Annotated in this window: 51 protein-coding genes (1 of these 51 cut by a window edge); 23 read left to right on the plus strand and 28 right to left on the minus strand. The window is 65.0% G+C overall.

Annotated features, from left to right (window positions below; genetic code table 11):
• From accC to F4036_09825, 5 genes are all read left to right on the plus strand, one after another.
• Positions 1–1,228 carry the 3' portion of an acetyl-CoA carboxylase biotin carboxylase subunit gene (gene accC / locus F4036_09805; protein ID MYK38035.1) on the plus strand. It extends 143 nt beyond the left edge of the window, so 1,228 of the gene's 1,371 nt are visible here — the last part of the coding sequence; the start codon falls outside the window, past its left edge; the stop codon is at positions 1,226–1,228.
• A gap of 80 nt (positions 1,229–1,308) precedes the next feature.
• On the plus strand, positions 1,309–1,608 hold the full coding sequence (locus F4036_09810) for a Fis family transcriptional regulator (GenBank protein ID MYK38036.1): 300 nt from the start codon (positions 1,309–1,311) through the stop codon (positions 1,606–1,608).
• 41 nt (positions 1,609–1,649) lie between these two features.
• Positions 1,650–3,191 carry a bifunctional phosphoribosylaminoimidazolecarboxamide formyltransferase/IMP cyclohydrolase gene (gene purH / locus F4036_09815; GenBank protein ID MYK38037.1) on the plus strand — a complete coding sequence of 514 codons (1,542 nt, stop codon included), beginning with the start codon at positions 1,650–1,652 and terminating at the stop codon, positions 3,189–3,191.
• Positions 3,191–4,486 carry a phosphoribosylamine--glycine ligase gene (gene purD, locus F4036_09820; GenBank protein MYK38038.1) on the plus strand — a complete coding sequence of 432 codons (1,296 nt, stop codon included), beginning with the start codon at positions 3,191–3,193 and terminating at the stop codon, positions 4,484–4,486. Before purH ends, purD begins: the two co-directional genes overlap by 1 nt.
• Positions 4,483–5,313: a hypothetical protein gene (locus F4036_09825; protein MYK38039.1), complete on the plus strand. Its 831-nt coding sequence runs from the start codon at positions 4,483–4,485 to the stop codon at positions 5,311–5,313. Before purD ends, F4036_09825 begins: the two co-directional genes overlap by 4 nt.
• A 38-nt stretch (positions 5,314–5,351) precedes the next feature.
• On the opposite strand, the gene F4036_09830 is transcribed toward F4036_09825, so the two are convergent.
• Positions 5,352–7,817: a TonB-dependent receptor plug domain-containing protein gene (locus F4036_09830; GenBank protein ID MYK38040.1), complete on the minus strand. Its 2,466-nt coding sequence runs from the start codon at positions 7,815–7,817 to the stop codon at positions 5,352–5,354.
• A 136-nt stretch (positions 7,818–7,953) separates the two neighbouring features.
• On the opposite strand from F4036_09830, the gene F4036_09835 reads away from it, so the two are divergent.
• Positions 7,954–9,441, plus strand: coding sequence for an NAD(P)-binding protein (locus F4036_09835; GenBank protein ID MYK38041.1), 1,488 nt, complete (start codon positions 7,954–7,956; stop codon positions 9,439–9,441).
• Positions 9,442–9,500: 59 nt separating this feature from the next.
• Entirely contained in the window at positions 9,501–12,383 is a 2,883-nt protein-coding gene (locus F4036_09840; protein MYK38042.1) for a TonB-dependent receptor, read from the plus strand.
• Positions 12,384–12,402: 19 nt separating this feature from the next.
• Here F4036_09840 and F4036_09845 read toward each other — a convergent pair whose 3' ends face one another.
• The 6 genes from F4036_09845 to trxA form a co-directional block, all read right to left on the minus strand.
• Positions 12,403–12,807 (minus strand): CBS domain-containing protein, encoded by a 405-nt coding sequence (locus F4036_09845; GenBank protein ID MYK38043.1) that lies wholly within the window; start codon positions 12,805–12,807, stop codon positions 12,403–12,405.
• Positions 12,804–13,154 carry a P-II family nitrogen regulator gene (locus F4036_09850; GenBank protein MYK38044.1) on the minus strand — a complete coding sequence of 117 codons (351 nt, stop codon included), beginning with the start codon at positions 13,152–13,154 and terminating at the stop codon, positions 12,804–12,806. Before F4036_09850 ends, F4036_09845 begins: the two co-directional genes overlap by 4 nt.
• Positions 13,155–13,166: 12 nt before the next feature.
• Positions 13,167–13,937 (minus strand): DUF1538 domain-containing protein, encoded by a 771-nt coding sequence (locus tag F4036_09855; protein ID MYK38045.1) that lies wholly within the window; start codon positions 13,935–13,937, stop codon positions 13,167–13,169.
• Positions 13,937–14,689: a DUF1538 domain-containing protein gene (locus tag F4036_09860; protein ID MYK38046.1), complete on the minus strand. Its 753-nt coding sequence runs from the start codon at positions 14,687–14,689 to the stop codon at positions 13,937–13,939. The genes F4036_09855 and F4036_09860 overlap by 1 nt, the downstream gene beginning before the upstream one ends.
• Before the next feature lie 74 nt (positions 14,690–14,763).
• The gene (locus F4036_09865; protein ID MYK38047.1) at positions 14,764–16,026 is read right to left on the minus strand and encodes a transcription termination factor Rho; all 1,263 of its coding nucleotides are present in this window, start codon (positions 16,024–16,026) and stop codon (positions 14,764–14,766) included.
• A 167-nt stretch (positions 16,027–16,193) separates the two neighbouring features.
• Complete coding sequence (gene trxA, locus F4036_09870) at positions 16,194–16,514, minus strand: thioredoxin (protein ID MYK38048.1); 321 nt, start codon at positions 16,512–16,514, stop codon at positions 16,194–16,196.
• A gap of 397 nt (positions 16,515–16,911) precedes the next feature.
• On the opposite strand from trxA, the gene F4036_09875 reads away from it, so the two are divergent.
• Together F4036_09875 and cysQ are read left to right on the plus strand one after the other, a co-directional pair.
• The gene (locus F4036_09875; protein ID MYK38049.1) at positions 16,912–18,030 is read left to right on the plus strand and encodes a DEAD/DEAH box helicase; all 1,119 of its coding nucleotides are present in this window, start codon (positions 16,912–16,914) and stop codon (positions 18,028–18,030) included.
• 7 nt (positions 18,031–18,037) lie between these two features.
• Positions 18,038–18,856, plus strand: coding sequence for a 3'(2'),5'-bisphosphate nucleotidase CysQ (gene cysQ / locus F4036_09880; GenBank protein ID MYK38050.1), 819 nt, complete (start codon positions 18,038–18,040; stop codon positions 18,854–18,856).
• Positions 18,857–18,870: 14 nt separating this feature from the next.
• On the opposite strand, the gene F4036_09885 is transcribed toward cysQ, so the two are convergent.
• Positions 18,871–19,746 (minus strand): DUF1838 domain-containing protein, encoded by an 876-nt coding sequence (locus tag F4036_09885; protein ID MYK38051.1) that lies wholly within the window; start codon positions 19,744–19,746, stop codon positions 18,871–18,873.
• On the opposite strand from F4036_09885, the gene F4036_09890 reads away from it, so the two are divergent.
• Genes F4036_09890 through F4036_09900 form a run of 3 tightly spaced genes read left to right on the plus strand, consistent with a single transcriptional unit; the run spans position 19,745 to position 22,855 of the window.
• Positions 19,745–21,262, plus strand: a complete 1,518-nt coding sequence (locus tag F4036_09890; protein ID MYK38052.1) for a hypothetical protein — start codon at positions 19,745–19,747, stop codon at positions 21,260–21,262. The genes F4036_09885 and F4036_09890 overlap by 2 nt on opposite strands.
• Before the next feature lie 6 nt (positions 21,263–21,268).
• A complete protein-coding gene (hpaH, locus tag F4036_09895; GenBank protein MYK38053.1) occupies positions 21,269–22,078 on the plus strand; it encodes a 2-oxo-hepta-3-ene-1,7-dioic acid hydratase in 810 nt (269 codons plus the stop codon).
• Positions 22,079–22,087: 9 nt separating this feature from the next.
• Complete coding sequence (locus tag F4036_09900) at positions 22,088–22,855, plus strand: HpcH/HpaI aldolase/citrate lyase family protein (GenBank protein MYK38054.1); 768 nt, start codon at positions 22,088–22,090, stop codon at positions 22,853–22,855.
• Here F4036_09900 and F4036_09905 read toward each other — a convergent pair.
• From F4036_09905 to ppk2, 3 genes are read right to left on the minus strand one after another with little or no spacing between them, the layout of a single operon-like run.
• Positions 22,841–23,329 carry an alpha/beta fold hydrolase gene (locus F4036_09905; protein MYK38055.1) on the minus strand — a complete coding sequence of 163 codons (489 nt, stop codon included), beginning with the start codon at positions 23,327–23,329 and terminating at the stop codon, positions 22,841–22,843. The two genes, F4036_09900 and F4036_09905, sit on opposite strands and share 15 nt — an antisense overlap.
• Before the next feature lie 11 nt (positions 23,330–23,340).
• Positions 23,341–24,165, minus strand: a complete 825-nt coding sequence (locus F4036_09910) for an alpha/beta hydrolase (GenBank protein MYK38056.1) — start codon at positions 24,163–24,165, stop codon at positions 23,341–23,343.
• 11 nt (positions 24,166–24,176) lie between these two features.
• Positions 24,177–25,136, minus strand: coding sequence for a polyphosphate kinase 2 (ppk2, locus tag F4036_09915; GenBank protein MYK38057.1), 960 nt, complete (start codon positions 25,134–25,136; stop codon positions 24,177–24,179).
• A gap of 150 nt (positions 25,137–25,286) precedes the next feature.
• Between ppk2 and F4036_09920 the strand changes: the two genes are divergently transcribed.
• Together F4036_09920 and F4036_09925 are read left to right on the plus strand one after the other, a co-directional pair.
• The gene (locus tag F4036_09920; protein MYK38058.1) at positions 25,287–26,417 is read left to right on the plus strand and encodes an amidohydrolase family protein; all 1,131 of its coding nucleotides are present in this window, start codon (positions 25,287–25,289) and stop codon (positions 26,415–26,417) included.
• Positions 26,392–27,519, plus strand: a complete 1,128-nt coding sequence (locus tag F4036_09925; GenBank protein ID MYK38059.1) for a putative sulfate exporter family transporter — start codon at positions 26,392–26,394, stop codon at positions 27,517–27,519. Before F4036_09920 ends, F4036_09925 begins: the two co-directional genes overlap by 26 nt.
• Positions 27,520–27,607: 88 nt before the next feature.
• On the opposite strand, the gene F4036_09930 is transcribed toward F4036_09925, so the two are convergent.
• Complete coding sequence (locus F4036_09930; protein MYK38060.1) at positions 27,608–27,823, minus strand: DUF465 domain-containing protein; 216 nt, start codon at positions 27,821–27,823, stop codon at positions 27,608–27,610.
• 283 nt (positions 27,824–28,106) lie between these two features.
• On the opposite strand from F4036_09930, the gene F4036_09935 reads away from it, so the two are divergent.
• The 3 genes from F4036_09935 to F4036_09945 are packed head-to-tail and all read left to right on the plus strand — an operon-like array spanning position 28,107 to position 31,216.
• Positions 28,107–29,129, plus strand: coding sequence for an amino acid ABC transporter substrate-binding protein (locus tag F4036_09935; protein ID MYK38061.1), 1,023 nt, complete (start codon positions 28,107–28,109; stop codon positions 29,127–29,129).
• On the plus strand, positions 29,122–30,123 hold the full coding sequence (locus F4036_09940; GenBank protein ID MYK38062.1) for an ABC transporter permease subunit: 1,002 nt from the start codon (positions 29,122–29,124) through the stop codon (positions 30,121–30,123). Before F4036_09935 ends, F4036_09940 begins: the two co-directional genes overlap by 8 nt.
• Before the next feature lies 1 nt (position 30,124).
• Positions 30,125–31,216, plus strand: a complete 1,092-nt coding sequence (locus F4036_09945) for an amino acid ABC transporter permease (protein ID MYK38063.1) — start codon at positions 30,125–30,127, stop codon at positions 31,214–31,216.
• Between the two features lie 132 nt (positions 31,217–31,348).
• On the opposite strand, the gene F4036_09950 is transcribed toward F4036_09945, so the two are convergent.
• From F4036_09950 to F4036_09985, 8 genes are all read right to left on the minus strand, one after another.
• Positions 31,349–31,678 carry a hypothetical protein gene (locus F4036_09950; protein MYK38064.1) on the minus strand — a complete coding sequence of 110 codons (330 nt, stop codon included), beginning with the start codon at positions 31,676–31,678 and terminating at the stop codon, positions 31,349–31,351.
• Between the two features lie 173 nt (positions 31,679–31,851).
• Entirely contained in the window at positions 31,852–32,601 is a 750-nt protein-coding gene (locus F4036_09955; GenBank protein ID MYK38065.1) for an amino acid ABC transporter ATP-binding protein, read from the minus strand.
• Positions 32,598–33,434, minus strand: coding sequence for an SDR family oxidoreductase (locus F4036_09960; protein ID MYK38066.1), 837 nt, complete (start codon positions 33,432–33,434; stop codon positions 32,598–32,600). Before F4036_09960 ends, F4036_09955 begins: the two co-directional genes overlap by 4 nt.
• Positions 33,435–33,443: 9 nt before the next feature.
• On the minus strand, positions 33,444–34,340 hold the full coding sequence (locus F4036_09965; protein ID MYK38067.1) for a protoheme IX farnesyltransferase: 897 nt from the start codon (positions 34,338–34,340) through the stop codon (positions 33,444–33,446).
• A gap of 3 nt (positions 34,341–34,343) precedes the next feature.
• A complete protein-coding gene (locus F4036_09970; protein ID MYK38068.1) occupies positions 34,344–35,339 on the minus strand; it encodes a heme A synthase in 996 nt (331 codons plus the stop codon).
• A 71-nt stretch (positions 35,340–35,410) separates the two neighbouring features.
• Entirely contained in the window at positions 35,411–37,642 is a 2,232-nt protein-coding gene (locus tag F4036_09975) for a TonB-dependent receptor (protein MYK38069.1), read from the minus strand.
• A 70-nt stretch (positions 37,643–37,712) separates the two neighbouring features.
• Entirely contained in the window at positions 37,713–38,858 is a 1,146-nt protein-coding gene (locus F4036_09980) for a carboxylate-amine ligase (protein ID MYK38070.1), read from the minus strand.
• Complete coding sequence (locus tag F4036_09985) at positions 38,855–41,329, minus strand: heavy metal translocating P-type ATPase (GenBank protein MYK38071.1); 2,475 nt, start codon at positions 41,327–41,329, stop codon at positions 38,855–38,857. Before F4036_09985 ends, F4036_09980 begins: the two co-directional genes overlap by 4 nt.
• Before the next feature lie 144 nt (positions 41,330–41,473).
• On the opposite strand from F4036_09985, the gene F4036_09990 reads away from it, so the two are divergent.
• Both F4036_09990 and F4036_09995 read left to right on the plus strand, forming a co-directional pair.
• A complete protein-coding gene (locus F4036_09990; protein ID MYK38072.1) occupies positions 41,474–43,084 on the plus strand; it encodes a methylcrotonoyl-CoA carboxylase in 1,611 nt (536 codons plus the stop codon).
• A gap of 15 nt (positions 43,085–43,099) precedes the next feature.
• Positions 43,100–43,564, plus strand: a complete 465-nt coding sequence (locus F4036_09995; protein ID MYK38073.1) for a MaoC family dehydratase — start codon at positions 43,100–43,102, stop codon at positions 43,562–43,564.
• Here the strand turns inward: F4036_09995 and htpX are convergent.
• Positions 43,561–44,460 (minus strand): protease HtpX, encoded by a 900-nt coding sequence (htpX, locus tag F4036_10000; protein ID MYK38074.1) that lies wholly within the window; start codon positions 44,458–44,460, stop codon positions 43,561–43,563. The two genes, F4036_09995 and htpX, sit on opposite strands and share 4 nt — an antisense overlap.
• 120 nt (positions 44,461–44,580) lie before the next feature.
• Between htpX and F4036_10005 the strand changes: the two genes are divergently transcribed.
• The 4 genes from F4036_10005 to F4036_10020 all read left to right on the plus strand — a co-directional run bounded on the left by F4036_10005 (position 44,581) and on the right by F4036_10020 (position 48,857).
• The gene (locus F4036_10005) at positions 44,581–46,155 is read left to right on the plus strand and encodes an NAD(P)/FAD-dependent oxidoreductase (GenBank protein MYK38075.1); all 1,575 of its coding nucleotides are present in this window, start codon (positions 44,581–44,583) and stop codon (positions 46,153–46,155) included.
• Between the two features lie 154 nt (positions 46,156–46,309).
• Positions 46,310–47,461, plus strand: coding sequence for a nitrilase (locus F4036_10010; GenBank protein MYK38076.1), 1,152 nt, complete (start codon positions 46,310–46,312; stop codon positions 47,459–47,461).
• Positions 47,462–47,475: 14 nt separating this feature from the next.
• Complete coding sequence (locus tag F4036_10015) at positions 47,476–47,823, plus strand: hypothetical protein (GenBank protein MYK38077.1); 348 nt, start codon at positions 47,476–47,478, stop codon at positions 47,821–47,823.
• Positions 47,824–47,852: 29 nt separating this feature from the next.
• Positions 47,853–48,857 (plus strand): sugar kinase, encoded by a 1,005-nt coding sequence (locus tag F4036_10020; GenBank protein MYK38078.1) that lies wholly within the window; start codon positions 47,853–47,855, stop codon positions 48,855–48,857.
• Positions 48,858–48,878: 21 nt separating this feature from the next.
• Here F4036_10020 and F4036_10025 read toward each other — a convergent pair whose 3' ends face one another.
• From F4036_10025 to ilvD, 7 genes are all read right to left on the minus strand, one after another.
• Positions 48,879–49,622, minus strand: coding sequence for a heme-binding protein (locus F4036_10025; protein MYK38079.1), 744 nt, complete (start codon positions 49,620–49,622; stop codon positions 48,879–48,881).
• A 77-nt stretch (positions 49,623–49,699) separates the two neighbouring features.
• Entirely contained in the window at positions 49,700–50,911 is a 1,212-nt protein-coding gene (locus F4036_10030) for a D-galactonate dehydratase family protein (GenBank protein MYK38080.1), read from the minus strand.
• Positions 50,911–52,401, minus strand: coding sequence for an aldehyde dehydrogenase family protein (locus tag F4036_10035; protein MYK38081.1), 1,491 nt, complete (start codon positions 52,399–52,401; stop codon positions 50,911–50,913). Before F4036_10035 ends, F4036_10030 begins: the two co-directional genes overlap by 1 nt.
• A gap of 100 nt (positions 52,402–52,501) precedes the next feature.
• Entirely contained in the window at positions 52,502–53,488 is a 987-nt protein-coding gene (ilvC, locus tag F4036_10040; protein ID MYK38082.1) for a ketol-acid reductoisomerase, read from the minus strand.
• A 57-nt stretch (positions 53,489–53,545) separates the two neighbouring features.
• Positions 53,546–54,136, minus strand: a complete 591-nt coding sequence (gene ilvN, locus F4036_10045; protein MYK38083.1) for an acetolactate synthase small subunit — start codon at positions 54,134–54,136, stop codon at positions 53,546–53,548.
• Complete coding sequence (gene ilvB / locus F4036_10050) at positions 54,133–55,839, minus strand: biosynthetic-type acetolactate synthase large subunit (protein ID MYK38084.1); 1,707 nt, start codon at positions 55,837–55,839, stop codon at positions 54,133–54,135. Before ilvB ends, ilvN begins: the two co-directional genes overlap by 4 nt.
• Before the next feature lie 82 nt (positions 55,840–55,921).
• The gene (gene ilvD, locus F4036_10055) at positions 55,922–57,655 is read right to left on the minus strand and encodes a dihydroxy-acid dehydratase (protein MYK38085.1); all 1,734 of its coding nucleotides are present in this window, start codon (positions 57,653–57,655) and stop codon (positions 55,922–55,924) included.
• Positions 57,656–57,671: the final 16 nt, after the last annotated feature.

Here is a 57,671-nt window from a genome sequence, read left to right on the forward strand (position 1 = left end):
CGTCTGCATCGGCCCGCCTCCCTCCCCGCAGAGCTATCTCAACATTCCCTCGATCATTGCCGCCGCTGAGGTGACCGGCGCGGACGCGATCCATCCCGGCTACGGCTTCCTGTCCGAAAACGCCGACTTCGCCGAGCGCGTCGAGACCTCCGGATTCGTCTTCATCGGACCTCCGGCCAGCGCCATCCAGACCATGGGCGACAAGGTGCGCGCCATCCAGACCATGAAAGCGGCGGGGGTGCCCACGGTACCCGGCTCGGAAGGCGTACTCGGTGACGACATGGATGAAATCGTCCGGCTGGCCGAGGACATTGGACTGCCGGTCATCGTCAAGGCGGTGGGCGGCGGCGGCGGCCGTGGAATGCGCGTTGCGCACCTGAGCGACGAACTGCCCGGCCTGATACCCCTGACCCGCGGCGAGGCGGAAGCCGCGTTCGGCGATCCGCGCTTGTACATGGAAAAGTTCCTGACTCATCCGCGCCATGTCGAGATCCAGGTGCTGGCCGACGCGCACGGCAACGCGATCCACCTGGGCGAACGCGATTGCTCGATGCAGCGCCGCCATCAGAAAGTCGTCGAGGAAGCGCCCGCCCCCGGCATCACGGACGAGGAGCGTGAGCGTATCGGCCGCCTGTGCACGAACGCCTGTCTGGAGATGGGATACCGCGGCGCCGGCACTTTTGAGTTCCTTTACCAGGACGGCGAGTTCTATTTCATCGAGATGAACACGCGCCTGCAGGTGGAGCATCCGGTCACGGAAATGATTACCGGCCTGGACATCGTCCGGGAGCAGTTGCGGATCGCCGCCGGCGAGCCACTCGGCTTCCGTCAGGAGGACGTCACGTTCAGCGGGCACGCCATCGAGTGCCGCATCAACGCGGAGCATCCCGAGACCTTCGCTCCTTCGCCCGGCCAGGTCGCCCTCTGGCACGCCCCCGGGGGACCCGGCGTGCGCGTGGACAGCCACCTGTATACCGGCTACACCGTGCCGCCCTTCTACGATTCGCTGGTGGGCAAGCTGATCGCATGGGGCGGAAGCCGCAACGCCGCCATCGCGCGCATGCGCCTGGCGCTGGATGAAATCGTGACCGAGGGCCTGGTGACGAACGTTCCACTGCATCAATTAATCCTCGCAAGCGAGGGCTTTACGGGCGGTGGCGCGGACATCCATTTCCTCGAGAATTGGCTACAGTCCGGGGCCGTTTCGGAGGCCCCCACGGGGTCCTGATTTTGCGTGCTATAGTTTCGGCCCGCTCTTCTTCGGGGCGGGTTCGGGGCGACCATACAAACGCATGAGGGGGAGTTGGTTTGACCGCCAACCAGGGGGTAGACAAGGCGCGCCGCGCGGCGCATCTTTCCGGGCAGCCGGCCACTACAAACGGATCTCGCACGCTTCGGGAATTGACCGGCGAGGCGGTGCGCGACTATTGCCGCACGCTGGACGGCCACTGGCCTACGGGCCTCTACGACATGGTGGTTACCGAGGTTGAGTCGGCCCTGCTGGAAAGCGTAATGGACTATGCCGGCGGCAACCAGACCCGGGCCGCCCGGATGCTCGGAATCGACCGCGGCACGCTTCGCACCAAGCTGCGCCGCCACAGTCTCTGAACGCGGCCCCGCGGGGCCCGCAGCAAACCAGGAAAGGGGTAATGCGGCCCAGGGCGCTGTTCAGCGTTTCGGACAAGACCGGCGCGAGCGATTTTGCGGCCCGACTTGCCGGCGCAGGATGGGACCTCGTGGCCTCCGGCGGTACCGCCAGGCTGTTGCGCGAGGCAGGCCTGAAGGTCGAGGAAGTCGCGACCGTAACCGGTTCTCCGGAAATGCTGGGCGGGCGCGTAAAGACCCTGCATCCGGCGATTCACGGGGCCTTGCTCTGCCGCCCGGAGCAGGACGCCGAGGACATCGCCCGGCATGGCATCCGGCCGATCTCGCTGGCGGTGATCAACCTGTATCCGTTTGTGGAAGCCGCGTCCCGTACCGACGCCGTACGTGCGGAGGTAATTGAGCAGATCGACGTGGGCGGCCCGGCCATGATCCGGGCGGCGGCCAAGAACCATGAGCGCGTCGGCGTGGTGGTGGACCCGTCGGACTACGATTCGCTTGCGTCGGAAATCGAAGCCGCCGGCAAGCTCGGCGAGGACACGCGCCGCCGCCTGGCGGTCAAGGCCTTCGACCACACGGCCCGCTACGATCGTGCGATTTGCGGCTGGCTGGAAGGCGCCGGCGGCGACCCCGGTGGGATGCTGCCGGAAAGATTGTCGCTGGAGTTGCTGAAGCAGGCCGACCTGCGCTATGGCGAGAACCCACATCAGCAGGCCGCCGTCTATGCGCCTTCAAGCGCGCCGGGCGCCGACGGGACGCGCCTGCTCGGCGGCAAACCCCTCTCCTACAACAACCTGGCCGATGCCGACCTGGCCCGGCAATGTGCGTCCGCCCTGCCCGATCATGCCTGCGCCATCATCAAGCACGCGACTCCCTGCGGGGTGGCGGTGAGCGGCAGTGCAAGCGAGGCCTATCAACGCGCGTTCGCGGCCGATCCCGAATCGGCATTCGGCGGCGTCATCGCCTTCAACTGCGCCGTGGACGAAGACGCCGCCGGGGCGGTGTCCGGGCAGTTCGCCGAAGTCGTGATCGCCCCGGAGTTTTCGCCCGGCGCCCTTGAAGCGTTGAAGAAGCGCGGGAATCTGCGCATCGTCGAGCAGGGCACGGCATCTTCCGGCCCGGACGGCGACCTGCCGGGCCTCAAGGTGCTGGACGGCGCCGTTCTGGCGCAGACCTTCGATAGCTCCGCAGCGGAGCGCCACGAAGTCGTAAGTCGGCGCGCGCCCACCGACGAAGAACTGCGCGACGCCGGGTTCGCCTGGACCGTGGCCCGCTTCGTGTCGTCCAACGCCGTGGTTTACGCGCGTGACGGACAGACGCTCGGTATCGGCGGAGGGCAGACCAGTCGCGTGATGAGCGCCCGCATCGCCGCCTGGCGGGCGGCGGACTGCGGCTTCAGCCTGAAGGGGGCGGCGATGGCGTCCGATGGATTTCTGCCGTTCGCCGATGGGCTCGAGGCGGCCGCCGACGAGGGAATCAGCGTCGTCATTCAACCGGGCGGTTCGATCCGGGACAAGGAAGTCATAGCCGCGGCCGATGAGCAAGGCGTGGCCATGCTGTTCACCGGCGTGCGCCACTTCCGCCACTGATGAGAGTCCTGGTTACCGGCAGCGGCGGCCGCGAACACGCGCTGGCCTGGAAACTGGCGCAATCCGATCGCATCAGCGAAGTCCTGGTCGCACCCGGCAACGCCGGGACCGCCCGCGAGCCCGGCGTGCGCAACGTGCCGCTGGAGGCGGACGAAAACGCACGCCTGGTGGCGTTCGCCATTACCGAAGACGTGGAGCTGGTAATACCCGGCCCGGAGGCGCCGCTGGTCGCGGGTCTGGTCGATCAGATGGAAAGAGCCGGGATGCCCTGCTTCGGCCCCACGGCGGCCGCGGCCCGGCTCGAGGGTTCGAAGGTGTTTTCCAAGGAGGTGCTGGATGCCGCCGGCGCGCCCACCGCCGGCTATCGGGAATTCAGTTCGCTGGAGCCAGCCCTGGACCATGTCGACGAGCGGCCCGCGCCCATGGTGATCAAGGCCGACGGCCTCGCCGCCGGAAAGGGCGTGATTGTCGCTGAAACCCGCGATGAGGCCCGCGCCGCTTTGCGCGACATGCTCGAAAGCCGTGCGTTCGGTGAAGCCGGGCTGCGTGTGCTCGTGGAGGACTTTCTGGAGGGCGAAGAAGCCAGTTTCATCGCCCTGGTGGATGGCGAACATGTATTGCCGCTGGCGTCTTCGCAGGACCACAAGGCCCGCGACGACGGCGACCGCGGCCCGAACACGGGCGGCATGGGCGCCTACTCACCCGCGCCGGTGCTGGATCGGGACGTGGAAGCGCGGGTGATGAACGAGATCATGCACCCGGTGGTCCGGGCGATGCGGGACAACGGCACACCGTTCCGGGGCGTGCTTTATGCGGGCCTGATGATTTCTCCGGACCGCGCCCCGCGGGTGCTGGAATTCAACGTCCGCTTCGGCGACCCGGAATGCCAGCCGCTGATGATGCGCATGCGCACGGACCTGCTCGACCTGATCGAGGCAACGCGCGAAGGACGGCTGGACGTGGTCCGTGTGAGCTGGGACCCGCGCAGCGCGCTGGGCGTGGTCATGGCGTCCGGCGGCTACCCGGGCGGCTATGCGAAGGGCCACGTGATCACCGGCCTGGACACGGCGGACAACTCGTCCGTAAAGGTGTTTCACGCCGGCACGGCCATGCAGGACGACGAGGTCGTGACTGCCGGCGGCCGCGTGCTGTGCGTTACCGCGCTGGGCGACGCCCTGCCCGAAGCGCGCGACCGCGCCTACGATGCGGTGTCGGACATTTCCTTCGAAGGCGCCTTCCACCGCTCCGACATCGGCGCCCGCGCCCTGGCGCGCCTTCCCTCGGAAAGCGCATGACCTGGCGCATCGGCATCATCGGAACCGGCGCCGCGCCGACCGGGACCAACGTCCCGCCAGCGCCCATCCGGGAAATCGCCGCGGCCGGCTTCGCGCCCGAGCTGATTGAACCGCGCCTGCGCACATTCCCGATGACGCCGTACGACCGCGGCCTGACGGCGCTGGCCTACCTCGATTGCGCCCTGGAGGCGGAGAAGGCCGGTTTTGACGCCGTGTTCATCAATACCGTGGGCGACTACGGCATCGACGAGATGAAGTCGGCAACCGGCATGGTGGTCGTAGGGGCCGGCGAAGCGACCATGGCCATGTGCGTGAACACCGGCCGCCGTTTCTCCATCGTCACGGTCTGGCCGCCGAAACTGAACTTCATTCAGCAGGAGCGGCTGAGCAGTTGCGGCATGCAGGACCGGTGTGCATCCATCCGCAACGTCCAGGAGGATCGTGAAGTAGAAGGGGTGGAACAGGCCGCTGCCACGACCGCGAGCCTCAAGGATCGGAACGGATCGCTGAAGAAACGCATCGTCGACGCCATCAACGCGGCGGTATCCGAAGACGGCGCCGATACGATCATGCTCGGCTGCACCTGCATGGCGCCCGTCGGACCCGACGTCGCGGCGCAGGTGAGTGTGCCCGTCTTCGAAGCAATGCGCACCGGCTACAAGACCGCCGAAGCGCTGCTCGCGCTCGGCGTGCGCCACAGCGACGCCGCCTACCCCAAACCCAACCCCGACAACCTCAGCGCCGTGGGCGCCCTGGTCGCCGGCCAGGGCAACATGGACCTGGGCGGCGACTGCGAAGTCTGCGTGATCCCCGAAGACGAATCGTAGACGTCTTGACGGGCGATCAGACTCGCCATCCGGATCGGCTAGAAGTTGTACGACAGGCGGATGCCGTAGGTCCTCGGTATGGGGGCGGAGACACGGACTTCGTTCTTGTTGGGGCCCCGAATGAAGGTGAACAGGTCAACGCCCAGGGCGCCCTGTATGAATTCATCGTGGTCCAGCGCGTTCTGAATAAAGGCCTCAACCGAGAAACTCGTATTGCGGGCGCCGATACGGACATTCACGTTGTCGTAGGGTGAAGTTTTCGCGATGTTGGAAAAATCCGTGTAGCGGCTTCCCTGGTGGGCCCAGTCCACCCGGCCGTACCAGTCCCAGTCGCCCATCAGATTGTCGTCGTACTGGCCGGACACGGTCCAGGTGACCCGAGGCGCGCTGGGCAGTTCATTCCCCACCACACCGTCGAAGCTGCCGTACACCAGGTTGCAGTCGCCGCAAACGAAGGATTTGACCTCGGTGTCGTTAAGGCCGTACGAGGCGGATAGCGTCAGGTTCTCGGTGGCCTGAAACCGGCCTTCGAACTCGATACCCCTGAGTTCCGCCGTGCCGTTATTGAGAACGACGTTGATCAGGTTCGCGACGCCGTCGGCAACCACGGGAATGCTGTTGCCGACCTGCCCGTTCAGCCATTCATCGTAGTACAGCGCCAGCGTGGTCCGGGCGCGGCCGTCCAGCCAGGTGGCTTTCCAGCCGATCTCGTAGTTGTCGAGTTTCTCCTCGAGAATGTTCAGGCCGGCCGTGGGCGCCACGGCCCTGAGTGCTTCCAGTACGGTCGGGCTTGCGCTGGCCAGCACCGCGTTGAAGCGACCCGGGCGAAAACCGCGCGAATACAGCACGTAAATGGTGGAGTTGTCGGCGTACTTGTAGTCCAGCGATATGCGCGGAGCGAAGCTCTTGAACGTCGCACTGAAAACCAGCGGGGATTCCGGCGGCAGCTGATTCACGCCGATCAGCGTGTTCTCGGAAATCTTGTCCCATTGGTAGCGGGCTTCGGCGCTCAGGGTCAACTTGGGCGTGATGTCGTAATAGGCGGCGCCGAACACGGCCGGTGTTTCGACCTCGCGTTCCACGATGGCCGATACGAAGAACGGACCGACGATCAGGTTGCCGTAAACCGACTGCCCCGGGGAATACGCGTCAAAGTAATTGAAGCCCCCGACCCAGCGAAAGCGCCTGTCCTGAGGCGACGTAATGCGGAATTCCTGGCTCCAGTCCTCCTGCTCGTTCTGGATCGCCAGCGTCGTGTTCCAGTCGGGGCGGACATCGGTGCGGCCGAGCACGATACCGAACAGCGGATAGAACGGGTTGGCCCGCGAGCGGCCGTCCCGGTAATTCAGGTCGATGATGTTCTGGTTCTTGTCGGTATGGATTGCCGACAGCGAGGTGAACGAATAGCCGGACGAATGGTCGAAGTCGATGCGCAGGTTGGTCTGGAACGCCTCGCGCTTCAGCCCCGGTTCGCGGTGGAAATCGGGATCGAACACCAGCCAGTTGGGATTCGGATCGAACAGGGTTTTCTCGAGGATCGGATCGATGACCGTATCGGCGGAAAAGACCGCGGGGTCCAGTTCGCCCATGCTGGGCAGTTCGCCGCAAACATAGCCGAATGCGGCGCGCGAACCTTCCTGCACGCCCGGGCGAAGCGGCGCGCTCAACGGATCGCAGCTGCCGTCGATATTGCCGCGCCCGTTGTATTGATCCTGCTTGAGCGCGAACTGTGTGGCGGACCAGTCTTCGTCCACGAAGAAATTGACGAACAGCTTGGCCTTCAGCGAGTCGGTGGGCGTGAAGACGATCGAGGTGGAAATGGAATTGGTCGTGCGTTCGCCCAATTCGTCCGAGGGGTCGGCATAGTTGTCGATGTATCCTCCCTGACGCCAGTGCCGGCCGCTGACCCGCATGGACAGCTTGTCCTCGACGAGGGGGCCCTCGAACATGATGTGTTGTTCGTTGGACCCGAAGCTTGAAAAATCGGTGGAGATTCGGCCGCCGAATTCATCGCCCGGCTCCTTCATGACGAAGTTCAGCGCGCCGACGAACGTGGACCGGCCGAAATAGGCGCTTTGGGGGCCTTTCAGGATCTCCACGCGCTCGGTGTCGACGATGCTGGGCGAGTAGCCGCCCACTACCGGGGCGCCGTCGATGAACAGCAGGCCGCCGGCGTTCACGCCCACGTTGATGTTCAGATACAGGCCGCGGAACACCAGGGCATTGGACGAACGGTCATTACGCCCCGAACCACCCTGCTGGTTGGTAAAGCTGAAGCTGGGCGTATACAACTGTATGTCGTTCAACTCCGCCATGTCGATGGCTTCCAGTTCCTCGGCGGAGAAGGCGGTAATGGCGAGCGGCACTTCCATCAGGTTCTCTTCGACCTTTCGGGCCGTCACCACGATTTCTTCCAGCGCCAGTTCCTGCGCGCCTGCCGGTGTGCCCGAAAGCACGAACATCGGGATCGCCGCAGCGATGGCCGCAAACGGAATACGTCTCATCTTCAGTCCCCTCCATACAGTGCAGCCCTGACAAGAGCCGCAAGCAAAGGCTTCATGGCGAAGCCAGATATAGCGCGGAAAGCATAACCGACGCCACTCTGCACGAAAAAGCGAGGTGCTACCCTAGCCAACGAAGATGAGTGCCAGACCGTCGAAGAATCCGATCACCCGGCGCACGTTCAATTCGGCGGTCGCCCTGGCGTCGATGGCCGTCGCCGCCCCTTTCGTCCACACCCGCCGCGCCAGGGCCCGGGAATCGGCCGATGTCATCGTCATTGGAGCCGGCCTGTCCGGTCTGAACGCGGCCTGGATACTCAGCGAGGCCGGCGCTGACGTTCTGGTGCTCGAAGGAAGCAATCGGATTGGCGGCCGCGTATGGTCGGCCGACGAAAAATGGGTAACGAACGCGGGCGAGGTGCCGATCGAGCTTGGGGCCTCGCAAGTGGGTCCTTCATATGCCCGCGTCCTTTACGCGATCGATCGTCTCAAGCTCCCGACGCTGGACGAGGACCGGACGGTGTTGCCGTTCGCCTATCACCTGGACGGCACGCTGATCAAGGGGTCGGAATGGCCCGACTCTCCGCACAACAGGACGGTCGGCGACGAGCGCGAAGTCCCCGCCGTTCAGTTCGCCGCGGCCATGCTGGCCCGGCTCAATCCGCTGAACGAACTGGACGACTGGCTGGACCCGCGATTCAGCGACCATGACGTGTCCATTCATGACCTGCTTGCGCGCCACGGCGTGTCGGAAGGCGGCATCCGGCTGGCCGGGCACCAGTCAGACCTTCACGGCGTTTCCGCGCTGCGCCTGTTCCAGGAGCAGACCCGGGGTTCGTTCGAGCAGCGGTTCGGTGGCGCGCTCGGCGAGGACGGCCAACCCCTTGAACACTGGCCGAAGAACCTTGCCGGCGGGACCGTCGCCCTCCCTTTGGCCATGGCCGGACAGTTGCCGCGGGAAGTGCGTCTGGGGCAGCAGGTCACGGCGATCGAAGTCGAGCCGGACGCCGTGGACGTGCGCACGCTGGACGGCGGCCGGTACCGCGCCAGGTTCGCCGTTGCCGCAACGCCGTTCACGGTGTTGCGGGATGTTTCCATCTGGCCCCGCCCGCCCGAACCGCAGTTCGAGGCCATCAGGCGGCTCAACTACGCGGAAACCACACGCGCGTTCTGCCGGATCAGGGAACCCTTCTGGCAGGAGGACGGCTACGAGCCTTCGCTGTTTTCCGACGGGGCCGTGCGGATGTTCTGGACGATCGACAATCACAGGGGCGAAGGAGAGTACCGGGGCATGTTCGTGCTGACCAACGCCGCGGGCAAGCAGGTCGCCGCGCGCCCGCCGGAGAGCGCCGTTCGCTTCCTGATCGAAGAGATGGAACGGATCCGGCCCGCATCGCGCGGCCGGATCGAGATCCTTCGCTACCACTCCTGGGAACGCCAGCCGCTGCAACGCGGCTGCAGCCCGATGTTCGCCCCCGGGCAGGTCACGGCGTTCGCGAACGAGATGATCCTGCCGCACGGCCGCCTGCACTTCGCCGGCGAACATACCCGGCGGCTGGATTACGGAATGGAAGCGGCCATGGAAGCGGGAGAACGGGCGGCCCTCGAGATCCTCGATCGGATATAGAGCGGTATCCGGCACGCTTGTTGCCGGATAATTGGCGTCATGAATGCGGGGGGCCAGGCATGATCGGCGTTCCCGGCTGCCGGAAGTTCGCGGTCCTGTCGACCGTGGTTGCGCTTCTTGCACCGTCGGCGGCGTTTGCGCAGGACACGGCGCCCTCCGGGCCCGGCGAAACCGTGATCGAGGAAATCGTGGTGGTGGGTTCGCTCATCAAGCGCCGCGTCGTCTATGAGGGACGCGCGCCGGTGCAGACGCTGGACGCGGAGTTGTTCGAGTCGGTAGGCGCCTCCCAGGCGGTGGACATTCTCGGAAGCCTGACCGCCAACACCGGCTCGTATCTCGCCACGCAGCAGAACTATCTGCAGGGCGTTGCGCAATTCAGCCTGCGCGGCGTGGGGCTGTCTTCCACGCTCACGCTGATCAATGGACGCAGGGCCGGGTTCGCGCCGGTTTCCAACGACGTGGGACAGAGTTTCTTCGATATCAACTCGCTGCCCGTGCTGCTGATCGAACGCGTCGAGATACTGCGCGACGGTGCTTCGGCCACCTACGGCTCGCAGGCGGTGGCGGGTGTCGCCAACATCGTTACCCGCAAGGGCTTTACCGGGCTGGAGATCACCGGCGGTTATCGATCCGCCAGCAACACGGCATACGACCTGGCTTTCGCCGCGGGTCTTGAGGCGCCACGCGGCCATGTCAGTCTTTACGGAGCCTGGCTCAGGCAGGACGAGAATTTTCGCACCGAGTTCGACTGGCTGATCCCCAGGACCGTGGACCCGGACGGTGACGGGGACATTGTGGAAGGATCGTTCGATTCGGGCCGGGGATCGCCCGGCAGCTTCCGGCGCGCCGTGGCCAATGTGGACGGCACCTATTCCCCGTATCAGGTCGGTGGCCTCGACACGCCCCGTTTCCCCGACCCCGATTGCCGGGCCGGAGGAGGCTATCCGAGCGGTTCGCTGTGCCGGATGGATTTCTCCGATCAACGAACAATGATCGCCGCCGAGCAGCGGGCCCAGTTTTTCGCCGACGCCGAGTTCGAGCTGGCCGGCGGGGCCACGCTATTCTCGGAAATCGGCTATTCGGTCAACGAGGTGACGGACCGCGTGGGCAACATGCTGCTGTTCCGGGGCAACGTCGAGCGCACCAACGAGTTCTTCGTGCCCGCCAACCACCCCTTCAACTTCTGGACCGACCCGGACGACGATGGCGTTCTTGCCTATGTCCCGCCGTCGGACTGGAATCCCGAGGTGCACGAGGCGGTGCCGCTCGGTTATTTCGGCCGGCCGCTGGGCGCGGAGGCGGCCGGCGAAAACTCCGGCGACGAATTGCGCAAGTTCGACAATCTCAGGGCGATGATCGGCCTCGATGCCGAATTGCCCGGCGGTTGGACGGGGCAGGGATACCTTGCGCGGGCGCAGACGGATTTGTCCGTGAATTCGGAACGCCACTGGGTGGCGGACGAGTTTGCCCGGGTCGTGGCTGAGGGGCTGTGGAATCCTTTCGGCACGCGCCTGGTCGCGCCGGACCTGGTCACGCCCAAGACCGTGGCCGGCGACGGGCTGGCGCCGGCGCTGGCCGGCAGGCGCGCCGCCAACGAACCGGAGGTCCTGCAGCAGTTTCACAGCGTCCGGATGGAGACTGCGGAGAGCGTTCAGGATGTGGTGGAGTTCGTGGCTTCGGGCGACCTGTTCGAGTGGCGCGGCCGGCCGGTATCGCTGGCCGCCGGCGCCCACTACCGCCATCTGCATTATTCGTATCGGCCTGACCCGCTGAACGCCTCCGGTGAAGGTCCGCGGGAAATTCGCGACTTTCCCCGGGACGCGGACCAGCACGTATGGGCGGTATTCGCCGAGAGCCTGCTCTGGTTCGGCGACCGTGCGGAATTGCAGCTCGCCGCCCGTCACGAGCGCTACGATCAGGCCGGCAACACCACCGACCCGAAGATCGCCGCGCAGTTCTTCGCCAACGACTGGCTTTCGCTGCGCGCGTCCTGGGGCACATCCTTTCAGGCGCCCAGCGTGTTCCAGGCGGCCGGCAACATCAGTTCGCGCACGCTTACCGATCCCTTCCGATTCGACGGCCAGGGCGTCGGGCAATGCACGATCGGACCGTCGGGGGAAATCCTGAATCGCGGCGACAACTTCGCCCTCGCCACGGTGCTGCGCGGAGGGGGGCTCAAGCCCCAGACGGCGCGGTCGGCCAACTTCGGCCTGCTGTTGCGGCCCCTGGACAATTTCGCCGTGAGCCTGGATTTCTGGACGCTGGACTACCGCAGCGTCATTGCCCAAAGGCGCAGCTTTCAGGCGATCGTGGACGATGACTGTCGCGACGACGGCCGGCCCAACGACCCCCGGGTGCAACGCGATTCCTCGGGGCAGCTCAGCGTGGTGACCACCGATTACGAGAACGTCGGGGCGGTACGCAGCCGGGGCCTGGATGCCAACGCCTACTACGACCTTGCATCGTCCGTGGGGGATTTCCGCATCAGCGCCGACGCCACCCTTTTGACCCGATTCGACGTGAATTCGGCCGGCGAGGGCTTTGTGGACCAGCTCGGCAACCGTAACGACACCAACGGCTTCGCACCCACTCCCGAGTTGCGGCTCAATCTCGGTCTCGCCTGGCGCCGCGGACCGCACTCAGCCGGCCTGACCGTGCGCTACGTGGATTCGTACAAGAACGACGAAGTCGCGTCCCTGCCGAAAATCTCCTCGTGGACGACGCTGGACGTGAACTACAGTTTTGACCTGGACAGCCTGTTCGGCGGCGAGGCCACGTTCTTCGTGGGCGCCCGAAACCTCACCGACGAGGATCCGCCGCCCTTACCCAGCGGCCGCGAGGGTGTTCACCGCTACAACCTGCGCCCGGGTTACGACGGGTTCGTGCATGACATCAAGGGCCGCACGCTCTACGTCCGCTTCCGCTATCGCCCCTGGGGCTGAACTCCCCGTTCCGGTCCGATCAGTCCGCTATCCATGCGAGGACCATGTCCCTGAGCGCAACAATTCCGATGACGTTGCGCTCCCGGTCCACCACGAGCGCCCGGCGCAAGCCCAGGTTCGTCAGGTGACGGACCGCGTACCGGACCAGCATAGTGGCGGGGAGCGACACGACCGGTTTCGTCATCACCTCGTACACGTGAACGCGATCCGGAGCGCGATTCCGTGCAATGACCTCTCGGGCGATACCTTGTATATCGATCAATCCGGCTTCGTCGTCCGCGTCGCGGCGGTTGACGACCAGCGACGTAATCGAGTGGCTGCGCATCAGCGCGGCTGCGTCCGACACCGTGGCCAGCCCATCGATGCTCCTGACGTCGCCGATCATCACCTCGCTTACGCGAAGATTACGTTTGTCGGTGTTCATAGTTCCTCCTCCACCTCTTTCATCAGTGTCGGCAACTGGGTGCTCATGCCGACCGCGTCCTCGATGGCGATCTGAAACGCGACGCCGGCGCCCGGGTCGGTTTCAAAGCGCCCGGCGTCACGAATGCGTTCCAGTATTTCCCTTGCCCTTGCTTCCGCCACCAGGAACAGCAAAACGTCCCTCATGGACGTTAGTTCAAGCCCGAGGAAAGTCTTTTCGGGCTTTAGTCCTTCTCCGCGCACGCTGGTGATCACGGTCGCGCCCGTTGCACCGGCTTCGCGCGCGGCATCGATGATGGCGGCGGTCTTTTCGTCCGGAACCAGGGCGACAATGAGCTTCATGTACATCGCTTGGTGCTCCTATTCTGCTTTTGGGCCGCGCAGGCGCGCGATGGCGGACACCGCCATCGAGTAGGCGAGCACGGACATGATGGGAAAAACGCTGGCGAACGCGATCAGGCCGAAGCCGTCGATCAGGGGACTTCGACCGGGCACCGTGGCGGCCAGTCCGAGTCCCAGCGCGGCCAGCACCGGTACCGTCACGGTGGATGTGGTGACGCCGCCGCTGTCATATGCCAACGGGATGATGTTTCGGCCGGAACGAAAGGTCTGCACGATCACGACGGCGTAAGCGGCGATGATGTACCAGGGCAGAGGCGTGCCGGTCACGATCCGCAGGCAGCCCAGCGCCACGCCGACGGCCACTCCCACAGCCACGGCCACTCGCAGCCCGTTGGCGGCTATCGAGCCCCCGGAAACTTCTTCCGCCTTGAGCGATACGGCGATCAGCGAAGGTTCCGCCACGGTCGTGGCGAAACCGATTGCCGCGGCGAACGCGTAGACCATGAGGTAGTCGTCCCAATGGACCACGGCGGACGCCGCGCCCTCGAGCGCAGCGGAAGTGAGTTGCACGGCCATGGTTTCCCCGATCGGGAACAACGCTTCCTCCAGGCCCACCAGAAACAGCGTGAGGCCCAGCAGTACAAACACGAAGCCCAGTGCGATCCGGCCCGGATTCGGCGCCGGCCGTCGCAACACAGCCGCCTGAAAGAGAAACAGAATGGCGACGATGGGCGCAACGTCCAACAGGGTGCCCAGCCCGGTTTGCAGCAGTATCGTCACGAATTCCATTACAGCACCATGCCGTATGCGAGCACGAAAATCATCGGTGTGAGACTGGCGAACGCGATCAGGCCGAAACCGTCCAGCATCGGATCGCGGCCCTTGATCGACGACGCCAAGCCCACGCCAAGCGCCGTGACCAGCGGCACCGTGATGGTGCTTGTGGTCACGCCGCCCGAGTCGTATGCCACGCCGATAATCTCATCCGGTGCGAACAGCGTCATGAGCGTGACCAGCGCATAGCCGCCGATGATCAGGTAATGCAGCGGCCATCCCCTGAGAATGCGCAGCACGCCCAGCACGATCGCGAGGCCCACGGAAAAGGCGACTACCATGCGCAGCCGAAAGGCGTACGTGTTGCGCGCTTCCTCGCTGCCGGCGATTGCGCCCGCCTCGGCGGCTACCTCGGCGGCCTTGTCGCCCACCGCAATCAGGGCCGGTTCCGCCACCGTGGTCCCGAAGCCGAGGCAGAAGGCAAAGGCCAGGAGCGCGGCCGCGCTGCCCTTGTGAGCGAACGCGCGGGCAATCGCTTCTCCCAATGGAAACAGTCCCAGCTCCAGCCCCTGAACGAAAAGCGCCAGCCCCAACACGACGCACACGAGCCCCAGCGCCACGCCGGCCAGGTCGGGGAATGGCTGCCGGATCACGGCGACCTGGAAGAATGCGATTACGAGAATGATCGGCGCCAGGTCGCGCAACGCATCGGCGAGCCGTCGCCAGAGCGCCGTCAGTGCCGTGTGAAGCGGATTCCCGAACCGCATCCCTCAATGCAGCCTTTTCGATGCTCCGATCCTGGAAAACGCCCTGGTGGCGGGGCCGGTTGTGAGCGAACCGCTCAGCCCATCTTCATTGTTTCGAAGAACGCCTTGTTGCGCTTGGTGTCGCGCATCTTGTCGATCAGGAATTCGGCGGCCGCAAGTTCGTCCATGGGATGCAGGAGCTTGCGCAGCACCCAGATCTTCTGGATTTCGTCATCCGCGGTAATCAGGTCTTCGCGCCGCGTGCCGGAGCGGTTGATGTTGATGGCGGGGAAGACGCGCTTCTCGGAAATCCGCCGGTCCAGGTGAATCTCCGAGTTGCCGGTGCCCTTGAATTCCTCGTAAATCACCTCGTCCATCTTCGAGCCGGTGTCCACGAGCGCTGTGGCGAGGATGGTGAGGCTGCCGCCTTCCTCGATCTTGCGCGCTGCGCCGAAAAAACGCTTGGGACGCTGCAGGGCGGTGGCTTCGACACCGCCGGAGAGCACACGGCCGGATGAAGGCGTGACCGTGTTGTAGGCGCGCGCCAGCCTCGTAATCGAGTCCAGCAGGATCACGACGTCGCGGCGGTGTTCGGCCAGCCGGCGGGCCTTGTGCAGGACCATCTCGGCTACCTGCACGTGCCGTGTGGCCGGTTCGTCGAAGGTGCTGGACACCACTTCGCCACGCACCGTGCGCTGCATTTCCGTTACTTCCTCCGGACGCTCGTCGATCAGCAGGACGATCAGAAAGGTTTCCGGGTAGTTCGCCGCAATCGACTGGGCGATGTTCTGCAGCAGCATGGTCTTTCCGGCCTTGGGTGGCGAAACGATCAGACCGCGCTGTCCCTTGCCCACGGGAGCGGCCATGTCGATGATGCGCGAGGTCAGGTCCTCGGTGCTGCCGTTGCCCTGTTCGAGCGTGTAGCGTTCCTGCGGAAACAGCGGCGTGAGGTTTTCGAAAAGCACCTTGCCCTGGGAATTTGCCGGCGCTTCGAAATTGATCTTGTGCACTTTCAGGAGTGCGAAGTAGCGTTCGTTATCCAGCGGCGGCCGCACCAATGCCGCCAGGGTGTCGCCGGTACGCAAGTTGAATCGGCGGATCTGACCCGGCGCCACATAGATGTCGTCCGGCCCCGCAAGGTATGACTCGTCGGCCGAACGCAGGAAGCCGAAACCGTCCTGGAGTATTTCCAGAACGCCTTCGGCGTAGATGGACGCGCCCTCGTTGGCGTGTGCCTTGAGGACCGAAAAGATGATGTCCTGTTTGCGGGCCCGGGACAGGCTTTCCAGCCCCAGTTCGCGTCCCTGCTCCAGCACCTTGGCGACCGGCAGCTTCTTGAACTCGCCCAGCTTGAGCACGTGGCCGAGCTTTTCCAGTTGCTCGTCGGTGATCGTTTCCTCGGCCGTGAAGACGCCCACGTCGTCGTGTTGGCGGCCGTCCCGGCGCCGGCCTCGCGGTGCAGCGTTGGGGTTGCGGGGCCGCGGCCGTCGACCGCGCTGTCTTCCCGGGTTTCCGGCGTAATTTCTCACAGTTTTTCTTCCAGCATCCTCGTGATCTGTTGCCGCGGCTGCGCCCCGACAACCTGCATTTCCACCTGCCCGTTCTTGAACAGGATCAGCGTGGGAATGCTGCGGACGTTGTATCGGAAGGCGGTCTGCTGGGCCTCATCGACGTTGAGTTTGACCACCTGCATCCGGCCTTCGTATTCGTCCGCAATCTGCTCCAGGACGGGCGCGATCATCTTGCAGGGGCCGCACCACTCGGCCCAGAAATCAACCAGTACCGGCAATTCACTGTTCAGCACGTCGGCCTGGAAACTGTCTTCCGCTACCTGGGTAACGCTCATATCGGGGTCTCCTCAAGAGGCATGTGGAGAAGAAAAATATCGACGAAGCCCCTCGCCTCGCCTGAAAAAAATCGTCGGCCCGCGTCGGTAATCTGCGAATGGTTCGAAAACGGCTGCGCCGGCTTGGAAAGGCGACGCGCCCCCGAACGATCTCGGGCGTGGCGGTCATTCTACATGAAAACTTGCGCGCCGGGTTGGCGCCTCACCTGGCTGGGCGCCAGTGCCGCACCTGGCTGGAGACGGCACTAAAATACGCAGCGTCGAAAAAGTCCGCACATTGTCCGAAGAAACCGTTTATTTCGAATCGCTGGAGCTGCCGCCGGCCTTGCGCGCTGGAATAAAGCGCGCCGGGTTCGAGACACTGACACCGATACAGGCCCGCACCCTGCCCTTGCTGATGGCCGGACGGGACGTGGCCGGACAGGCTCAGACCGGTACCGGCAAGACCGCCGCGTTTCTGCTGGCGCTGTTCGACCGGCTGCTCGGAAATCCGTCGCCGAAACGGAGCAAGACTTCGGCCCCGCGCGCGGTCGTGCTGGCGCCTACACGCGAACTGGCGCAGCAGATCGAGCGCGACGCGAGCCTGCTCGGAGGCGCCACTGGGCTGAGCATGATGGTCGTGTACGGCGGAGCGGCGTACAAGTCGCAGCGGGAACGCCTGGGCCGCGGCGTGGACGTGCTGATCGGCACGCCCGGGCGGCTGCTCGACTACTACCGCCAGGGCGTGTTTTCCCTGCATGCCGTGGAAGTGATCGTGATCGACGAGGCGGACCGCATGTACGACCTCGGCTTCATCCGCGACATCCGCTACGTGATGCGCCGCCTGCCGCCGCGAGAGAAGCGCCTGAGCATGCTGTTTTCCGCCACCCTGGGGTACCTGGTTCTGGAGTTGGCGACACAGCACCTGAACCAACCGGAAATCGTGCGGATCGAGCCGGACAAGAAGGTGGTCGACGAAGTGGAGCAATGGCTTTACTACCCGTCCAGCGAGGAAAAGGCGCCGCTTCTGGCCGCGCTCTTGTCGCGAAAGGAGGTGGAGCGCAGCATGGTCTTCGTCAACACGCGCAGGGAGGCCGACCACTTGGCCCGCTGGCTGGACAAGTGGGCCGGCACCGCGCAGGCGATTTCCGGCGACGTGCCGCAGACCAAGCGCATGCGCATGCTCAAGCACTTTCACGACGGCGAGCTTCCGGTGCTGGTCGCCACCGACGTCGCATCCAGGGGCCTGCACGTGCCCGACGTGAGCCACGTCTTCAACTACGACCTGCCGCAGAACCCGGAGGACTACGTGCATCGAATCGGGCGAACGGCGCGGGCCGGCGAGATGGGTCACGCGGTGAGCTTTGCCTGCGAGCACTATGCCTATTCGCTGCCGGAAATCGAGACCTTCATCGGCCACTCGATTGAGCGAATGCCGATCGACCAGGACATGCTGGCGCCGTACATGCAGGCGCCGTCCCCAAGGGCATACCGCCGCAAGTCCCGGCACACGGGCGGCCGCGGACGCCGCCGCTAGACCATTCATGAGTTCCGCGCGAGCGCCGGACCTGGCCGGCCTGATTGGGCCTGTCACCGGACTGGCCTGCGAAGCCGGTCGGCGCATCCTCGAGCTGTTCCGCTCGGATGTGCTGGGCGTGGACTACAAGCTGGACCGCACGCCGGTCACCGAAGCCGACCAGGCCGCGCACGATCACATCGTTGCCGGCCTCGAGCGCCTGACGCCGGGTATTCCGGTACTGTCGGAGGAGTCCGGCGCCGAACAGCATGCCAGGGAGCGCTCGGGATGGGACTGGCATTGGCTGGTCGATCCGCTCGACGGCACCCGCGAGTTCATTCGCGGCGGCGAGGAATTCACCGTGAACATCGCGCTGATCCGCGGCAAAGCTCCGGTACTCGGGGTCGTGGACGCTCCGGCCAAGGGGGTCGTTTTCTTCGGTCATGAGGGCGGCGGCGCTCATTCCCGCACGGCGGATTCCGATACTCCCTCGCCGATTTCCGTCCGGCAACCTCCCGCCCAACCCCTGCGCGTGCTTGCCAGCCGCTCGCATGCCGGCTCGGCGCTGGAGCTTTACATCGGCGCGCTTGGATTAACGCACCGGCGGGCCATCTCCAGTTCGCTGAAGTTCTGTCTGATCGCGCGCGGCGAAGCGGACGTCTATCCGCGCATGTGGCCCATTTCGGAATGGGATACGGCCGCCGGGCAAGCCGTGCTTGAGTGCGCGGGCGGCGCCGTATTCGACTTGCGGGGCAGGCGGCTGCGTTACGGCAAGGACTCGATCAGCGTTCCGCCGTTCATCGCCTGCGGCGACCCCGCACAGGACTGGCTCGACTACCTTCCGTAGCCTTCGCTCCCGGGTCAGTCGGCCCAGGCCAGGACGTCGGGGATGTAGCGTTCGGCTTCGGCGAGGTAGGCGGGCGTGAGTTCGTGAAATCCGTGGGTCTTGCGCCCGACCGCGTGCCAGACGGCGTGGCCCGCCTGTTCGGGCATCGCAAGAAAGCGTTGCCATGGCGCCAGGTATACGGAAGAAAAGACCGCCTCCACGCGGCTGGGTCCCGGGTCGTTCAGCGCCGGCACACTCACTACTGTCGTGCCGTATTCGGCCAGCGGTATGGGACGTTCCTCCGGATAGTCCCGCGAACCCACCATCAGCAGCTTGTCGCCGCTGCGCACCCAGCTCAGGTCCAGCGCCTCGGGATCGCCTCCGGCCGCCGGCCGTTCGGTAATGCGTCCCTGTTCGTCCGGTTCCAGAATCATGTGCGAACCGATCACATTGGGTTCCACCTGGTTCATCTCGCCGGTAAACGGATTGTGGTATTCCTTGCCGTTCAGGATCTCGCCCGTTTCGGGATCCTTGAAAACGGTCATCACCTTCGACCAGATTTCATAGCGGTTCTCATCCAGCCGTTCCACGCGCTTGGTCTCGCAGCCCTCGGCGGCAAACAGCACGCGCGGATTCTCGTCCGGCGTCACCGCCACGTAAACGCCGCTCCACCACCAGGGCGAAACGCCGCCGTTCAGATCCGCGCGCACCCGAACGAAATTTCGGAACAGGCTCTCGGGGGTGGCGCTCCATGCGTCGCTCAGGTCTTGAGAGGCGGAGTCTTCGCCCACGGCGGGGTCGTCGTTGTTTCCCGGATTGCCGGGGGCGCAGGCTACCGCCAGGCCGCTCAGCGCCAGGGCCGACACTCCAAGCAGGTCCCGGCGGTTCAATTCGCGATTCGATTCGGGCATGGACGTTTCCTCTGTTTCGAATGGGCCTTATAGTAGCGCGGCGCGAACGAGATGCTTGATGCACGAACGGGCCCCATTCCATATCAAGGCGCTGCACGGGTTCACCGGATCGGTGGGGAACCTCGTGTTCGTGGTGTTCGAACTGTTCGTGCTTTTCTTTTACCAGCGCGTGGTGGGCCTGGACGGACGTCTTGTCGGGCTGGCCATTTTCATCAGCCTGGTGGTGGACGCCCTGACCGATCCCGTCATCGGTGATTGGTCCGACCGTCTGCGGGCCAGGTTCGGACGCAGGCACACGATGATGTTCGGTTCGGTGCTGCCGATGGGACTGTTCTTCTTCCTGCAGTTCACCCCGCCGGCGGGCCTTTCGCAGCAGGGCCTGTTCCTGTGGCTGCTGGTCATGTCCGTCGGCGCACGCGTAATGTTGACCTTCTTCGACGCTCCGGCGGCGGCGGTTACGGCCGAGGTGGCCGTCCGCCCGGCCGACCGGGCTGAAATGGGCATTTATCGCCAGGTGGCGGGACTGGTTGCCTACCTGGGCGTCCTCTACCTTGCCTTCAGCGTTTTCTTCAGCGCCACCGAATCGTTTCCGGTGGGCCAGGAAAACCCCGCCGCCTACGCGCCGTTCGGCGCCGCTGCCGCCATCGCGCTGATGGTGTTCATGATCGTGGCGTCGGCCGGAACCTACCGGCACATCCGGCGCTTTGAAGACAGCCTGCCGCCGCCTTCCAGGACCCGGTTCGACTGGATGAAGACGCTTCGGTCCTGGGGCGAGCTGATCCTCCAGGTGCGCAATACGCGGGCGCTCTTCTGGGGGCTGCTGCTGGCCACGACCATGGGCTCCTGCTTCCGTTCGCTGAACCTGCATTTCGGCCCGTATCTCTGGGGGCTGACCACGGAGCAGATGCAGGCCTGGCAGCAAGCGGTGCCCTACGGGATGCTGGCTGCCGCCGTCGGCGCGCGGTTCATCGTTACGCGGACCGAGCCGAAATATCTCTATCTGACGGGCTATACGATCCTGCTCACGTCCTATGTGGCGCCGTTGTTTCTGACCCTGCTGGGATTGCTGCCCGAATTCGGGAGCGGCGCGCTCGCCGGCGTCCTGTTCGGTTTTCAGTTGGCGGCCGGCCTCGGTGCGGGCCTGCTGATGATCTGCTCGCTGATCATGTTCGCCGAAACCACCGACGAGTACCGGTTCGTGCGCAACGTTTCGCGCACCGCGCTGATCCTGGGTTTGATCACTTTCGGCAACAAGCTCGCCAGCGGCCTGGGCAAGGTGGTTTCGGGCTGGATCCTCGAGTGGGTGGGCTTCCCGGACGTGAAGTCGGGCGTGGAGGTGACTCCCCAGGTGGCGAGCGACCTTGCGCTGTACGCCGGAGTGTTCTGTGCAATCGCCGGTCTGGCCGGGCTGGCGGTCCTGTCCACTTTTCGCCTGACAAGGGCCCGCCATGCCGAAATAGTCGCCGGCCTGCGCGAGCGGGACGGGATGATGCAGACCGAGGCGTCGTCGGGATAAAAGACCTTGCCGACTCTTACGCCGGAACAGGCCCAGCGGGCCGCCGAGCGCCTCGACGAGGCGGAAAGGACCAGGCGCCAGATGGCTCCGCTGAGCTTCGATTATCCGGAGATGGACCTGGTGGACGCGCACGCCGTGCAGGACGCCTGGATCCGCATGAAGGTGGCCCGCGGAGCAAGGATCCGGGGACGAAAGGTGGGATTGACATCCAAAGCGATGCAGCGGGCCATGAACATCGGCGAGCCGGACTACGGCACGCTGCTGGACGATATGTTCTTCGGCAACGGAGCGGAAATTGAAGCGGCCGGCTTTCTTGATCCGCGGGTGGAAGTGGAGATCGCGTTCGTGCTGAGCAGGCCGCTTGCGGGTGAGAGCGTTACGGTAGAGGAGGTGCTGGCGGCCACCGAGGCCGTGTATCCGTCGCTGGAGTTGATCGCGGCGCGCAGCTACCGGGTCGATCCGGCAACCGGGCGCACCCGAACGGTGATCGACACCATCGCCGACAACGCGGCTTCCGCCGGCGTGGTCCTGGGCGCCAGGGGCTTCGAACCGGGCGAAGTGGATCTTCCCTGGTCCGGCGGGATTCTCTACCGCAACGGTGAAGTGGAGGAAACCGGTCTGGCGGCCGGGATCATGGGTCACCCGGCCAACGGCGTGGGCTGGCTGGCGCGCCGGTTTGCGGCGCACGGCATCGCCTTGCAGGCGGGCGACGTAATCCTGAGCGGATCGTTCACGCAGCCGGTCGCGGCACGCGCCGGCGATGATTTTCTGGCAGACTTCGGCCCGCTTGGCCGGATAGGCTGCCGATTCATATAGAGCAGGAAGATGAAATTACCGGAAAACCGATTCAAGCGCGCGCTGAGCGAAGATGGCGTGCAATTCGGCCTGTGGCTGGCCCTCGCGTCGCCGGTGGCCGCGGAACTGTGCGCATGCGTCGGCTTCGACTGGCTGCTTGTCGATGGCGAGCATGGAGCCGACGATTTTCGCTCCACATATTCGCAATTGCAGGCCATCGAGGGTACCGGGACGCCGGCCATCGTGCGGCTGGCGGACGACGATCCGGTCCGGATCAAGCGCTACCTGGACATGGGCGTGCAGTCCCTGCTGATACCGATGGTGGACACGGCCGAGCAGGCGGAGAGGCTGGCGGCAGCCGTGCGCTATCCGCCGCGCGGAATCCGCGGCCTGGCCACCTCGATTACCCGCGCCTCGCGCTGGACTCAAATCGAGGATTACGCCCGCCACGCCGACGAACAGATCTGCCTGATCGTGCAGGCGGAAACCGTCACCGCGCTGGACAACCTCAAGGCCATCGCGGCGGTGGACGGCGTGGATTCGGTTTTCGTCGGTCCGTCCGACCTGTCGGCATCCATGGGTTACCTGGGCCAGCCGGGTCATCCGGAGGTGCAGGCGGCGATCGCCCAGGCCCTGCGGGATATTGCCGCCTCGGGCAAGGCCCCGGGAACCCTGGCCGGCTCTCCGGAAGCGGTTCGCACGCACACGGCCAACGGCGTGAAGTTCCTGGGCATAGGGAGCGATACCGCCCTGCTGGTCGGCGGCTCCAGGGGTCTGCTGAATTCAGTCGCAGGCTGACAGAAACAGCCTGAACAGGACCCGGATTTCTTCCAGCGCTTCGGTCAGCGAGTGGCCGGCGCGCAGAAGATGCAGGCGCGCCTTGTTGGCGCGCGCGAACTCGATGCTCCATTGAAGAGGAACGATGTCGTCCTCCCAGCCATGGACCAACAGCGCCGGCGCCGTTACGGTCTTCTCAAGTGGAGGCCAGTCCGGAACGGCCAGGGCGGGCGCCATCAGGAACAGCCCGGCGGCGGGCTGCTGCTGAGCCGCGGCCACGGCCACATAGCCGCCCATGCTGCTGCCCACCAGCAGGATCTCATCGTCTGATTCGCGCATCCGCGCAACCAGTTTCGCGGCCCTTTCCGCAGGATTGGGCATACCCCGGTAGTCGATCGAATCCACATCCAGGCCGGCGTCGCGGGCATCCTGTGCGAGCGCCGTGATCTTGGTTCCCCAGGGGCCGCTCTCCTGGCCGTGTGAAAACAGAACGATGCGGCGCTGGCTCACCCGCACTCGGCCGGCGTTTCGGGCAGGCGGTCGCGGTCGAAGAACTCCCGCAGCATGGCGCCGGCAATCGGGGTGTGCGCATCCAGAAACCCATGCCCCCAGCCGGGCAGGTTGACCATCCCGCCGTTCCCGATCAATTTGGGCGCGCGCAGGCTCTGCTTCCAGAGATCGTCTTCGGGGTTCAGGACCAGCAGCGGGACCTTCAGGGACGGCATCCTTTCCCACAGGGGATAGTTGAAGGCGGCGCGATGGCCCCACCAGTACTTGTCGCCACCGCGCAGCGATTCGGTGAAGATGGCCGCGGACTTTTCAAGCGAGTGGTGCTGCATATGCCAGCGGACGAATCCCTTCCAGCGTCTGACCAGGTGCGATCCGTCCTCCGCGATCGGCTTGGCGGCGTAGAGGCTCCTGTGCTCGTCGAGTTCCTCTTTGGTGAACAGTGGCGCCGAGATCATCACGACGTGACGTACCTGCTCGGGCCGCCGCAACCCCAGTTCGACCGCCGTCTTCGAGCCCGTGTGGTAGCCCACGAGGTCGATTTCCTCCAGACCCAGTTGTTCCACGATCGCCTCCATGGCGTCGGCGTAGTCCTCGATCTCCGGCGGCTCGTCCGGCGCGTCCGAAGCGCCGAAACCCGGCGTATCGGGCGCCACGGCAATCCGATCGCGTCCCAATTCCTCAAGAAGGCTCTCGTACACCAGGCCGGAATTCGGGCTCATGTGAAAGCACAGCACCGCACGGCCTGCGGCGGCCGCTTCGGGTTGGGCCACGCGCAGGTGCACCTGCCCGTGGGGTCCATCAACGTAAATCTTGCGAATCATCTTTCCTTGTCCTAGCGGGAATCCATAGGGGTTTCGCTGTCCACGACGCGCCGCGCCGGTCCGGCTATCAGCGGGTCGGGGCCGCGAATCACCGAGCGGTTCTTGTCGGGATAGGGCAGCCTCACGAGCAATTGCTGCAGTGCCGCGATGCGGGCGCGCTTCTTGTCGTCGGACTTGATCACCGTCCACGGCGCATCGGCGGTATCCGTATAGAAGAACATCGCCTCCTTGGCTTCCGTGTAGGCGTCCCACTTGTCCAGCGAAGCCACATCGACCGGGGAAATCTTCCACTGTTTCAGGGGGTCGGTTCGACGGCTGTCGAAACGGCGGGCCTGTTCTTCTTCCGAGACCGAGAAGTAGAACTTGAACAGGTGAATGCCGCTGTTGACCAGCATTCGTTCCAGATTGGGGCATTGGCGCATGAACTCGAGATACTCCGCGCGCGTGCAAAATCCCAGCACGCGCTCCACGCCCGCGCGGTTGTACCAGGAGCGGTCGAACAGCACGATTTCACCCGCCGCGGGAAGGTGTTCGATGTAGCGCTGGAAGTACCACTGGCCCCGTTCCCGGTCGTTGGGCTTCTCCAGTGCGACAACGCGCGCGCCGCGCGGGTTCAGATGTTCCATGAAGCGCTTGATCGTTCCGCCCTTGCCGGCGGCGTCGCGCCCCTCGAACAAAATCAGCACCTTAGCGCCCGACTCCTTGATCCAGCGTTGGGCCTTCAGCAATTCGACCTGCAGCGAGGCCTTGTTTTGTTCATATACCTTGCGCCCCATCTTGTCGGTATAGGGATAGACGCCCTCCTGGAACACCCGCTTGATTGCGTCGGGGGAGTGCGGTGTGCGCGGCAGGCCGAGGTCCGCCTGCGCTGCGCCCGCCGTGTCCTCAGCAGCGGCGCGCTGCGGTTTTTCGCCTGGTTTGCGGGCGGGCTGATCGCGCCCGTTGCCCTTTGCGCCGACCTCCCGGCTCATGACCTACCTCTGACGAGTACGGTCGGCCGATTATAGAAGACCGGGCGCCGCAAGCCCGCACCGGTCCGCTGCAATCCGCAAACGGAGCGGACTCCTGGGATACGATTCGGTGTTGAGCGAATAGAGCGTGAGGCAAGGGAATTGAACGGGTTGACCGCGAGGCTTCGGGCGTTGTTGTCGGGTGCGGCGCTGCTTGCGGTGCACGCCTGGGCCCAGCCGAGCCTGGATGACTTCCGCTCCCCGGAAGCTCCCTGCCATGACCGCAGCCGCGGTCCGCAGACCGCGGTGGTCGATACCCACGTGCACTTCCGGCCGTTCGGCGGGCCTGCCGTTTCTTTTGAAGACATGATCGATTTTCTGGATCGATCGGGGGTTCGGTTCGCCAACGTATACGGCATCGGGCAGATGCTGCCGGTGGGCTCGCCGTGCACCTACTACCTCGATTGCCCGGGCGTTCCGGTGCTGCCCACGCTAAAGAACGACTTCGTGAACGCGGCGAACTTCGTATCAAACCGGCCGGAGAACGTGCACCTGACCCTGTCCATGACCTTTCCCGATCTTGCGCGTCCCGAAACGGTGCTCGCCCGGATGGAACTGCTCGACCGGGAGTTTCCCGGCGTGTTCCGCTGGATGGGGGAGGTCAACCTGGTGAAGCAGGCTTTGTTTGCGAATGCGCACCGGGCGGTCCCGCTTGAATCTATCGCAGCCTGGGAGCCCTTCATGAAGAGGCTGCGGGAACGCAACATTCCGTTTGCGGTCCATTCGGACCTGGGCCACGATGGCCAGCCCTTGCAATATCTTCCCTGGATCGAGGAAGTGCTCAGACTGTATCCGGACAATCCGATCGTGTGGATGCACCTGGGCCTGTCGCGCGAACTGACCCGGATCGACCCGGCACTGCATCTTGGAGTGTTGCACCGGTTGCTCGATCGCTATCCTGCGCTGATGGTGGACATTTCCTGGCGGGTCATCCACGACAATGTCTTTTCGCAACGCGAATTACGGGCCGCTTACCTGCCGTTCATCGAGGAGTATTCCACCCGCATCCTCCCGGGTTCGGATTTTCTGGCTTCGGCGGACAAGAGTTTCGATATCTATTCGGAGGAACTGCGTCTTACCGGCGATATCCTGGCCGACCTGAGCGACGAGGCGTTCCGCAATATCGCGCTGGGTGAAAACTATTTTCGCCTGCTCGGGCTCGACTACAGCGCGCCCGCAATCTGCCCGGCCGGTCCGTCCGCGGATAGAGACCCGCATGCAAGTCTTGATCGCCGTGACTAGCAGCTTGCGGTCGCGCGCGTGGTGGCTGGGCCTGGCGCTGGCCGTTGCGGTTGCGCTCCTGGCCGGCTACTCGGCCGAATGGATCGGCGAGTCGGTGTTCGGCCTGGACAGGAGCCCGGTAAGCGCGATCATGCTGGCCATCATTCTCGGCATGGTCCTCTCCAACTCGCTGAACCTCGCGCCGCTTGCCTCGGACGGTCTCAAGTTCTGTTCCACGACTGTTCTGCGCATCGGCATCGCCCTGCTCGGAATTCGCCTGAGTCTGCTGAGCGCCGGCAAGTTCACGCTGGTGGCGCTGCCCTTCGTGGTCCTGGCGATAGCCGCCGGCATGACGGTTGTGGGTTTTCTGGGTCGGCGACTGGGACTGTCGCGGAGGCTGGGGGGATTGATCGCCATCGGGACCAGCATATGCGGCGCCAGCGCCATCGTGGCGACCGCACCGTTGATACGGGCCAGGGAATCCGAAGTCAGCTACGCGATCGCCTGCATAACGGTTTTCGGAATTGCCGCGATGTTCGTCTACCCGATATTGGCGCACGGTTTCTTTGAAAATCGACCTGAGCTCGCCGGCTTGTTTCTCGGCACGTCGATACATGAGACGGCGCAGGTGGCGGGCGCCGGAATGATGTACCAGGCCCAGTACGACGCGCCGGTGGCGCTCGATATCGCGACAGTGACCAAGCTTGTCCGCAACCTGTGCATGATTGCGATGATCCCCCTGGCGGGCATGCTTTTCGGCGCCGAACGCGGGGCGGGCGGCCCACGGACTGCGGGAGACTACCTGAGAATGGTGCCCTGGTTCGTGGTGGGATTCGCGGTCTTTTCGGCGCTGCGGACCGCGGGTGACGCGGGGGACCAGGCGTTTGGCTTTCTCGACCCGAACAGCTGGTCGCAAGTCGTGTCCCTGCTACGCAGCGCAGCCGAAATCTGCCTGCTTGTGGCAATGGCCGCAGTCGGCCTGAACTCCAGCTTCGCCGGAATTCGCAGTATCGGATTGCGGCCCTTCCTTCTCGGTCTGTTCGCAGCCGCGGCGGTGGGCGGGGTCAGCTTCCTGATGATCTCGCTGTTCGCGCCGGCGCTGCTGAACATGACCGGCAACTGATCCGGCGGGACAGGCAATCCGCTGTTGGGACCGGGCGGCGGTCCGCTGGTGCCGGCAGTTGGATCGCGCCCCGGCCGGCGACGGGGAATCAGGCGTTCAGATCCGGAATCTGTTCACTCTCCAGGCGCGTGATCATGTCCTTCAGGCGCAGCTTGCGCTTCTTCATACGTTTCAGCATGAATTGATCGGCGCTCGCGTGTTTTGACATTTCCGCGATGGCTAGATCCAGATCCCTGTGCTCGTCCCTGAGTTGCTTGATTCTTTCCCGATTGGCAAAAACCTGTGTTTCGACGTTTGAATTCATCTGGCCTTGAATGCAATGGCGCAGGCACCCCGAAATCCGCTCCCGGTTTCCTGCCCCGCCTACCCTGCATTGTAGCGCGCCGCCGCCCACTTGCAACGCCGCCCACCTCCTGACCGTGCTTCCTCGCCCTTCTTTCGTCCCCCTCCTCGTTGGAGACGCCATCCTGGCTCGATTCTCGCTATCCCTGCTCCAACGCTCCCACGAGGACGGGGGCGAAAAAAGGGCTTTAGCCGGCGCTGCCAGTGGAACCGGGAGGGTTGCGGGGGGTTAAACTCGCTCGGCTATGGTGGAGGCTGTATTGCGATTGGGACGGGGAATGGCGCTGTGCGCGCTGGCGGTCTTGCCAGCGGGCGGAGCCTTCGCGGATACGCTGTCCGACGTGCTGGAGCGGGGCATGCTGCGTTGCGCCGTCATCGAAGCCAGTCCCGGCTTCAGCTCCATCGACGCCAACGGCCGAAGGTACGGCTTCGACATCGACAACTGCAGAACGGTGGCGGCCGCGGTCCTGGGCGACGCCGATGCGATCGAGTATGTGCCCATCAACCCCAATACCGCGTTTACCACTTTGCAATCCGGTGGCGTGGACGTTTTCCCCGGAGGCGCCACCTGGACTTTCCTGCGCGACACTTCAATGGGGCTGGATTACACCGGCACCTACCTGTACGCGGGGCAGGGTTTCGTGGTGCGCCGCGCATCCGGTGTATCGAGCGTTACGGACCTGGAAGGCGCCACGATCTGCGTGGCCCAGGGTACGACCAACGAACAGAACCTGGCGGACTTTTTCCGCGCCCGCCGCATGAAGTATTCGATCGTCACGTTCGCCGACGTGGAGCGCGGCCTCAACGCCTACCTGGCGGACCGTTGCGACGCCTTTACGACCGAGGTGTTCTCGCTGGCCGGGCGGATCGTGGCGCTGAGGAATCCCGGCGAGCATCGGATTCTGGGCGACGTGATTTCCAAGGAGCCGTTCTCCGGCCTGGTGCGGCAGGGAGATCCGCGCTGGCGCGACATCGTGTTCTGGGCCTTCAACTCGCGCGTGGCTGCGGAAGAGTTCGGCCTGACCATGAGCACCGTGGAGGAAATGCGGGCGACAACCGAAGATGCCGAGATTCGCCGGTTTCTCGGGGTGGAGGGCGGCTTCGGCCGGCAGCTGGGCTTGCGCGAGGACTGGGCCTACCAGATCGTCGCCCAGGTTGGCAATTACGGCGAAGTCTTCGCCCGGCATTTCGAGCCCCTGGGGCTTGAGCGCGGGCTCAACGCGCTGTGGCGCGACGGCGGACTCATGATCGCCATGCCGTATCGGTAGGCGCCGGTCCGGCTTTCCGGGCGAACTGGTGCGCAAGAATTCCGCCTTCTGGCTGCAGTGCCTGCTGGGCCTGGCGCTCGTGGCGCTTGTCGTCCTGGTGTTCCGCACTACCCAGTCCAACCTGGAACTGCTGGGAGTCCAGTCCGGCTTCGATTTCCTGTGGAAGAAAGCCGGTTTCTCGATTTCGCAGCACCTGATTCCGTACACCGAGGACTCGCCGATCTGGGTCGCGCTGGCCGTGGCAATCCTCAATACCCTGTTACTCGCGGTGTTCTGCATCTTCCTCGCCAGCCTGCTGGGTCTGTTCGTGGGCATCGGCAGGCTGTCTTCGAACTGGCTGGTTTCCAGGCTGTCGCTGGCCTATCTGGAAGTGTTCCGCAACATTCCGGTGCTGCTGCAGATCTTCTTCTGGTATTACGTCGCACTGCGCGCCCTGCCGTCACTGGAGTCCAGCATCTTCATCTCCGACTACCTGGTGCTGAACAACCGCGGCCTCTATTTCCCGTTCATCGAGTTCGCCAACGGTTTTTCCATCAATCCGCCTGTAATGGGACGTTTCGCGTACGAAGGCGGTTTCTACCTGATGCCGGAGTTCCTTGCGCTGTGGATCGGCCTTTCCCTGTACAACGGGAGCTATATCTCGGAGATCGTCCGGTCGGGCTTTCAGTCCGTGGCGCGTGGTCAATGGGAAGCGGGGACCGCGCTGGGGCTGAAGCCGGCTACCGTCCTGCGCCGGGTGGCCTTCCCGCAGGCATTGCGGGCCGTCTTGCCGCCGCTTACGACGGTGTACATGAACATGTTCAAGGCGACCTCTCTGGCGGCCGCGATCGCCTATCCGGAAATCGTCTCCGTGTTCGTGGGCACGGTCAACAACCTGGCCGGCCGGCCGGTGGAAGTGATGGCCGTTTCTCTGGTCTTCTATGCCGGCGTCAGCTTCCTGGTGGCCTGGCTCATGGGCCGCTGGAACAAGCGGGTAACGTTGCGTGGCCAGTGAATTGAAGACATCCACTGCCCGCCAAAGCGCCGGCTTGCCCGGCTGGCTCAGGCGCAACCTGTTCTCGTCGTGGTGGAACGCGGCGGTCAGCCTGGTCCTGCTGGGTTTGCTGGCGATGCTGGCGGTCAGGCTTTTCCAGTGGCTGATCATCGACGCGCAATGGGCCGGGAGCGCCCCGTCCGCCTGCGCCGACACCACCAGCCTTTGCTGGCCTTTCGTGCGGGCGCGCTGGCCGCAGTTTCTCTACGGCCTTTATCCGTCCGACGAGGTATGGAGAGTCAATCTGGGCCTGGCGGCAGGCGCGCTGCTGGGAGCGGCGCTGGCCGTTCGCCGTATGCCGGCCCGGCGCTGGATTGCAGCATTCCTGCTGCTTGCCTATCCGCCGTTGGCGTGGTGGCTTTTTCGCGGCGGAACGTGGGGACTGACTCCGGTCGAGACGTCTCTCTGGGGCGGTTTCTTTCTCACCCTGGTCGTGACGGGATCGGTGTTCTGGGTCTCGCTGCTTGCCGGTGTTTTGCTGGCCCTGGGGAGACAGAGCCGCATGGCGCTGGTGCGTCAGGCCTGCACGGTGTGGATCGAGTTCTGGCGCGCGGTACCGGTGCTGGTGCTGCTGTTCGTCGTGATCATCATGCTGCCGTTGTTCCTGCCGGCGAACATCGAGATCGACCAGCTCGGCCGGGCCATGATCGCATTCGCAATCCTCATGTCCACCTACCTGGCCGAGGCCGTGCGCGGCGGATTGCAGAGCCTGTCCGCGGGCCAGTACGAAGCGGCACGGGCACTGGGCCTGAATTGGCGCCAGTCGCGCCTGCACGTGGTGCTGCCTCAGGCCCTGGCGGTGTCCTTGCCTCAGATCACCAGCAATTTCATCGGGCTGTTCAAGGAGACCACCGTGCTGCTGGTGATCGGCCTGTTCGATCTGCTGGGAGAGGTGCAGCGCGCGGCCAGCGATCCCCAATGGCTGGGAACGGGCACGACCGCGGCCGGTTATATCTTCGTGGCCGTTTTCTTCTGGACGGCCTGCTTCTGCCTGTCGCGCGCCAGTTCGCGCCTGGAGCGGCGCATGACGCGCTACCGGGCCGCCGCTACCTAGATTCGCGCCGCGGCGCTTGCCGCGACATGCATCAGCGATACGCGTGCCCGCCGCGCGGTCGACGCACGGCGGCGAGAGAAAAAAATCCCCTTGCGCACCCGGCGCAAGGGGATTCGTTGTTTGCGTGGGCGATTAGCCCTTAACGCGGTTCCAGGTCCTCATGACCAGCACCGAGGCTACGCCGGAATACAGTGCGATCGAAGCCGCGTCCACGATTCCGTCCAGAAGGCCTCCTACCGCGGGTATGTTGCCGAGTGCGTCTGAGTATCCGGCCATCCCGACACCGATTGCAACAGCCAGATAGGCGGTCGCATCTTCCGCATCAACTCCCATGAATCCCCAGACAATGCCGAGAACCGCAAGAACCAGCGGAAGGGTGTTACCGGGAATCGTGCCTTCGGGCAGTAAGCCCTCAAGTATGGCGGCAAGCGCCATCAGCCCTACGACTACTCTATTACCCATTTTGATCCTCCCAAGTTTCAGGTTGAAATTACGAGTTTTCCAGTTCCTAGGAGCCGGTCAACTCATCCCCATGGCGGAGAAAGATTCAACGCTCCTCTCTTTTAGCACGGATTGACGCCGGACGCAAACGCGCGGTCCCGGTCGCGCCGGGAAGCGATGCGGGGCGGACAAGACTATTGCCGCAATTGACCCAGAAAGGTCTTCAGGCGTTCGGTTTCGGGATTCTCGAAGAACTGTTCGGGACGGGAGTCCTCCAGGATCTCCCCGGCGTCCATGAACACCACGCGGTCCGCCACCTGGCGGGCGAAGCCCATTTCATGGCTCACGCAAAGCATGGTCATGCCCTGGCGGGCTAGTTCCACCATCACTTCCAGGACTTCCTGGACCATCTCGGGATCCAGGGCCGAAGTCGGCTCGTCAAACAGCATGATCTCGGGTTGCATGCACAGCGCCCTGGCGATCGCGACGCGCTGCTGCTGGCCTCCTGAAAGCTGGGCGGGGTACTTGCCTTCCTGGCCATCCAGGCCCATGCGCCGAAGCAGTTCGGCGGCGCGTTCCTCGGCGGTCTCGCGCTTCAGTCTGCGGACCTTGACCGGCGCGAGACACAGATTGTCCATGACCGAAAGGTGAGGGAAAAGGTTGAACTGCTGAAAGACCATCCCGACCTTCAGGCGAACCCGGCTGCGCGCGGCGTCGGAGTCCAGCGCGATGCCGGCCACTTCCATGACGCCCTCCTGGTACTCCTCAAGGCCGTTCATGCACCGGATCAGCGTGGACTTGCCTGATCCGGACGGACCGCAAATCACGATTTTCTCGCCCGGCCGAACCTCAAGATCAATCCCGTTGAGCGCCTGGAATTCGCCATACCACTTGCTGACCGCTCGGGCCCGCACGGCCGCCGCCGCTGCCGGCTGCGTGCTCATTCCGGTTCCTCTCCGCGTATCCACCAGCCGGCGCTGGCGGCTTGAAGGGCAATCCGCCTGGCCCGTTCGCCCCGGTCGATCTCCAGGCCTGCAAACACCTGCTCGGCCACCGGTCCGATCGGAATGCGCAGCCGGGCGGGCGGGTCGTCGACAACGGAAGCAATGATCCCTGCCGCGTTTCGGGGAGGCTCGCCGCTGCGCTCCTGCCCCAGCAGCGCCCGGTGCAGAGGCTCGTAGGCCGCGCCATGGCGGCTGGAAGACAGTTGATGCAGGGCGCTTTCGTCGCGGCGGAGCATGTCGGTGTCATAGGGACCGGCGTCCAGCAGGGTAACCCGAACGCCGAACCGCTGCACCTCCAGCGCAAGCGACTCGGACATTCCTTCCAGCGCAAACTTGCTGGCCGCGTACTGGCCGTCCGCGGGCAGACCCACCAGGCCGGACAGAGACGAGACCATCAGGATGTGGCCTGAACCGCTCGTCCGCATGTCGGGAAGGGCCGCGCGCGTGAGTCTCCAGGCGCCGAGCAGATTGACCTCCAGGAGCTCGCGGAAGCGCTCCTCGTCGGCGGACTCCAGCGCGCCGAAAGCGTGCAGCCCGGCGTTGTTGATGAGCACGTCGATGCCGCCGGCCTCCCGCCGGACCCGCTCCACAGCCTCGTCCACGGACGATTGCGAAGTCACGTCCAGCAGTACTTCGCCGGCTCCGGAATCGGCGGGCAGGGCGCCGGAAGCGCGAACTCCGGCGAAGACCCTGTAGCCGCGCGCCGCGAGTTCCCTGGCGGTTGCGAGGCCCAGTCCGCGCGAGGCCCCGCTGATCAGTACGCTGCGAGACACGTCGCCAGCCTATCGCATGATCATCAACAGGTAGTGGTCGGCAAGAAGCACCGCAAACAGCGCGCACAGGTAAACCATGGAATACCCGAACGTGGGCATGGCCAGAGAATCGTCGCCGCGGCGGTACATCCGGTATGCGTACCAAAGGAACCGGCCTCCCAGTATCACGGCCCCGAGAAGGTAGAGCGGGCCGCTCATGCCCACCAGATACGGCAGCAGCCCGAACACGAACAGCAACACCGTGTACAGAAGGATGTGCAGGCGGGTCAGTTCGACTCCGTGGGTGACGGGCAGCATGGGCATATCGACCTTGGCGTAATCCTCGCGGCGATGGATTGCCAGCGCCCAGAAATGCGGCGGCGTCCATACGAAAACGATGGCGAACAGCACGGCCGCCCCGGGATCGAACTGGCCGGTCACGGCGATCCAGCCCAGCAGCGGCGGGGCCGCGCCGGCGGCGCCCCCGATCACGATGTTCTGGGGCGTGGCCCGTTTCAGGAACATCGTGTAGATCACGGCGTAGCCCAGCAGCGAGGCAAACGTAAGGATTGCGCACAACACGTTGGTGAAGGTCAGCAACAGCCACATGCCGGCCGCCGCCAGCAGCGCGGCGAAAGCGAGCACATGCCGGGTTTCCAGAACGCCGCGCGGTAACGGGCGGTTGCGGGTCCTGGCCATGACCGCGTCAATATGTTGATCGACCACCTGATTGATCGAGGCCGCGGCGCCCGATACCAGCGCAATCCCGAGCGAACCGAAAACCAGAACGGTCCAGGGCGGAAACGGCTCCGCGGCCAGCAGCATGCCCACGGTTGCCGTGAAGGTGAGCAGCGCCACGACCTTGGGTTTGGTGATTTCCAGGTAGTCGCGCCACCTTTCGGGCGCTCGCAATATTTCTGTATTCATGCGCTAGTTTCCCGTGGGCCGCAGTCCGTGGGCCATCGTCACCAGCGCCAGTACCAGAAGGGCCGCGCAGGCATTGTGGGCCAATGCGCTGGACATGGGCAGGTAGAACCACACGTTGGCTATGCCGAGGCCGATCTGTACCAGCGTCAGCGCGCCCACCGCCGCGCCGGCGATGCGCACCTTCCGTGCGGATGCGAAACACGTGCTGCACACCGAAAGCCAGCCGACATACAGCAGGACTGCCAGCGCTCCAAGACGGTGCGTCATGTGAATGGCCGTGCGCGCGGCATAGTCAAGCACGCCGTATTCGTAGTTCGTGCCCAGGCCCCGCCACATCACGAAGGCTTCGGCAAAGTCCATTTCCGGCCACCACTGCCGCTGGCAGGCCGGGAAATCGGGACAGGCCAATGCCGCGTAATTGGCGCTGGTCCAGCCGCCCAGGGCCACCTGAACGATCACGATGGCGAGAGCCGGATGAACCCAGCGGTACAGGCAGCCGTCCTCGCCCTGCGCCCAGGCAGCCGCGGCAGGGCTTTGCCGCAGGATCAGCCACCACATCAATGCCAGCGTTCCGAACCCGCCCAGGAGGTGCGCCATGACCACGATCGGCTTCAATTGCCACGTGACCGTCCACATGCCCAGCAGCCCCTGAAACACGACCAGCGCAACCAGGGACAAGGCCGGGGCCAGCACGGCGTCCGGCTCGCGGCGCTGCCGCCAGGCCAACGCGCCGATGGCAAGAATCAGGAGTCCCAGCGTCGCCGCGGCGTAACGATGGATCATCTCTATCCAGGCCTTCGTGACGTCCACGGGACGGTCGGGGAAAGCGGCGTTCGCCGTTTCGATCTGCTCTGCGCTTTGCGGGACGTCGATGCGGCCGTAGCAGCCGGGCCAGTCGGGGCATCCCAGTCCCGCGTCGGAAAGGCGCACGAACGCGCCCAGGACGATTACCAGCAAGGCGAAAGGCGTGGCGAGCAGCGCCAGTCTGCGTATATTCATGCCGCCGTACGGGGAGCTGTGGGAGAAGAGGAAAGGGCGCTACGTCGGACCGGCAGGGCCGACGGCGAACTTCACTGGGTTCGGAATTGTACTGAAACGCCGTAGGTGCGGGGCGGGGCGTAGTGCGCCCAGCTCGCGCCGGCGAAACTGGTGCGCTGATCGGCGTACAGCGTGTCGCTCAGGTTCTTGCACCAGGCGGTGACCAGCCATCGCTCCCCGGCCGGGGTCCAACGCACGGAAAAGTTGGCCACGCCGTACGCCTTCTGCAAGGATGCGTCGCGCTCGAAGCGTCCGGGTGCATTGTCGCTGTTGTGCCAGGCATGGTGCTTCCAGCCGTAATCAAGGTGGAAATCCAGGGCTCCGCTGCGGCCCAGGTCCAGCCCGTAGCCGGCTGCAAAAGTGAAGGAGTGCCGGGGCGAATGCGGGATCCGGTTTCCGTCGCGCCGGATGTCGAACCCCTGGATCGTGCCCACAAGGAAGCTGTCGAATCGCGCGTCCAGGTAGCCGTAAGCGAGGTTCAGCAGCAGGCTGCCGGACGGCGCCCAGGTCAGCTCCAGCTCCGCTCCGCTGATGCTTGCGCGGGCGGCGTTCTTGACCCGCAGACCGTCGAATGCGGCGGATACTTCGTCGAAAAGCAGCGTGATCCGCTGCAGGTCGTGGAAGTCGGTTGAAAAAACCGCCGCGTTGACCTGCAGCCTATCGCCCAGCCAGCGGCTCTTTATCCCGAGTTCGACGTTGGTCGCGGTCTCTTCGCGGATCGGCTGCCCGGCCTCGGATGCGCGGCTGACCTTGGTGTCGAAGCCCCCGGACTTGAACCCCTCCGACCAGCTCGCGTAGGCCATCAGTTCCCGCCCGGCGAAAGGCCGCCATTCCGCCACCACTCGCGGCGTGAGCGCGTCGAAGGAGGCCTCGGCCGCCACGTCGTAATTCTCGAAGATGATCTGGAAGGGGATCCCCGGAACCGCGTCGTCGGTGAGCGTGCCGATGGTGCGGTTCTCCTTGTCGTCGCGCGTGTACCGCAAGCCGGCGCGGACGGTCAGCACCGGATTGACCTCCCATGACGCGTCGGCGAAAGCCGCCCAGCCGGAAGTGCCGGAAACGCCCAGCCAGTCGCCGCGGCTGCCGTTCAGCACGCCGTCCTGGTTTACGACGATTTCCTCGTACTCGAGCCGGTCCACGTCTTCGCGTATGTAATACAGGCCCGCGACGGCCCGCCAATTCGCGGCCGGATCAAAGGCGTAGCGGACCTCCAGGCTGAACTGGTCCGCGTCCTCTTCCTGGCCGAACAGGTCGTCGAACCCCTGGCCCACCGCCAGGCTGCGCCCGCCGAACTGGTCCAGGGTATTGGCGGAGACGTCCCGGTAGGCGGCTATCGCGGTCAATTCGCCGCCGCCGATCCCCTGCTTGAGCCGCGCCGAAAGGCCCCATTGTCTGGCGTCGTAACCGATCGGCAAACCATGCTCGGAAACCCGCGGCCGGCCGGTGGAAGCGGACGGAGGAAAGCGGTCCCATCGGGTTACGCTGCGCGTCTGGCTGCCGTTGTCCTCGCGGCTGTAATCGGCGCTTAAAAGGAGGTCGCGATCGTCGCCGGACAGGACGCGCAGTTGCGCGCGCAAAGCCAGCAGGTCTTCGTCGTCGGATTCGGCGCCGCTGATCAGGTCCATTCCATAACCGTCGCGGGTCTTCCGCACCAGCGAAATCTTCCCGCCGATATTGGGACCCAGGGGGCCGGAAAGGACGCCCTTGAGATCGACGGCGTTGAACGAGCCATAGCCCGCCAGAAACCTTCCCTCCGCGCCTTCGACGCTCGGCGCGCGGGTGGTGAGGCTGATGGCGCCTCCCACGACGTTCTTGCCGAACAGCACGCCCTGCGGGCCGCGCATAACGGTCGCCTGTTCCAGGTCGAAGAGTTCGAAGAAATAGGACGTGGAACGGGCGATGTACACCTCGTCCACGAACAGGATGACCGAGTTTTCCAGCCCGCTGCGGGTGGCCCCGCTGTTGCCTATTCCGCGCACGGTCAGTTCCGACCGGCCGCTGCTGAAGGTGGAGTAGGACAGGTTCGGGATTCGCAGGGCCAGCTCGCCGATCTTCTCCACCCGCCCGGCCTCCATCGCCCCGGCGTCGAGCGCGCTGATCGACATGGGTACGTCCTGGAGGTTTTCGCTCCGTTTCTGGGCCGTCACCACGACTTCCTCCAGTACGCCGTCGGCGCGTGCGGAGAGCATTGCTGCGGAACAAGCAAAGAGAAGCGCGATTCCGGCAGGCAGCCCGGAATGAACCCTGATGATGTTGTTAGTCACGGCTCAAGTCCCGAAAAGCGTTTTCCGATTCCCGTACTTTAGCGCCCTGCGCTGCTTCCGGGAACCGGCCCTAAATCCCGGCGCGGGTGTCCTCGAGGATGAGATCGACGACCGATTTGAGCGCCTGCGCTTCGCTGTCGCCTTCCAGAAGGCGCAGGCGGTAGTGATCCGTCTGTCGGTCGGCGCCGCTGCCGTAGTTGACGATATCCAGCGCGTGGCGCAGCTCCGCCTCGCAGCCCAGCGCTTCGGCCTCATCGCTCAGGGTGTCGATCAACTGCTTCACCAGATCGGCGATGTCCGTGCGACCGCTGCCGGCCATTCCGCCAAGAAAAGCGAGCACCCCATAGCGCTGCGCCACCCAGCGGTTTTCGGCGATTATTTCCGTCAGCGGTTCTTCGGGCAGTTCGTCCGCGTAATGCTGGCGAAGCAGCCGGCGCACGAGGCAGGCGAACCAGGCGACCAGGCACAGCGCGTCTTCGAGCCGCGTGCCCAGGTCGCAGATGCGCAACTCAATGGTCGGGTAGCGTTGCGAGGGACGGATGTCCCACCAGATTTCACTGCCGTCGCTGATGAAATTCATGCGCTGGTAGGTGGCCAGGAGCTGTTCGTAGTCGGCTGCGGAATGCAGCGCGTTGGGCAAGCTGGTGCGGGGCAGCGCGCCCACGACGCAAAGCCGGTACGACTTGTAGCCGGTATTGCGGCCCTGGGCAAACGGCGACGAAGCGGACAGCGCCAGCAGCACCGGTAAATAACGGCGCAGGGCGGTCATCACACGGATACGCGCGTCCTTGTCGCCGAAGCCCGCATGAACGTGCATGCCGCTCACCATGAAGTTGCGCACCGCCTGCTGATAGGTCATTTCGAAATCCAGGTAGCGCTGGCGGGGCGTCGTGAGCTGGTCGGTCCACTTTGCGAAGGGGTGGGTTGAAGCGCCCAGGACCGCCGCCCCGAATCGCTCCGCCGCCTCGATCACGAGGCCGCGCGTCTCGCGCAGGGATGAACGCACGCCGGAAACGGACCGGCATACGCGGGTATTGGTTTCGATCTGCGAACGCAGAAACTCCGGCACCACCTTGTGCGGACCGACGCGTGTCTGGCAGTGTTCGAAAATCTGGGGGTCGGGGTCGGCGAGCATGTCGCGCGTGTCCGGATCGACGAGAAAGAACTCCTCCTCGACACCCAGCGTGATCGAAAGGTCGGATTTTCCCGTGTTCACAGTCCGGCTTTCCTCAACCTCAGCGCGTTGCTGATGACCGAGACCGACGACAGGCTCATGGCGGCGGCAGCAATCATGGGCGACAGCAGAAGGCCGACGAACGGATAAAGCACGCCGGCCGCGACGGGTACACCGGCCGAATTGTAGATGAACGCAAAGAACAGGTTCTGCCGGATATTGCGCATCGTCGCATGCGCCAGCCGGCGGGCCCGGACAATCCCGTTCAGGTCGCCCTTGACCAGCGTGAAGCCCGCGCTCTCGATCGCCACGTCGGCGCCCGTGCCCATCGCGACCCCCACGTCCGCCTGGGCCAGCGCGGGCGCGTCGTTCACGCCGTCGCCCGCCATCGCGACCCTGGCGCCGGCTTCCTGCAGCTCTCTAATGATGCGGGCCTTGTCTTCCGGAAGAACGTCGGCGCGAATCTCATCGATCCCGAGCCTGGAGGCCACGGCCTTCGCGGTGCGTTCGTTGTCCCCCGTGACCATGACGATGCGCAGGCCTTCGGCATGCAGCGCCTTCAGCGCCTGCGGCGTCGTTTCCTTGACCGGATCGGCGACGCTCAAAAGCCCGTCCAGCCGGCCCTCGACCACGACGAACATGACCGTCTCGCCCTGGTCGCGGCGCCGGTTCGCCATTTCGCTTGCCTTGCCGGCGTCGAGCCCGAGGTCGGCAAGCAGCCTGGCGTTGCCCAGCGCAACCGCCTTGCCCTCGACCTGTCCCTTGACGCCTTTCCCGGTGACCGCCTCGAATTCTTCCGCTCTCGAAAGGATCAGGCCACGGTCCTCGGCTCCCGCAACGATCGCCTCGGCCAGCGGGTGCTCGCTGCCTCGTTCGAGCGACGCCGCCAGCCGCAGCAACTCCGCCTCGTCAATTCCCGTCTCCGGGGCCACCGCGACCAGCTTCGGCTTGCCCACGGTCAGGGTGCCGGTCTTGTCGACGATCAGCGTGCCGACCCCGGCGAACCGCTCAAGCGCTTCGGCGTTCCTGATCAGAACGCCGGCCTGCGCGCCCCGGCCGGTCGCCGTCATGATGGACATGGGCGTGGCAAGGCCAAGCGCGCAGGGACAGGCGATGATCAGGACCGAGACCGCCGCCACCAGGGCATAGGCCATGGCCGGCGCCGGGCCCCAGTTCGACCAGACGGCAAACGCCGCCACCGCGACCAGGACGACCGCGGGCACGAAGTATCCGGCCACCACGTCGGCCAGTTTCTGGATCGGCGCGCGGCTGCGCTGCGCCTGCGCAACCATCTCGACGATTTGCGACAGCATGGTGTCGGCGCCGACGCGCCTGGCCTCGATGACAAGCGTGCCGCTACCGTTGATAGTCGCTCCGGTCACCGGATCGCCGAGGGCCTTTTCGACCGGCACCGGCTCGCCGGTCAGCATGGACTCGTCAATCGAAGAATGGCCTTCGGCAACCGCCCCGTCCACCGGCACCTTCTCGCCGGGGCGTATCCGAAGGCGATCGCCGACCTGAACGTCGTCGAGCTGGATTTCCTCTTCGCGGCCATCCGGGCGGACGATGCGCGCCGTCTTCGGCGCCAGGTCCAGAAGCGCTCGGATCGCGTCGCCCGTCCGCTCCCGGGCGCGCAGTTCCAGTACCTGGCCCAGCAACACGAGGACCACGATGACGGCCGCAGCCTCGTAATAAACCCCGACATGGCCTCCGGCGTCGCGGAATCCGGACGGAAATATCCCCGGCGCGATTGTCGCGACGACACTGAACGCATAAGCTGCGCCGACGCCCATCGCGATCAGCGTGAACATGTTCAGGCTGCGGTTGACGACGGACTTCACTCCGCGCACGAAGAACGGCCAGCCCGACCAGAGGACGACCGGCGTCGCCAGAACCAGTTCGGTCCAGGCGGCGATGGCCCCGCCGATCCACTCGCGCAGGGGCAGGCCCAGCATCGGACCCATCGCGAGCGCCAGGACCGGCACCGTCAGCGCGGATCCGATCCAGAAGCGGCGCGTGAAATCCACGAGTTCCGGATTGGGTCCCTGGTCGGCGGCGGGCACGCCCATCGGCTCCAGCGCCATGCCGCAGCTAGGGCAGTCGGAGGGCTCCTCCCGGACGATCTCCGGGCACATGGGACAGGTGTAAAGCGTGCCCTCGGGCACCGGTTCGGGCTCGGGGAGCCCTTCCAGATAAACGGCAGGGTCTGCCTCGAATTTCTCCTGGCAACGCGCCGCGCAGAAATAGAAGCGCTGGCCGGCGTGTTTGGCGACATGCCGGGCGCTCGCGCGCGCCACGGTCATGCCGCAGACCGGATCCTCCGCCTCAAGGTAATCTTCCGGCGCGGCCGCGAACTTGTCGCGGCATCCCGCGCAGCAGAATCGATAGACGTGGCCGTCGTGCTCGTAAGTAGGCTTGTCCGCGTCCGGATCGACGGTCATGGCGCAGACCGGATCCCTCACGACGGCCGCCTGCGGGCGTTCGTGCTCATGCCGATGCGCGTGAGTAGTCATGGGCTAATTCCCTTTCGTCAACGTGGACTCGTCGATTCTCACCGGCGTCCTGCTTCCTGTGTCCCGCCGGTACCGGCCTGCCGCCGCGTACATCATAATACCCGAGCAAAGAACAGTTCGTGGCTCGTGTGGAGCACTGCGCCGATGCCGGTATTCGAGACCAAGACAGATCCCAGGTCCGGGGAGTTTGCAGCCAACGCGACGGTCAACCGGGAGTACGCGGCCCGGCTGAAGGAACTCAAGGCCGGCATTGCCCGGGGCGGCTCCGAATCCTCGCGCGCAAGGCACCTGGGACGCGGCAAGATGCTGGTCCGCGACCGCGTGGACATGCTGATCGACGCCGGCGCTCCGTTCCTCGAAATCGGCCAGCTCGCGGCCCACGAGGTCTACGATCAGCCTGTGCCCGCGGCGGGTCTGGTCTGCGGCATCGGGCGGATTCACGGAACGGAATGCATGGTTGTCGCCAACGACGCCACGGTCAAGGGTGGCGCCTACTATCCGCTGACGGTCAAGAAACACCTGCGCGCCCAGGAGATCGCGCTGGAAAACCACCTTCCCTGCGTATATCTCGCCGACTCGGGCGGCGCCTATCTGCCCCTGCAGGATGAAGTCTTTCCGGACCGGGAACACTTCGGGCGAATTTTCTACAACCAGGCGAGGCTGTCGGCGCGCAACATTCCGCAGGTGGCGGTGGTCATGGGTTCTTGCACCGCGGGCGGCGCCTACGTCCCTGCCATGAGCGACGAGACCATCATCGTGAAGGACCAGGGAACCATATTCCTCGGCGGTCCGCCGCTGGTGAAGGCGGCGACCGGCGAGGAGGTGGACAGCGAAACGCTGGGTGGCGGAGACCTTCACACCAGGATATCCGGCGTCGCCGACTACCTGGCGGAGAACGACGGCCACGCGCTGAGCCTCGCACGGGACATCGTTCGTCGCCTGAACCGGGACGGCGGGGCACGGGTGGAACCGTCGGCAGCGAAGGATCCCCTTTATCCGGCGGAAGAGATTTACGGAATCGTCCCTCGCGGCCTTCGCTACATCTACAACGTGCGCGAGGTCATTGCGCGCATCGTGGACGCTTCCGAGTTCGAGGAGTTCAAGCCCCGCTACGGGACGACGCTGGTTTGCGCGTTCGCCAGGCTGGGCGGCTACCCGGTCGGCGTTCTCGCCAACAACGGAATCCTGTTCTCCGAGTCCGCTCTGAAAGGCGCACATTTCATCCAGCTTTGCAATCGGCGTGGAATTCCGCTGCTGTTCCTGCAGAACATTGCCGGATTCATGGTGGGCAAGGATTTCGAACGCCGCGGCATCGCCAAGGACGGCGCCAAGCTGATCACCGCGGTGGCCTGCGCCCGGGTTCCGAAGCTCACGGTCATCATCGGCGGTTCTTTCGGCGCCGGGAATTACGGTATGTCCGGGCGCGCCTACGGACCGCGCATGCTGTGGATGTGGCCGAACGCGCGCATCTCGGTGATGGGCGCGGAACAGGCGGCCATGGTCCTGAGCCAGGTCCGCAGCGCCGGCAAGCGTGCCGGCAACGGGGACGGTCCGGCGGAAGACGACGAGGCCTTTCAGCAGAAGATCCGGGAGCGCTACGAGCGCCAGGGTCATCCCTACTACGCAAGCGCAAGACTCTGGGACGACGGCGTGATCGATCCCGTCGATACCCGGGAGGTCCTGATCCTCAGCCTGTCGGCGGTCATGAACGCTCCCCTGCCCGAGGAGACCCCCTTTGGCGTCTTTCGCATGTAAGCCGGGGAAAGCCTGATGCCGGGTCTCTACTACGAGGACTGCAAGGTCGGCGCCGTGATCAGGCACGCATTGCGCCGCACGGTTACCGAAGCGGACAACCTCCTTTTTTCGACGCTCACCCATAACCCATCGCCCCTGCATCTTGACGAGGAGTACATGCGCGCCACCGAGTTCGGCCGGCGCATCCTGAACAGCTGCTTTACGCTGAGCCTGATGACCGGCGTTTCGGTGGGCGATACGACCATGGGGACGGCCATCGCCAACCTGGGGTGGGAAGACGCGCGTTTCCCCAAGCCCGTTTTTCACGGCGATACGTTGCGGATCGAGACCGAAATCCTGGACAAGCGCGAGAGCAAATCGCGCCCGCACGCCGGTGTCGTGACCTTCGCCCATCGCGCGTACAACCAGAACGACGAACTCGTGGGGCATTGCCGACGCGTGGCGCTGATGAAAAAACGCCCGGCCGGAGGGCAGGCCTAGAAACTGAGCGACTGCAGCGCCCGTATGCGTGCGTCCAGCGGCGGATGCGAGGAAAACATGCGCCGGATGCCGGAACGGGCCGAGGCCGAAATGCCGAAGGCCGCCATCGACTCCGGCATGGACTGACCGCGTCCGTAGTTGCGCTTCAGCGATTCCAGCGCGTTGATCATCGAGCCCCGGCCGGCCAGGCGGGCGCCGGCCGCGTCGGCGCGAAACTCCCGGCGGCGCGAGTACCACATCACGATGGCGCTGGCCAGGATGCCGAACACGATCTGGGCCGCGATCGTGACGACGAAGTAGCCGATGCCAAAGCCGCGCTCGTTGCGCAAGACGACGCGGTCGACAATAAACCCCACGATCCGCGAGAAGAACAGGACGAACGTGTTCAGGACTCCCTGCAGCAAGGTCAGCGTAACCATGTCGCCGTTCGCTACATGCCCGATCTCGTGACCCAGCACGGCGCGAACCTCTTCGCGGCGCATATGGCGCAGCAGCCCTTCGCTCACCGCCACCAGCGACTTGTTGCGCCGGGCGCCGGTGGCGAAGGCGTTGGGTTCCGGCGCGGGGAAGATTCCCACTTCGGGCGTGTCGATCCCGGCGCGTCCGGCCAGCTCACGCGTGGTGTCCAGCAGCCAGACCTCGGTGGGGTTGGACGGCGCGTCGATGATCTGCGTGCGGGTTGCCCGCTTGGCCATCCACTTCGACAGGAACAGCGAGACGAACGCTCCCCCGAAACCGAAAAGCGCGCAGAAAATGAAAAGGCTGGTGTAGTTCAGCCCGTACTCGCCGACCGCGTCCAGCACCATGCGGTCGACTCCCAGAAGGTTCAGGACCAGAGCGGCAACCGCAAGGACTGCGATGTTGGTCAGGATGAACAGCGAGATGCGGTTGTACACGGGGGACGACTCCGATGCTTCGATGGCTTGTAACAAGTATATGGGGGCGAATGCCGCGGATTTGCAAGGCGATGCAACGCTTGCGGCGCTTCGCGCTCGCCGCCTAAACTTGCCGGTCTGATGTCGGATTTTGACGTGATCGTGATCGGCGGAGGGGTCAACGGCCTGGCCTGTGCGGCGACCCTGACGCGCGAGGGATTGAGCTGCTGCGTGCTCGAGCGCAACAGTTACGTGGGCGGCGGCGCGGTAACAAGAGAAGTGACGCTGCCGGGATTCCGGCACGACCTGTACGGCTCCTCGCACGTATGGATTCATTGCAACGCCGACTTCAAGGCGATTCAGCCGGAACTCGAGCGATTCGGACTGAAGTACATAGAACCGGAAGACCACATCACCGGCCACCCGGACCAGGGCGGCGGCCCGGGCATCGTGGTTTACAAGAGCGTGGAGCGCACCTGTGAGTCCATTGCCGCTTATTCGTCCGCGGACGCGCGTCGCTACGCCGCGATCTGCGCGGATTTCGAGCAGATCCGCGAGGGCTTCATCAAGGCCTTCTTCTCGCCCCCGACGCCGCCGAGCACGCTGCCGCGCGCGCTGGAGCGGAGCGTGGACGGCCTGCAGCGCCTTCGCGAGTTTTCCATGTCGGCGCGCGCCTGGGTGGAGGCCAACTTCGAGAACGATTTCGTGCAGGCGATGATGCTGAACTGGGCGCTGGCGCCGCAGATACTCCCGGACCAGGAGGGCGCCGGGCAGTCCTTCTACATCATGATTCCCGCAATTCACCACTACGGCCAGGCGATCCCCGAAGGCGGGAGCCAGCAACTGCCCAGGGCGATGGCGGCGTTCCTGGAAGGCAACGGCAGCCGCGTCATGACGTCGTCCCCGGTGGAGCAGATCGTCGTGGAACAGGGCCGGGCCTGCGGCGCGCGCCTTCAGTCCGGCGAGACGCTGCGTGCGCGCCGGGCGGTCGTGTCCGCGCTGGAGCCGCGTCAGACTTTTCTGCGCCTGCTCGACGACGATTTGCTGGAGGACGGATTCCTGGAAATGGTGCGCGGCTATTCCTTCGGCAGGATTACGGTCTGCCGGGTGCACCTGGCGCTGAAAGAACCGCCGCGCTTCGTCAACGGCGAGAGCATGAGCCGCTGCGCCTTCCATCGCATGACCGACGGCATGCCGCAGCTATTGAAGTTTTATGGCGAACTCGCCATGGGTCTGCCGCCGTCTGACCCGTTCCTGTGGTCCGCCTGCTGGACGCTGCTCGATCCGACCCGGGCGCCGGATGGTCGGCAAACCCTGATATTTGATACCTTCGTTTCCAATTGGCTGGCCGATGGCCGCACCTGGGGCGAAATCGGCGAAAACTATGCGCGCGATGTGCTGCTTCCCAAGCTGCGCCAGTACGCGCCGAATATCGACGGGGACAACATACTCGGGCAGCATGTGGAAACCGGCGAGAGCCTGGAGCGCGCCAATCCGTCGTTCGTCGAGGGAACCACCAATGGCGGCGAACGGATCGCTTCGCAGCTCGGCTATTTCCGGCCGTTTCCGGGCTATGCGCACTACCGCTCACCGGTGCAGGGCCTGTACATGACCGGGCCGCACTGTCATCCCGGCGGCGGGATCTCGGCCATGGGCACGATCACCGCGCGGGTCATGCTGGACGACTTCGGTATCCGCGAGGCGGATTTCTGGTGATGCGACTAACCCGCACCACTGCCGAGCTTTCCGTCGTGTATGGCCCTTCCGGGAGTGTTGGAGCCAGGGATGGCGGAACCAAGCTCCATGGATGGATTCATGCGTCTCCCGGAAGGGCCATACACGACGGAAAGCGACATAGGAGGAACGAAAGATGAGCAAGATCGAGAAATACACGGGCATGGTGATACAGCCGCACGTAACGGTGGCCGAAGACCGCGGCGACATCGAGCGCAACCTCGACCGGGTGCTGAACATGATCGACTTCGGCGTGGGTTACTTCTGGGAGCTGCCGGTGAAGCTGGTCGTGCTGCCCGAATACTTCCTGCAGGGCGTGACCACGCCGGGCAAGGGCGAGCACGGCATCGAGGGCTTCATGAAAAAGGCGATCACCTTCGACGGCCCGGAGATGCGCGCGCTCGGCGACAAGGCGCGCGAGTACGGGCTTTACATCTCCGGCGGGGGAGTGGTGGAGCAGGTTCCCGAGTTTCCGGACCGCTGGTTCAACGCCGCCTTCGTGATCGGGCCTTCCGGCGAGGTGGTCCTGCGCTACCACAAGTGGCATATCCCGGCCAACATCGGCCTGGGGACCAGCCCCCACGACCTGCTGGACCAATACCGCGAGGTGTTCGGCGCCGACATCAAGGACCTGTTCCCGGTGATCGATACGGAAATCGGCAAGCTGGGCACGATGACCTGCCACGACGGCTGCACGCCGGAGGTCTCGCGCGCCCTGGGCTACAACGGCTGCGAGGTGCTCTGCCATCCCACCGCGCTGCAGGAGATCGAGGGCGTGAGCGAGCCCTGGGACTTCTGGACGTTTACTCGCCGCACCCGCGCCCACGACAACATGTGCTACCTGCTGGGTTCGAACTGGGGCACGGTCGATTACGACTACTACCCCAGGGCCTTCTGCCCCGGCGGTTCCTTCATCATCGACTACACCGGCATGATGCTGCGCCACGCCAACTATCCGTCCGAGCAGGTGATCGGCGCCACCATCGACATCGAGGCGCTGCGTGAGCATCGTTCGCGATGCGGCCATAACTGCTGGGTGGACGTGCGCACCGAGGGCTTCAAACAGATCTACGAGAACCCGATCTACCCGCCCAACCAGTTCCCGCCCGGCAAGCCGCCGCGCACGCTGGCGGACAAGATGGGGCCGCTGGACACCGTGTTCCGGGACATCTACGGGCGAGGCCAGTTCATGCCGCCCGCCGGCATGACGGTCGAGGACATGCCGAAGCTGCACCGCAAGCGCGTGAGCGCCGCCCAGGACCGCGGAACGCTGAAGAAGAGCGACTAGGCGAGGGCAGTGGAATGCGCGTGAAAAGCGACCTGGCCGATCTCGATATCAAACTCGGGCGCATCAGCCGCCAGGGCGATAAACTGGTGGTGGACAGCGCGCCGGAGAGCAGCCTGGACGCGCGCATCCGGGTTGACGCCTCGGAGGCGCGAAGCATGCTGGGCAAGGTGCTGAAGTCGGGGGCTGTCTGGGGTTTCCTGCTTCGCCTGCCGTTTTCGCGCCCGGCGCGCGCCACGGGAACGCCCCGGGGGCGAGGGCGTGCCGCCCTCAACGAAGTCGGAGACCTCTCCGCTGCCCGTTCCCCGGACAATCCCGCCTGGCGCGAGCGACGCGAGAGCACCGGCCTCAACAAACCTTGGTAGGCTATAGGGCCTGATTGGCGGGAACGGTTATGGCGAAAATCACGGGATTCGGGGAAATCATGCTGCGGCTGGCCACGCCGCGCGGCCAGGTGCTGGACGGTACCCAATCGCTGGAGGTGGATTTCGGCGGCGCCGAGGCGAACACGATCATCGCGCTCGCGCGCCTGGGGCATGACGCGCAGTTCGTGACCGGCCTGCCGGACAACGACTGGGGCCGCCGCGCCGCCGCCATGCTGGCGTCCGCCGGCGTGCGGCGCAGTACGAGGTATATCGACGGCGCGCGCATGGGAACTTACTTCCTGGAAAGTGGCGCCGGGCTGCGTGGCGGAAGGGTGATTTACGACCGCAAAAACTCGGCTTTCGCCGTTTGCGACTGGTCGGATCTCGACTGGTCACGGCTGCTGGCCGATGCGGACTGGCTGCATCTGAGCGGCATCACGCTGGCGCTCTCGGAATCCGCCGCCGACGCCTGCGAGAATGCCGCGAAGGCGGCGCGGGAAGCGGGTTGCCGGGTGTCCTTCGACTGCAATTACCGCGCCGCGCTGTGGGCCGATACCCGTGCCTTCGGAGCGGCCTGCCGCAGGATCGTTGCGCTGGCCGACCTGGTGTTCTGCGGTTGCCGGGAGATTCGCTGGATCCTCGACCAGCCGAGGCCGGACGAGATTTCTCCGGACCCGGCGCACGGCTTCGGCCTGCTCGGGGACGTGGCCCCGCACATGACGGTCCTGGCGGGAACGCTGCACGACAAGGACGAAAGTGGCGCCCCCAGGCTCGGCGGCTTCGCGACCAACGGCGAAGAGTCCGCCAAGCTGGACCCGCATGGCCTGGGCCAGATCGTGGATCCGGTGGGAGGGGGCGACGCCTACGCGGCGGGCGTGCTGCACGGCCTGGCGGAAGGCTGGTCGGTGGTCAGGGCCGCCGAGTTCGCCCTCGCCGCGGCCGCGCTCAAGCACACCATCATGGGCGATCAGCTTCGCGCCACGCCCGCCGAGGTCATGCGCTACGCGGTCAACGGCGGCGCTGTCTCCCGCTGAAGCGCGTTTTCGAAGCGGCGATTACCGCAGCGTAACCAGCACCTCGTTGCGGCGCAGCGGCGGGATCGTCCAGGGCGGGTTGTATCCCGCTACCCGCCAATCGCTCTGGTGCTCTATGCCCCGGTCGTCAAGCCAGTCAACAAGGCGCTTGCGTTCCCGTTCCGCGTTCCTGTCGCTCATGAAACCGCCGAAGCGGACGCTGGCCACACGGCGCGGCGGCACGTCCCGGACCATGACGGCCGGATTGGATGGGACCGGCGAGTTTTCCGCCGTATAGCCCTCGGGCAATACGAAGGCCATTCTCCAGCTGTCCATCGCAGCGCCGGCAAGCGCCGGGCCCTGGCTGGCGCCCGAGTACTCCGCGGGGCTCATGACCACGGGTGCGGTCATCTGGATCTTCTCGCCGCGCGGCTCCATTTCCACCGGAGCGGTCATTTGGATCTTGCGCCTGCCGCTGTTGGCGCCGGATATGTAACGCACCAGCCGGCCGAACCCGGTTCGAGTGGCGGCATCGAAAGGAGGCGAGACCATCGTTTCCGCAATCGCGTAGCCGTCGTAATCGCGGACCTGGAAATCTCCGTCCTCGATGACGACGTTGTAAGCCGGCTCTTCCGCGGCCTTTCCGCCGAACGCGGAGCAGGCTGCTACCGAGGCGGCCGTCACGATGCCGAGCATGCCGGTTCGAAGAGTCTTTTGCGGTTGAGCGGGCGCGGGCTGCGTCCTGCCGTTGGTGGAGGTGCTTGGATTGAATGTCGAGGTTGTCATGGCAGTGTCCTCGACCTCCCCGCCAATCACCCTGAGTATACGCCTGTTTTTACTCGTCCGGATTCAGTGGTCCGCTGTTACCAGTTCCAGAGGGTGCCGTCCTCCAGGCGGTTGACGGGGAGTGAGGCGGGTCGGTAGGGATATTTCGCCGCGAATGACTCGTCGATGTCCACGCCGTGGCCGGGCGCTTCGCCCGGATGCAGGTAGCCGTCTTCGAAGCGCCAGGCGCGGGGGAAAACGGCGTCGGTTTCCTCGGTGTGGCGCATGTATTCCTGGATGCCGAAGTTCGGCACCGACAGGTCGAAGTGGAGCGCGGCGCCCATGCTCACCGGGGAGAGGTCGGTGGCGCCGTGGCAGCCGGTGCGCACCTGGTAGAGCGCCGCGAGCGCTGCGATCTGGCGCAGGTGGGTGATGCCGCCGGCATGAGGGACGGTGCAGCGGATGTAGTCGATCAGCTGGTTCTCGATCAGGTCCTTGCAGTCCCAGATGGTGTTGAAGACTTCGCCCACCGCCAGCGGAGTGGTCGTGTGCGAGCGGATCAGCCGGAAGGACTCCTGGTTCTCGGCCGGAGTGGGGTCCTCCATCCAGAACAAGGCGTAGGGTTCCAGCGCCTTGCCCAGACGGCCGGCCTCGATGGGCGTGAGGCGGTGATGCACGTCGTGCAGCAGGTGCGGCGTGAAGCCGTATTCCTCGCGCAGGGTGGCGAAAAGCTCGGGCACGGAGTTGAGGTATTTCTCCGACGACCAGACGTTCTCCTCGGGGAGCGCCGACGAGGCCGGTTCGTAGTACATCCGGTCCTTGCTTACGCCGTAGGTTTCCGCCAGTCCGGGGACGCCGCACTGGGCGCGCACGGCCTTGTAGCCGAGTTCCAGGTAGCGGCCCACCTCTTCCACCGTGGCGGCCACGTCCTCGCCGTTGGCGTGGCCGTAGCAGAGCACGCGGTCGCGGCTTCGACCGCCCAGCAACTGGTAGAGCGGCATCCCGGCATCCTTGGCCTTGATGTCCCACAGCGCGGTGTCCACCGCGCCGATCGCGGTCATCGTGACCGGACCGCGGCGCCAGTATGCGCCCCGGTACAGGTATTGCCAGGTGTCCTCGATGCGGTCGGCCTCGCGCCCGATCAGCGCGGGGATCACGTGATCGTTCAGATAGCTGACGACCGCCATTTCCCGCCCGTTGAGCGTGGCGTCGCCGAGGCCGTGGACGCCATCGCTCGTAACGATTTTGAGCGTCACGAAATTGCGTCCCGGACAGGTCACGATCACGCGCGCTTCGGCAATCCGCGGCATCAGTCCATCCTCGCCATGATCGACTTGGTTTCCATGTAGATCTTCAGGCCTTCAAGGCCGTGCTCGCGGCCCCAGCCGGACTGTTTGTAGCCGCCGATGGGCATCGAAAGTTCCGGGATGCCGTGCGAGTTGATCCAGACGATGCCGGACTCCAGGTTCTCGGCGGTCTCGTGTCCCCGCGCCAGGTCGCCGGTCCAGACGCTCGCCGCCAGGCCGTATCGGCTTTGATTGGCCAGATGGACGGCCTCCGCCGCCGTTTCGAAAGGCGTTACGGTCACTACGGGTCCGAAGATTTCCTCGCGCGTGATGCGCATCTCTTTACCGGCATCGGCGAAAACCGTCGGTGGATAGAAATAGCCCTGGCCCGCGAGCGGTTCTCCGCCGGCGACCAGCCGCGCGCCCTCGCTGACGCCGGATCGGACCAGTTCGTGAACGGAATCACGGTGCGAAGCGCTGATCAGCGGCCCCATCTCCGAGTCGGGATCCAGGCCGGGCCCCAGCCTGAGCCCGCGCGCGGTTTCCCCCAGGCCGTCGAGAACTTCCCGGTAAACGACGCTTTCGGCATATACGCGGGAGCCGGCCACGCATACCTGCCCGGCGTTGGCGAAAATGGCGTCGGCGGCTCCGGCAATTGCTCGAGGCAAGTCGGCATCGCCGAAGATCAGCACCGGCGACTTGCCTCCGAGTTCCAGCGAAAGACGCTTCAGGTTGCCGCGCGCATCCGCCAGCAATTGCTTGCCCACCTCGGTGGAGCCCGTAAACGCCACCTTGTTCACTTGCGGATGACGGGCCAGGTGTTGCCCCAATCTGCCGCCGGGACCGGGCAGAATGCTCACCACGCCTTCGGGCACGCCGGCTTCCAACAGCAAACGCCCCAGGTACAGCGCCGTCAAAGGAGTGATTTCCGCCGGCTTGAGAATGCAACTGCAGCCCGCCGCCAGCGCCGGCGCCAGTTTCCAGGCGGCCATGACCAGCGGCCCGTTCCACGGCACGATCTGCACCGCGACTCCCACGGGTTCGTTGCGGATCAGTCCGTGGAAGCGCTGACCCGGAACCGAGGGATCGAAGGTGGCGCCGGGCAGCTTGGTGCACCAGCCGGCGTAGTAGCGGAAGGTCTCGGCGGCATGGGCGACTTCGCCGTGCAGGGCGGCGGCGTAGAGCTTTCCGCCGTTCAGCGTTTCCAGTTCCGCCAGCGTCTGTGCGTCGCGTTCGATCAGTTCCGCCACGCGCAGAAGCACCCGCTGCTTGTGAGCCGGCGTCTGTCCGCTCCAGCGCCGGTCCACGAAGGCCGCGCGGGCCGCAGCTACCGCATCGTCCGCCTGCTCCAGTGACGCGGGCGGAACGCTTGCGATCGTTTTGCCTTCCGCGGGATCGATGATCGGCGTCGATTCGCCGCCCTCTCCGGCGATCCAGTTCCCGCCAACGAGCGCACGATGCTCTCCGGCCAGCAAGTCCAGCGCCGCCTGCGAAACCTTTTGGGGGGTGTTCATTGCGGGGCGGTCACTGTCGTCTTGCTTTCGAGGGCGGGACGCCCTCGCTCCCGGGGTTGAGGGCGAGGACGCCGCGAGGGTCATGCCCTCGCTCCCAGGGTCAGTCCTTGGGCAGCCAGTTCATCATCTTGCGGAGGTCGGCGCCGACGGCTTCGATCGGATGGGCGGCCGTCTTGGCGCGCAGTTCGTGCAGGCGCGGTTCGCCGTTCTCGAACTCCTCGATCCATTCGCGGGCGAAGGCGCCGGACTGGATGTCGGCCAGGATCTGTTTCATGGCCTTGCGCGACGCGTCGCCCACCACCCTGGGTCCGCGCGAGTAGTTTCCGTACTCGGCGGTGTCGCTGACCGAGTAGTTCATGCGCTTGAGGCCACCCTCGTAGTAAAGGTCCACGATCAGTTTCAGTTCGTGCAGCACTTCGAAGTAGGCGAGTTCCGGCGGGTAGCCGGCTTCAACCAGCGTTTCGAACCCGGCCTTGATCAGTTCCTCCGAGCCGCCGCACAACACCGCCTGTTCGCCGAACAGGTCGGTTTCGGTCTCGTCCTTGAAGTTGGTCTCGATGACGCCCGCGCGGATCCCGCCGATGCCGTCGGCGTAGCTGAGCGCCAGGTCGAGCGCGCCGCCGGTGGCGTCCTGGTGGACGGCGGCCAGGCAGGGCACGCCGGCGCCCTGCAGGTACATCCGCCGCACCAGGTGACCGGGGCTCTTCGGCGCCACCATGAATACGTCCACGTCCGCCGGTGGTGTGACCTGGCCGTACAGCACACTAAAGCCGTGCCCGACGGCCAGGGCCTGTCCGGCCTCGATGTTCGGCGCCACCGCCGATTCATAGACGCGCCGGTGGTGCTGATCCGGGACCAGGATCATGATCACGTCGCCCCAGGCGGCAGCCGTGCCCATGTCGAGTACGCGCAAGCCCTGCGACTCCGCCTCGTCGCGCGACGAGGAACCTTCGCGCAGCCCCACCACGACCTGCACGCCGCTTTCCTTGAGGTTCAGGGCATGCGCATGCCCCTGGCTTCCGTAACCCAGCACCGCCACCTTGCGGCCGCGAATGATGGACGTATCGGCTTCGTAATGAATCTTCATATCAGGCCCTTTGCTGAATGTATTGAAACGGGGCCCCGTGGCCCTTCTGAAATGGACTTAAATCTCGCTGCCGGCGGGTTGAGGCGCCCTCTGCATGGCCACGCGCCCCGAGCGCGCGACTTCCTCGATTCCGTGCGTTCTCATCAGGTTGACGAAGGCATCGACTTTCTTGGTGGGCCCTACGATCTCCAGCGCCAGAATGTCCGGCGTCACGTCCACGACTCTTCCACGAAAGATCTCGTTGATCTGCAGCACCTCCGAGCGTTTTTCGCCGGTGCAGCGGATCTTGATCATGCACAGTTCCCGCTCGACGAAATCGGTACCGGTGACGTCGTACACCGCGATCGTGTCCACCAGCCGGTTGAGCTGGCGGATGATCTGGGAAATGACCCGGTCGTTGCCGCGCGTCACGATGCACATACGCGAAATCGTCGAGTCTTCGGTTACGCCCACCGTCACGCTGTCCAGATTGAACCCGCGCGCGGAGAACATGTTCACCACCCGGATCAGCGCACCCATCGAGTTCTCCACCAGCACGTTGATGATGTGCTGCTGGGCCTGCGGGGGCGCTCCCGGCTCCACGGGTTCGCCCGCCGCCCGCTTGCGGATGAGCTGCTGCGGCGTCAGCGTGATCGCTTCTTCGTTCATACGAAGGTCTCCGGCGCGTGCCTGGAGGTGATCATCTCGTCCGACGACTTGCCGGCCGGCACCATCGGGAACACCATCTCTTCCTTTACGACCCGGAACTCCATCACGACCGGGCGGTCGTTGATCTTCCAGGCCTTCTCGATCACGTCATCGACCTGGTCCGGTCGTTCCGCGCGCAGGGCGGCGCAGCGGCTGGCGCGGGCCAGCTGCACAAAGTCCGGATTGGTGTCGGTGAGATCGGTATGGCTGAAGCGGTTCTCGTGGAACAGTTCCTGCCACTGGCGCACCATCCCCAGGAAGTTGTTGTTCATGATTACGACTTTCAGCGGGATGCCGTGCGCCGAAGCCACCGCCAGTTCCTGCGCGTTCATCATGAAACCGCCGTCGCCGTTGATCGAGATCACCGTCTTGTCGATGCCGTAGGCGCGCAGTCCGAAGCCCGCGCCCAGGGCCGCAGGCAGCGAGAACCCCATGGTCCCCAGGCCGCCGGAGGTGATGTGCGTCCGCGGCTGGGTGAACTTCAGGTACTGGGCGGCCCACATCTGGTTCTGCCCCACATCGGTGCATACCACCGCGTCGCCGCCGGACCGGGCCCGCAGCTTCTCGAGCACGTACTGCGGACGCAGTTCGCCGTCGTCGGCATAGGTCAGCGGGCACTCGTCGCGCCAGTCCTGGATCTTGTTCAGCCAGCGCTTGACCTTCTTGGGTTTGACCAGCGGACGCAGCTGCTCCAGCACCGATTTCACGTCGGCATTGAACGCGAGGTCGGCGTAGATGTTCTTGGAGATGCAGGACTTGTCGATCTCGATGTGAATGATCGCGGCATGCGGCGCCCAGCGGTCCACCATGCCGGTGACGCGGTCGTCGAAACGCGCGCCCACGGCGATGATGAGATCGGCGTGCTGCACCGCCTGGTTGGCCCACCACATGCCGTGCATGCCGAGCATGCCCAGCGACAGCGGGTCGTCCTCGGGGAATGCGCCCAGTCCGTGCAGGCTGGTGGTGACGGGGATATTGAGATGGTGCGCGAACTCGGTCAGCACTTCGGCGGCGTTGGAATTGATCGTTCCGCCGCCCACGTACAGCAGCGGCCGCTGCGACTTCTCGATCATCCGCACCGCCCGGTGCAGGCGGATTTCGTCGCAGTCGTCCGGAACCGAGTAACCGCGCATCTGGATCTCTTCGTCGAACTGGAACACGCCCTCGGCCATCAGCACGTCCTTGGGCAGGTCCACGACGACCGGCCCGGGCCGCCCGGTGCGCGCGAGGTGGTAGGCCTCGTGCACGATGCGGGGGATATCGTCCGGCGAGCGCACCAGGTAGTTGTGCTTGGTGATGCTGCGGGTCACGCCCAGCGTGTCGGTTTCCTGGAAGGCGTCGTTGCCGATCAGCGGCATCGGCACCTGGCCCGTGAACACCACGATCGGGACAGAATCCATGAACGCGTCGGCAATGCCGGTCACGGTGTTGGTGGCGCCGGGACCGCTGGTCACGAGTACGGTTCCGACCTGGCCCGTGGCCTTGGCGTAGCCCTCGGCCGCATGCGTGCCGCCCTGCTCGTGGCGCACCAGTACATGCTGGAAGTTCGGCTTCACGCGCGCCATTTCGTCATATACGTGAATTACCGCCCCGCCGGGATGTCCGAAGACAACCCGTGCGTCCTCCGCTTCCAGCGCGTGGAGAAAGATCTCCGCGCCCGACATCTTCTTGCCGATGTACTGCTGCACGGCGTCTCTGCCGCGAAGGCGCGGCTGGGATTCCGCGAGCGCGGCGGCGGTGCTGGCGCTAGACATGGGTAAGTTCCTCATGACGTTCGGAAGCTTTGCGCGCCCCGGCCCCTTCGGGACCGCCCACGCGCAGGATGGCGCCGGTGGAAGCGCTGGTCACGAAATGCGTGTAGCGCTCCAGCCAGCCACCCATTATTTTCGGGCGGAAAGGCTTGAGCCGTTCCCGCCGGCGTTCGAGTTCATCCGGGTCGACCTTGAGGTCCACCCGCCGCTGCTTCAGGTCGATCACAATGCGATCGCCCGGCTCGACCAGCGCGATCGGACCGCCGGCGGCTGCCTCGGGCGAGACATGACCCACCGAAAGACCGCGTGTCGCGCCCGAGAAACGCCCGTCGGTCAGCAGCGCGGCGGCGGTATCCAGACCCATGCCCGCGATCGCGGAGGTCGGCTGCAGCATTTCGGGCATGCCGGGACCGCCGCGCGGACCCTCGTAGCGAATGATGACCACGTCGCCTTCGCGCACCTCGCCGGCCATGATTCCCTCCACGGCTTCGTCCTGCGACTCGTAGATGCGGGCGCGTCCTTCGAACCGCTGCAGGTGCTCCGGCACGGCTCCGACCTTGATGATCGCGCCCTCCGGCGCCAGCGAGCCGAACAGCACGCTCAGGCCTCCGGTGGCGCGAAACGCGGTGGCGCGATCGCGAATCACGGCGCGGTTCTGCACCTCGGCATTCCTGAGGTGCTCGCCGAAGTTTCCGGCCACGGTGGGACGGTCCGAGTTCAGAACGCCGATGGCGTCCAGTTCCTTGAGGATGGCCTGCACGCCGCCCGCCTGCTCCACGTCTTCCATGTGCACGTCCGGCGTGGCCGGCGACACCTTGCAGATGTAGGGCACGCGGTCAGCCATGCGGTTGATCCGGTCCAGGTCGTAGGGCACTTCCGCTTCGTGCGTGGCCGCCAGCAGGTGCAGCACCGTGTTGGTGGAACCGCCCATCGCCATGTCGAGCGCGAATCCGTCGTCGAAGGCGTCGGCAGTGACGATGTCGCGGGGCTTGAGATCTTGTTCGACAAGTTCCACTACGCGGGCGCCGGCCTTTCGCACCAGTTTCTCGCGGCGCGGATCCACGGCGAGGATGGAGCCGTTGCCGGGCAGAGCCAGGCCCAGCGCCTCGACCAGGCAGTTCATGGAGTTGGCGGTGAACATGCCCGAGCATGAGCCGCAGGTGGGGCAACTCAGTTGCTCCAACTGGGCGAGTTCTTCATCGCTCATGTCGCCCTTCTGGTGGCGTCCCACCGCTTCGAACACGCTGGCCAGGTCCACCTTGCTGCCGCCGGGCAGCTTGCCGGCCTTCATCGGACCGCCGGACACGAACACCGTAGGAATGTTGATCCTGAGCGCCCCCATCAGCATGCCCGGCACGATCTTGTCGCAGTTCGAAATGCACACCAGGCCGTCCAGCCAGTGGGCCTGGGCCATGGTCTCGACCGAGTCGGCGATCAGTTCGCGCGACGGCAGCGAGTAGCGCATGCCGATGTGACCCATGGCGATGCCGTCGTCCACGCCGATGGTGTTGAACTCGAACGGCACGCCGCCCGCCTCGCGCACCGCATCGCGGGCGATCGCGCCGAGCCCCTGCAGGTGTACATGGCCGGGGATCAGCTCCACAAACGAGTTGCAGATGCCGATGAACGGGCGCTCGAAGTCCTCGTCCGAGCGCACGATGCCGGTGGCGCGCAGCAAGGAGCGGTGTGGCGCCCTTTCGATGCCACGCTTTACGGTGTCGCTTCTCATTTCCCCAGGCCTGGTT

This window comes from Gammaproteobacteria bacterium (assembly GCA_009845905.1).
Classification (GTDB): Bacteria; Pseudomonadota; Gammaproteobacteria; order Steroidobacterales; family Foliamicaceae; genus Foliamicus.

Coding starts and splice junctions, on each gene's coding strand:
- purH (MYK38037.1), top strand. CDS start 1,650: ATGCGGCCCAGGGCGCTGTTCAGCGTTTCGGACAAGACCGGCGCGAGC.
- purD (MYK38038.1), top strand. CDS start 3,191: ATGAGAGTCCTGGTTACCGGCAGCGGCGGCCGCGAACACGCGCTGGCC.
- F4036_09825 (MYK38039.1), top strand. CDS start 4,483: ATGACCTGGCGCATCGGCATCATCGGAACCGGCGCCGCGCCGACCGGG.
- F4036_09830 (MYK38040.1), bottom strand. CDS start 7,817: ATGAGACGTATTCCGTTTGCGGCCATCGCTGCGGCGATCCCGATGTTC.
- F4036_09835 (MYK38041.1), top strand. CDS start 7,954: ATGAGTGCCAGACCGTCGAAGAATCCGATCACCCGGCGCACGTTCAAT.
- F4036_09840 (MYK38042.1), top strand. CDS start 9,501: ATGATCGGCGTTCCCGGCTGCCGGAAGTTCGCGGTCCTGTCGACCGTG.
- F4036_09845 (MYK38043.1), bottom strand. CDS start 12,807: ATGAACACCGACAAACGTAATCTTCGCGTAAGCGAGGTGATGATCGGC.
- F4036_09850 (MYK38044.1), bottom strand. CDS start 13,154: ATGTACATGAAGCTCATTGTCGCCCTGGTTCCGGACGAAAAGACCGCC.
- F4036_09855 (MYK38045.1), bottom strand. CDS start 13,937: ATGGAATTCGTGACGATACTGCTGCAAACCGGGCTGGGCACCCTGTTG.
- F4036_09860 (MYK38046.1), bottom strand. CDS start 14,689: ATGCGGTTCGGGAATCCGCTTCACACGGCACTGACGGCGCTCTGGCGA.
- trxA (MYK38048.1), bottom strand. CDS start 16,514: ATGAGCGTTACCCAGGTAGCGGAAGACAGTTTCCAGGCCGACGTGCTG.
- F4036_09875 (MYK38049.1), top strand. CDS start 16,912: ATGGCCGGACGGGACGTGGCCGGACAGGCTCAGACCGGTACCGGCAAG.
- cysQ (MYK38050.1), top strand. CDS start 18,038: ATGAGTTCCGCGCGAGCGCCGGACCTGGCCGGCCTGATTGGGCCTGTC.
- F4036_09890 (MYK38052.1), top strand. CDS start 19,745: ATGGACGTTTCCTCTGTTTCGAATGGGCCTTATAGTAGCGCGGCGCGA.
- F4036_09885 (MYK38051.1), bottom strand. CDS start 19,746: ATGCCCGAATCGAATCGCGAATTGAACCGCCGGGACCTGCTTGGAGTG.
- F4036_09900 (MYK38054.1), top strand. CDS start 22,088: ATGAAATTACCGGAAAACCGATTCAAGCGCGCGCTGAGCGAAGATGGC.
- F4036_09910 (MYK38056.1), bottom strand. CDS start 24,165: ATGATTCGCAAGATTTACGTTGATGGACCCCACGGGCAGGTGCACCTG.
- ppk2 (MYK38057.1), bottom strand. CDS start 25,136: ATGAGCCGGGAGGTCGGCGCAAAGGGCAACGGGCGCGATCAGCCCGCC.
- F4036_09925 (MYK38059.1), top strand. CDS start 26,392: ATGCAAGTCTTGATCGCCGTGACTAGCAGCTTGCGGTCGCGCGCGTGG.
- F4036_09930 (MYK38060.1), bottom strand. CDS start 27,823: ATGAATTCAAACGTCGAAACACAGGTTTTTGCCAATCGGGAAAGAATC.
- F4036_09935 (MYK38061.1), top strand. CDS start 28,107: ATGGTGGAGGCTGTATTGCGATTGGGACGGGGAATGGCGCTGTGCGCG.
- F4036_09950 (MYK38064.1), bottom strand. CDS start 31,678: ATGGGTAATAGAGTAGTCGTAGGGCTGATGGCGCTTGCCGCCATACTT.
- F4036_09955 (MYK38065.1), bottom strand. CDS start 32,601: ATGAGCACGCAGCCGGCAGCGGCGGCGGCCGTGCGGGCCCGAGCGGTC.
- F4036_09965 (MYK38067.1), bottom strand. CDS start 34,340: ATGAATACAGAAATATTGCGAGCGCCCGAAAGGTGGCGCGACTACCTG.
- F4036_09970 (MYK38068.1), bottom strand. CDS start 35,339: ATGAATATACGCAGACTGGCGCTGCTCGCCACGCCTTTCGCCTTGCTG.
- F4036_09985 (MYK38071.1), bottom strand. CDS start 41,329: ATGACTACTCACGCGCATCGGCATGAGCACGAACGCCCGCAGGCGGCC.
- F4036_09990 (MYK38072.1), top strand. CDS start 41,474: ATGCCGGTATTCGAGACCAAGACAGATCCCAGGTCCGGGGAGTTTGCA.
- F4036_09995 (MYK38073.1), top strand. CDS start 43,100: ATGCCGGGTCTCTACTACGAGGACTGCAAGGTCGGCGCCGTGATCAGG.
- F4036_10005 (MYK38075.1), top strand. CDS start 44,581: ATGTCGGATTTTGACGTGATCGTGATCGGCGGAGGGGTCAACGGCCTG.
- F4036_10010 (MYK38076.1), top strand. CDS start 46,310: ATGAGCAAGATCGAGAAATACACGGGCATGGTGATACAGCCGCACGTA.
- F4036_10015 (MYK38077.1), top strand. CDS start 47,476: ATGCGCGTGAAAAGCGACCTGGCCGATCTCGATATCAAACTCGGGCGC.
- F4036_10020 (MYK38078.1), top strand. CDS start 47,853: ATGGCGAAAATCACGGGATTCGGGGAAATCATGCTGCGGCTGGCCACG.
- F4036_10025 (MYK38079.1), bottom strand. CDS start 49,622: ATGACAACCTCGACATTCAATCCAAGCACCTCCACCAACGGCAGGACG.
- F4036_10030 (MYK38080.1), bottom strand. CDS start 50,911: ATGCCGCGGATTGCCGAAGCGCGCGTGATCGTGACCTGTCCGGGACGC.
- F4036_10035 (MYK38081.1), bottom strand. CDS start 52,401: ATGAACACCCCCCAAAAGGTTTCGCAGGCGGCGCTGGACTTGCTGGCC.
- ilvC (MYK38082.1), bottom strand. CDS start 53,488: ATGAAGATTCATTACGAAGCCGATACGTCCATCATTCGCGGCCGCAAG.
- ilvN (MYK38083.1), bottom strand. CDS start 54,136: ATGAACGAAGAAGCGATCACGCTGACGCCGCAGCAGCTCATCCGCAAG.
- ilvB (MYK38084.1), bottom strand. CDS start 55,839: ATGTCGGGCGCGGAGATCTTTCTCCACGCGCTGGAAGCGGAGGACGCA.
- ilvD (MYK38085.1), bottom strand. CDS start 57,655: ATGAGAAGCGACACCGTAAAGCGTGGCATCGAAAGGGCGCCACACCGC.